This is a genomic window from Kitasatospora sp. NPDC101183 (assembly GCF_044767945.1).
Classification (GTDB): domain Bacteria; phylum Actinomycetota; class Actinomycetes; order Streptomycetales; family Streptomycetaceae; genus Kitasatospora.
Map to the genome: position 1 here is coordinate 56,353 of NZ_JBIWOW010000024.1, position 55,307 is coordinate 111,659.

The 55,307-nt window shown below is 74.1% G+C and carries 52 protein-coding genes (2 of these 52 only partly in view); 37 read left to right on the forward strand and 15 right to left on the reverse strand.

Annotated elements, in window-relative coordinates:
* Positions 1-859: the start of a 3-hydroxyacyl-CoA dehydrogenase family protein gene (locus tag ACIRRS_RS29205; RefSeq protein WP_402976732.1), read on the reverse strand. The gene continues 917 nt to the left of window position 1, outside the view; the window shows 859 of its 1,776 coding nt (coding positions 1-859); the start codon lies at positions 857-859; its stop codon lies beyond the left edge, outside the window.
* 535 nt (positions 860-1,394) lie between these two features.
* On the opposite strand from ACIRRS_RS29205, the gene ACIRRS_RS29210 reads away from it, so the two are divergent.
* From ACIRRS_RS29210 to ACIRRS_RS29225, 4 genes are all read left to right on the forward strand, one after another.
* The gene (locus ACIRRS_RS29210; RefSeq protein WP_402976735.1) at positions 1,395-4,091 is read left to right on the forward strand and encodes an MXAN_6230/SCO0854 family RING domain-containing protein; all 2,697 of its coding nucleotides are present in this window, start codon (positions 1,395-1,397) and stop codon (positions 4,089-4,091) included.
* A gap of 76 nt (positions 4,092-4,167) precedes the next feature.
* Positions 4,168-5,625 carry a glutamine synthetase gene (locus tag ACIRRS_RS29215; RefSeq protein ID WP_402976737.1) on the forward strand — a complete coding sequence of 486 codons (1,458 nt, stop codon included), beginning with the start codon at positions 4,168-4,170 and terminating at the stop codon, positions 5,623-5,625.
* A gap of 2 nt (positions 5,626-5,627) precedes the next feature.
* Positions 5,628-6,746 (forward strand): amidohydrolase family protein, encoded by a 1,119-nt coding sequence (locus tag ACIRRS_RS29220; RefSeq protein WP_402976740.1) that lies wholly within the window; start codon positions 5,628-5,630, stop codon positions 6,744-6,746.
* Positions 6,747-6,969: 223 nt separating this feature from the next.
* The gene (locus tag ACIRRS_RS29225; RefSeq protein WP_402976743.1) at positions 6,970-8,454 is read left to right on the forward strand and encodes a S8 family peptidase; all 1,485 of its coding nucleotides are present in this window, start codon (positions 6,970-6,972) and stop codon (positions 8,452-8,454) included.
* Positions 8,455-8,533: 79 nt separating this feature from the next.
* On the opposite strand, the gene ACIRRS_RS29230 is transcribed toward ACIRRS_RS29225, so the two are convergent.
* A complete protein-coding gene (locus tag ACIRRS_RS29230) occupies positions 8,534-9,457 on the reverse strand; it encodes a HipA family kinase (protein ID WP_402976746.1) in 924 nt (307 codons plus the stop codon).
* Positions 9,458-9,559: 102 nt separating this feature from the next.
* Here ACIRRS_RS29230 and ACIRRS_RS29235 point away from each other — a divergent pair, with 102 nt between their 5' ends.
* The 9 genes from ACIRRS_RS29235 (at position 9,560) to ACIRRS_RS29275 (ending at position 20,257) form a co-directional block, all read left to right on the forward strand.
* Positions 9,560-10,000 (forward strand): SRPBCC family protein, encoded by a 441-nt coding sequence (locus ACIRRS_RS29235; protein WP_402976749.1) that lies wholly within the window; start codon positions 9,560-9,562, stop codon positions 9,998-10,000.
* A 158-nt stretch (positions 10,001-10,158) separates the two neighbouring features.
* Positions 10,159-11,313, forward strand: a complete 1,155-nt coding sequence (locus ACIRRS_RS29240) for a glycosyltransferase (protein ID WP_402976752.1) — start codon at positions 10,159-10,161, stop codon at positions 11,311-11,313.
* Between the two features lie 331 nt (positions 11,314-11,644).
* Complete coding sequence (locus ACIRRS_RS29245) at positions 11,645-13,168, forward strand: exopolysaccharide biosynthesis polyprenyl glycosylphosphotransferase (RefSeq protein ID WP_402976755.1); 1,524 nt, start codon at positions 11,645-11,647, stop codon at positions 13,166-13,168.
* Positions 13,169-13,173: 5 nt separating this feature from the next.
* On the forward strand, positions 13,174-14,661 hold the full coding sequence (locus ACIRRS_RS29250) for an O-antigen ligase family protein (protein WP_402976758.1): 1,488 nt from the start codon (positions 13,174-13,176) through the stop codon (positions 14,659-14,661).
* A complete protein-coding gene (gene murJ / locus ACIRRS_RS29255; RefSeq protein ID WP_402976761.1) occupies positions 14,658-16,379 on the forward strand; it encodes a murein biosynthesis integral membrane protein MurJ in 1,722 nt (573 codons plus the stop codon). The genes ACIRRS_RS29250 and murJ overlap by 4 nt, the downstream gene beginning before the upstream one ends.
* Positions 16,369-17,211, forward strand: a complete 843-nt coding sequence (locus tag ACIRRS_RS29260) for a polysaccharide deacetylase family protein (RefSeq protein WP_402976764.1) — start codon at positions 16,369-16,371, stop codon at positions 17,209-17,211. The genes murJ and ACIRRS_RS29260 overlap by 11 nt, the downstream gene beginning before the upstream one ends.
* Entirely contained in the window at positions 17,208-18,323 is a 1,116-nt protein-coding gene (locus ACIRRS_RS29265; RefSeq protein ID WP_402976767.1) for a glycosyltransferase, read from the forward strand. Before ACIRRS_RS29260 ends, ACIRRS_RS29265 begins: the two co-directional genes overlap by 4 nt.
* Positions 18,324-18,362: 39 nt before the next feature.
* Positions 18,363-19,100, forward strand: coding sequence for a Wzz/FepE/Etk N-terminal domain-containing protein (locus ACIRRS_RS29270; RefSeq protein WP_402976770.1), 738 nt, complete (start codon positions 18,363-18,365; stop codon positions 19,098-19,100).
* On the forward strand, positions 19,097-20,257 hold the full coding sequence (locus tag ACIRRS_RS29275; protein WP_402976773.1) for a GNAT family N-acetyltransferase: 1,161 nt from the start codon (positions 19,097-19,099) through the stop codon (positions 20,255-20,257). Before ACIRRS_RS29270 ends, ACIRRS_RS29275 begins: the two co-directional genes overlap by 4 nt.
* Before the next feature lie 39 nt (positions 20,258-20,296).
* Here the strand turns inward: ACIRRS_RS29275 and ACIRRS_RS29280 are convergent, their stop codons facing one another.
* Entirely contained in the window at positions 20,297-21,487 is a 1,191-nt protein-coding gene (locus ACIRRS_RS29280) for a glycoside hydrolase family 26 protein (protein WP_402976776.1), read from the reverse strand.
* Positions 21,488-21,872: 385 nt separating this feature from the next.
* Between ACIRRS_RS29280 and ACIRRS_RS29285 the strand changes: the two genes are divergently transcribed.
* The 9 genes from ACIRRS_RS29285 (at position 21,873) to ACIRRS_RS29325 (ending at position 28,702) form a co-directional block, all read left to right on the forward strand.
* A complete protein-coding gene (locus ACIRRS_RS29285; protein WP_402976779.1) occupies positions 21,873-22,808 on the forward strand; it encodes a hypothetical protein in 936 nt (311 codons plus the stop codon).
* Between the two features lie 200 nt (positions 22,809-23,008).
* Positions 23,009-24,607 (forward strand): ABC-F family ATP-binding cassette domain-containing protein, encoded by a 1,599-nt coding sequence (locus ACIRRS_RS29290; protein ID WP_402976782.1) that lies wholly within the window; start codon positions 23,009-23,011, stop codon positions 24,605-24,607.
* A gap of 326 nt (positions 24,608-24,933) precedes the next feature.
* A complete protein-coding gene (locus tag ACIRRS_RS29295; protein WP_031070427.1) occupies positions 24,934-25,167 on the forward strand; it encodes a helix-turn-helix domain-containing protein in 234 nt (77 codons plus the stop codon).
* A 242-nt stretch (positions 25,168-25,409) separates the two neighbouring features.
* Positions 25,410-26,216 carry an enoyl-CoA hydratase/isomerase family protein gene (locus ACIRRS_RS29300; RefSeq protein WP_402976785.1) on the forward strand — a complete coding sequence of 269 codons (807 nt, stop codon included), beginning with the start codon at positions 25,410-25,412 and terminating at the stop codon, positions 26,214-26,216.
* A 184-nt stretch (positions 26,217-26,400) separates the two neighbouring features.
* The gene (locus ACIRRS_RS29305; RefSeq protein WP_402976902.1) at positions 26,401-26,916 is read left to right on the forward strand and encodes an Asp23/Gls24 family envelope stress response protein; all 516 of its coding nucleotides are present in this window, start codon (positions 26,401-26,403) and stop codon (positions 26,914-26,916) included.
* 25 nt (positions 26,917-26,941) lie between these two features.
* Positions 26,942-27,133 (forward strand): hypothetical protein, encoded by a 192-nt coding sequence (locus ACIRRS_RS29310; RefSeq protein ID WP_031070434.1) that lies wholly within the window; start codon positions 26,942-26,944, stop codon positions 27,131-27,133.
* Positions 27,130-27,495: a hypothetical protein gene (locus tag ACIRRS_RS29315; protein WP_402976788.1), complete on the forward strand. Its 366-nt coding sequence runs from the start codon at positions 27,130-27,132 to the stop codon at positions 27,493-27,495. Before ACIRRS_RS29310 ends, ACIRRS_RS29315 begins: the two co-directional genes overlap by 4 nt.
* Positions 27,492-28,064 (forward strand): DUF6286 domain-containing protein, encoded by a 573-nt coding sequence (locus tag ACIRRS_RS29320; RefSeq protein WP_402976791.1) that lies wholly within the window; start codon positions 27,492-27,494, stop codon positions 28,062-28,064. Before ACIRRS_RS29315 ends, ACIRRS_RS29320 begins: the two co-directional genes overlap by 4 nt.
* Positions 28,061-28,702 (forward strand): alkaline shock response membrane anchor protein AmaP, encoded by a 642-nt coding sequence (locus ACIRRS_RS29325; RefSeq protein ID WP_402976794.1) that lies wholly within the window; start codon positions 28,061-28,063, stop codon positions 28,700-28,702. Before ACIRRS_RS29320 ends, ACIRRS_RS29325 begins: the two co-directional genes overlap by 4 nt.
* An 8-nt stretch (positions 28,703-28,710) precedes the next feature.
* Here ACIRRS_RS29325 and ACIRRS_RS29330 read toward each other — a convergent pair whose 3' ends face one another.
* Positions 28,711-29,472, reverse strand: a complete 762-nt coding sequence (locus ACIRRS_RS29330; protein ID WP_402976796.1) for an SDR family oxidoreductase — start codon at positions 29,470-29,472, stop codon at positions 28,711-28,713.
* Positions 29,473-29,554: 82 nt separating this feature from the next.
* On the opposite strand from ACIRRS_RS29330, the gene ACIRRS_RS29335 reads away from it, so the two are divergent.
* Together ACIRRS_RS29335 and trxA are read left to right on the forward strand one after the other, a co-directional pair.
* Positions 29,555-29,977 (forward strand): MerR family transcriptional regulator, encoded by a 423-nt coding sequence (locus ACIRRS_RS29335; RefSeq protein WP_402976799.1) that lies wholly within the window; start codon positions 29,555-29,557, stop codon positions 29,975-29,977.
* 5 nt (positions 29,978-29,982) lie between these two features.
* Positions 29,983-30,312: a thioredoxin gene (trxA, locus tag ACIRRS_RS29340; protein WP_402976802.1), complete on the forward strand. Its 330-nt coding sequence runs from the start codon at positions 29,983-29,985 to the stop codon at positions 30,310-30,312.
* Positions 30,313-30,319: 7 nt separating this feature from the next.
* On the opposite strand, the gene ACIRRS_RS29345 is transcribed toward trxA, so the two are convergent.
* The gene (locus ACIRRS_RS29345; protein WP_402976805.1) at positions 30,320-31,123 is read right to left on the reverse strand and encodes an SURF1 family protein; all 804 of its coding nucleotides are present in this window, start codon (positions 31,121-31,123) and stop codon (positions 30,320-30,322) included.
* Positions 31,124-31,154: 31 nt separating this feature from the next.
* Entirely contained in the window at positions 31,155-32,147 is a 993-nt protein-coding gene (locus ACIRRS_RS29350) for a DEDDh family exonuclease (RefSeq protein WP_402976808.1), read from the reverse strand.
* A gap of 112 nt (positions 32,148-32,259) precedes the next feature.
* On the opposite strand from ACIRRS_RS29350, the gene ACIRRS_RS29355 reads away from it, so the two are divergent.
* The 4 genes from ACIRRS_RS29355 (at position 32,260) to moaA (ending at position 36,614) form a co-directional block, all read left to right on the forward strand.
* A complete protein-coding gene (locus tag ACIRRS_RS29355; protein WP_402976811.1) occupies positions 32,260-33,303 on the forward strand; it encodes a zinc-dependent alcohol dehydrogenase family protein in 1,044 nt (347 codons plus the stop codon).
* A 254-nt stretch (positions 33,304-33,557) separates the two neighbouring features.
* The gene (locus tag ACIRRS_RS29360) at positions 33,558-33,914 is read left to right on the forward strand and encodes a DUF485 domain-containing protein (RefSeq protein ID WP_402976814.1); all 357 of its coding nucleotides are present in this window, start codon (positions 33,558-33,560) and stop codon (positions 33,912-33,914) included.
* A complete protein-coding gene (locus ACIRRS_RS29365; RefSeq protein ID WP_402976817.1) occupies positions 33,911-35,530 on the forward strand; it encodes a cation acetate symporter in 1,620 nt (539 codons plus the stop codon). Before ACIRRS_RS29360 ends, ACIRRS_RS29365 begins: the two co-directional genes overlap by 4 nt.
* A 94-nt stretch (positions 35,531-35,624) precedes the next feature.
* A complete protein-coding gene (moaA, locus tag ACIRRS_RS29370) occupies positions 35,625-36,614 on the forward strand; it encodes a GTP 3',8-cyclase MoaA (RefSeq protein ID WP_402976820.1) in 990 nt (329 codons plus the stop codon).
* 7 nt (positions 36,615-36,621) lie between these two features.
* Here the strand turns inward: moaA and ACIRRS_RS29375 are convergent, their stop codons facing one another.
* From ACIRRS_RS29375 to ACIRRS_RS29400, 6 genes are all read right to left on the reverse strand, one after another.
* The gene (locus ACIRRS_RS29375) at positions 36,622-36,837 is read right to left on the reverse strand and encodes a hypothetical protein (RefSeq protein ID WP_402976823.1); all 216 of its coding nucleotides are present in this window, start codon (positions 36,835-36,837) and stop codon (positions 36,622-36,624) included.
* A 266-nt stretch (positions 36,838-37,103) separates the two neighbouring features.
* Complete coding sequence (locus tag ACIRRS_RS29380) at positions 37,104-37,481, reverse strand: DUF3099 domain-containing protein (RefSeq protein WP_402976826.1); 378 nt, start codon at positions 37,479-37,481, stop codon at positions 37,104-37,106.
* A gap of 157 nt (positions 37,482-37,638) precedes the next feature.
* A complete protein-coding gene (locus ACIRRS_RS29385) occupies positions 37,639-38,187 on the reverse strand; it encodes an RNA 2'-phosphotransferase (protein ID WP_402976905.1) in 549 nt (182 codons plus the stop codon).
* 32 nt (positions 38,188-38,219) lie between these two features.
* Positions 38,220-39,626 (reverse strand): metallopeptidase TldD-related protein, encoded by a 1,407-nt coding sequence (locus ACIRRS_RS29390; protein ID WP_402976829.1) that lies wholly within the window; start codon positions 39,624-39,626, stop codon positions 38,220-38,222.
* Positions 39,626-41,191 (reverse strand): TldD/PmbA family protein, encoded by a 1,566-nt coding sequence (locus ACIRRS_RS29395; RefSeq protein ID WP_402976832.1) that lies wholly within the window; start codon positions 41,189-41,191, stop codon positions 39,626-39,628. The genes ACIRRS_RS29390 and ACIRRS_RS29395 overlap by 1 nt, the downstream gene beginning before the upstream one ends.
* A 290-nt stretch (positions 41,192-41,481) precedes the next feature.
* Entirely contained in the window at positions 41,482-42,627 is a 1,146-nt protein-coding gene (locus tag ACIRRS_RS29400; protein WP_402976834.1) for an MBL fold metallo-hydrolase, read from the reverse strand.
* A 313-nt stretch (positions 42,628-42,940) separates the two neighbouring features.
* Here ACIRRS_RS29400 and fabG point away from each other — a divergent pair, with 313 nt between their 5' ends.
* Positions 42,941-43,660: a 3-oxoacyl-[acyl-carrier-protein] reductase gene (fabG, locus tag ACIRRS_RS29405; protein ID WP_402976837.1), complete on the forward strand. Its 720-nt coding sequence runs from the start codon at positions 42,941-42,943 to the stop codon at positions 43,658-43,660.
* Between the two features lie 2 nt (positions 43,661-43,662).
* Positions 43,663-44,430 (forward strand): enoyl-ACP reductase FabI, encoded by a 768-nt coding sequence (gene fabI, locus ACIRRS_RS29410; RefSeq protein ID WP_402976840.1) that lies wholly within the window; start codon positions 43,663-43,665, stop codon positions 44,428-44,430.
* A gap of 73 nt (positions 44,431-44,503) precedes the next feature.
* On the opposite strand, the gene ACIRRS_RS29415 is transcribed toward fabI, so the two are convergent.
* Positions 44,504-45,181 (reverse strand): FadR/GntR family transcriptional regulator, encoded by a 678-nt coding sequence (locus tag ACIRRS_RS29415; RefSeq protein ID WP_402976843.1) that lies wholly within the window; start codon positions 45,179-45,181, stop codon positions 44,504-44,506.
* Positions 45,182-45,308: 127 nt separating this feature from the next.
* Here ACIRRS_RS29415 and ACIRRS_RS29420 point away from each other — a divergent pair, with 127 nt between their 5' ends.
* The 3 genes from ACIRRS_RS29420 (at position 45,309) to ACIRRS_RS29430 (ending at position 47,407) form a co-directional block, all read left to right on the forward strand.
* Positions 45,309-46,595: a CynX/NimT family MFS transporter gene (locus tag ACIRRS_RS29420; protein ID WP_402976846.1), complete on the forward strand. Its 1,287-nt coding sequence runs from the start codon at positions 45,309-45,311 to the stop codon at positions 46,593-46,595.
* Between the two features lie 56 nt (positions 46,596-46,651).
* Complete coding sequence (locus tag ACIRRS_RS29425; RefSeq protein ID WP_402976849.1) at positions 46,652-46,774, forward strand: SGM_5486 family transporter-associated protein; 123 nt, start codon at positions 46,652-46,654, stop codon at positions 46,772-46,774.
* 105 nt (positions 46,775-46,879) lie between these two features.
* The gene (locus tag ACIRRS_RS29430; protein ID WP_402976852.1) at positions 46,880-47,407 is read left to right on the forward strand and encodes a SixA phosphatase family protein; all 528 of its coding nucleotides are present in this window, start codon (positions 46,880-46,882) and stop codon (positions 47,405-47,407) included.
* A 117-nt stretch (positions 47,408-47,524) separates the two neighbouring features.
* Here the strand turns inward: ACIRRS_RS29430 and serB are convergent, their stop codons facing one another.
* Positions 47,525-48,781 carry a phosphoserine phosphatase SerB gene (gene serB, locus ACIRRS_RS29435; protein ID WP_402976855.1) on the reverse strand — a complete coding sequence of 419 codons (1,257 nt, stop codon included), beginning with the start codon at positions 48,779-48,781 and terminating at the stop codon, positions 47,525-47,527.
* Positions 48,782-49,082: 301 nt separating this feature from the next.
* Between serB and ACIRRS_RS29440 the strand changes: the two genes are divergently transcribed.
* The 3 genes from ACIRRS_RS29440 to ACIRRS_RS29450 all read left to right on the forward strand — a co-directional run bounded on the left by ACIRRS_RS29440 (position 49,083) and on the right by ACIRRS_RS29450 (position 53,616).
* Positions 49,083-51,605, forward strand: coding sequence for an FHA domain-containing protein (locus tag ACIRRS_RS29440; RefSeq protein ID WP_402976858.1), 2,523 nt, complete (start codon positions 49,083-49,085; stop codon positions 51,603-51,605).
* 264 nt (positions 51,606-51,869) lie between these two features.
* Positions 51,870-52,967, forward strand: a complete 1,098-nt coding sequence (locus ACIRRS_RS29445; RefSeq protein WP_402976908.1) for a GAF domain-containing sensor histidine kinase — start codon at positions 51,870-51,872, stop codon at positions 52,965-52,967.
* Positions 52,960-53,616, forward strand: coding sequence for a response regulator (locus ACIRRS_RS29450; RefSeq protein ID WP_402976861.1), 657 nt, complete (start codon positions 52,960-52,962; stop codon positions 53,614-53,616). Before ACIRRS_RS29445 ends, ACIRRS_RS29450 begins: the two co-directional genes overlap by 8 nt.
* Positions 53,617-53,624: 8 nt before the next feature.
* On the opposite strand, the gene ACIRRS_RS29455 is transcribed toward ACIRRS_RS29450, so the two are convergent.
* Entirely contained in the window at positions 53,625-54,428 is an 804-nt protein-coding gene (locus tag ACIRRS_RS29455) for a hypothetical protein (RefSeq protein WP_402976864.1), read from the reverse strand.
* A 148-nt stretch (positions 54,429-54,576) separates the two neighbouring features.
* On the opposite strand from ACIRRS_RS29455, the gene ACIRRS_RS29460 reads away from it, so the two are divergent.
* Positions 54,577-55,307 carry the 5' portion of an ABC transporter ATP-binding protein gene (locus ACIRRS_RS29460; protein ID WP_402976867.1) on the forward strand. The gene runs 61 nt beyond the window's last position, so only the first 731 of its 792 coding nucleotides appear in the window; it begins with the start codon at positions 54,577-54,579; its stop codon lies off the right edge, out of view.

Consider the following 55,307-nt stretch of genomic DNA (forward strand, 5'->3'; position numbering starts at 1 on the left):
GCGCCTCGTACGTGTAGAAGCCCCGGCCCGACTTGCGGCCCAGCAGCCCGGCCGAGACCAGCTGGCCGAGGATCGGCGCGGGCGCGTGCAGCCGGTCGCGCGACTGCTCGTACATCGCCTCCAGCACCGTGCGGGCGGTGTCGATCCCGATGAGGTCGAGCAGCGCCAGCGGGCCCATCGGCAGGCCGCAGCCCAGGCGCATCGCGGCGTCGATGTCCTCGCGCGAGGCGTACCGGGACTCGTACATCGCGGCCGCCTGGTTCAGGTAGGCGAACAGCAGGCCGTTGACCACGAAGCCGGCCCGGTCGCCCGCCGCCACCGGCTCCTTGCCGAGGTCCCGGGCGAAGGCGGCGGCGTCCTCGGCGGTCTGGGGGGAGGTCAGCACGGTGCGCACGACCTCGACCAGCTTCATGCTGTGCACCGGGTTGAAGAAGTGCAGGCCCAGCACCCGCTCCGGCCGCGCGGTGGCGGCGGCGATCCGGGTGACGGACAGCGCGGTGGTGCCGGTGGCCAGCACCGTCTCCGGCGGGCAGATCCGGTCCAGCTCGGCGAAGACCTCCCGCTTGAGGTCCAGCTGCTCGGGCACCTCCTCGACCACCAGGTCCGCAGCGGCGGCGGCCGCGAGCTCGTGGCCGACGGTGATCCGGGCCAGCAGCGCGGTGCGCTCCTCGGCGGTGATCCGCTCGCGGTCGACCGCGTGGGCGGTCGCCTCCTCGATCCGGGCCAGCGCCCGGGCCGCCGAGTCCTCGCCGGCCTCGATGCCGATCACCCGGCGGCCGCTCCTGGCGATCGCGACGGCGACGCCGGCGCCCATCGTGCCGAGGCCGACGACGGCGACCGTGGGGAAGGGACGCTCCATGTCCTGACTCCTAGTCATGAAGGGCCCGCGCGCGCTCCGGCGGGCGGCCGCCGCGCCCGTCGACGGACACGGGGGCGGCCGCCGCCGGAGGAGGGTCCGCGCGCGGGGGCTTGGGGAGATGACGGGTGGCGCCACCCCGGGGCGTGGCCGGTCCGCTCCGGCCGAACTGCGGGGGGTGTGCCGTGCTGCTCAGGCGCTCGGGTGAAGGCGAGGCTGACGGGAGGAGTGCACCCGGCCCGCCGCGGTTCGCGGCACCGGCCGGTGACGGCGCATCGCGCGGACGCCGTGGACACGGCGCCGCAGGCCCCGCCGGTGCGGCTCCCGAAGCCCGGCGGTGATGCGTGCGGCCACTGTAGCGAAGCTACTCATCAGTAGGAAGGGGTCGGACGAAAACCGTTCGAGCCCCGGGACGGGCCTTCGCTAGGGTGAGCGACGCGGGGGCGGCTCCGCGGCGTGCTTCCTTCTCCTCATCTTTGAAATGATCCGAGCGCGCCCACTCTCCGCCCCCGCTTCGTCGTATCCACCCGGGGGAGCCGTGAAGAAGAAGACGGGCGCCGCCACGCCCGACACCGGCCTGGACGCCTACCTGCTGCGCCGCCACGGCGCCGTACGGATCGGGCCCGGAGCCGCGCCCGAGGAACCGCAGCCGTGGACGGCCGAGGGCCTCGTCGCCCTGGAGGCCGACCTCGCCCAGCGCGGCTACGCCCTCACCCGGGGCCTGCGCGCCGCCCTGGCCCGGCTGCGCCCCGCCGACCTCGGCGGGGCCGGAGCCCTGCTGCTCGCCCGGCTCGACGCGATGCTCGGCGCCGACCGCCGCCACAGGCCCCTCTTCCGGGGCTTCCCCGACGGCGTGCCCCGGCACGCCCGCGCCACCTACTCCGCGACGGTCCGGGCCTACCTGCTCTGCCAGGAGTCCCAGATCTGCTTCGCCTGCGAGCGCGGCAGCCTGGACGCCGGGATCGGCGCCCTCGCCCCCTGCGCCCACCTGCTCTGCGGCGACTGCTACGACGCACTGGTGATCGCGGACGGCGGCCACGCGTGCCCGTACTGCGCAACCCCGCTCGGCCAGGAGGAGCGCTACCTCTCCCTCGACGTGAAGGCCGTCCGCAACGCGGCCCGCAGGCTCCGGCCGGGCAGCCTGCTGAAGCCGCTGCGCCTGGCCGGCACCGCCGACGCCGAGGAGACCGCGGCCGCCGAACTCGCCGCGCTGCTCTCCCGGCAGACCCCGCTCAACCCGCAGGACCGCGAGGACCTCGCCCTGCTGCTCGACCATGCCCCGGCCGACCCGGCCGCCTGGCTGCCCGTTGAGATCCCCGTCCGCGAGAGCCGCGCCACCGTCCTCGCCGCCCTGCTGCGCCGCGACCGCGAGGCCGCCCGCCCCGTACTGGCCGCCCACCTCACCACCGCCACCGACGTGCTGCGGCTGATCTGGGCCTGGTCCGGCGCCGAGCCCGACCTGCTGCCCGAGACCGCCCGCGCCCTGCGCCTGCGCAACCTGCCCCGCCCGCTGCGCCGCGACCTGCTCGCCCTCCTCGACGCCCTCCCGGTCGGCGCCCTCGCCGAGGACCTCGGCCGCCACCGCCAGGCCTGGCTGCGCGCCGGCGAACTGCTGCACCCGTACGAGCACCGCGCCCGATTCCCGTACGCGGCCGCCGCCTTCGCCGTGCTGCGCGGGACGGACCTGGCGAAGAGCCCCGAGCTGCGCGAGGCGCCCGCCCCGCTGCGGGTGCGCGAGACGCGCCGCGGCCGCGCCCGGCTCACCGTCGAGACCTTCGCCGCCCGGGTCGAGTACGCCCTGCTGCGCGGCGAAGTGCCCGAAGCCGTCGGCCTGTTGGCCACCCGCCCGGGCGAGCTGGCGCGCCGGCTGCACCACCTGCTGCGCGTCCACGCCGACTGGGCGCCCGGCGAGCCCACGCCCGCCGCACTGCTCGACGCCCTGCCGGGCGCGCTGCGCGCCGTCGCCCCCGGCCCGCTGCTCGGCGCGTACGGGCGGCTGCGCGGCCCTCGCGAGGCGGGCGAGCGCCGGCTCTACTTCCCGCGCGGCCGGGTCGCCTCCGCGCACGGCCGCTTCGACGAGGGCACCGTCGTCCCGGCCGAACTCAGCGCGCCCGTCTGCGCCCTGATCGAGGCCGAACTGCTGCGCCGCGCCGGGCGGTCCGAGCCCTGCGAGCTCGCCGTGATCGACGCCGGGCTCGCCGACCTGGTCGTGCCGTTCGCCGAGCGCGCCAGCGCCAGGACGCTCGTCGCCCTGCCGCGCGGCAGCGTGCAGCGGCTCCCCGCCGGGGAGCACGTCCGGCTGTTCGTGCACTGGATGCAGCGGGTGAACCAGCGCGTCGACCTCGACCTGTCCGTCGCCTTCTACGACGAGGACTGGGCGTTCACCGGCCTCTGCGACTACACCAACCTCGTCCTCGGCCCGCGCTCCGCCGTCCACTCCGGGGACTTCACCACCGCCCCGCCGCCGCACGGCGCCACCGAGTTCGTCGACCTCGACCTGGCCTCCCTCGACAAGGCGGGCGCCCGCTACGCCGTGGTCGTCGTGTTCAGCTACAACGACGTCCCCTTCGAGGACCTCACCGACGCCTTCGCCGGCTTCATGACCCTCGACCCCGCCGAGGCGGCCCGCGTCCGCAAGGGCGCCTTCCGCCCCAAGGAGCTGCGCCAGCGCCTCGACCTCGCCGGGGACGCCCGGGTCTGCCTGCCGATGATCGTCGACCTCCGGGAGCGCACCCACACCTGGACGGACCTCAACGTCGCCGCCGACCCCGGGTTCCACAACCTCTACCGCCACCAGGAGAAGATCGGCTCCCTCGCCTCGGACGTCCTGCGGCACTTCGGCGCCGGCACCCGCGCCACCCTCTGGGACCTCGCCTGCGCCACCGCCGCGGCCGGCAGCCCCGAGGTGCTGGTGCGCGACCGCAGCGGCCGCACCCTCGACCACTACCGCCGGGGCGCCCGGGAACCGGTGGCCGAGTTCGCCGCGCGCCTGCGCGGACTGCACGTGAGCGACCGGCGGATCGAGCAGGCGCCGGACGACACCGCCCGGCAGATCGCCGAACGCCTCGGCGGCGTCCGGGCGTTCACCGCCCTGGTGCACGCCGACGTCCCCGCCCCGGCGGAGGCCTCCGGCGCGCTCTACCGGCTCTACCCGGGCCCGACCGACGCCGCCCCGGACACCCTGGAGCGGCTCACCGCGGGGGAGTGGACGGCCCGCTTCGCCCCGAACGGGTGAACGGGCGGACGGGCGTCCAACCGGACCACCCGTAGGGGGAGTTACGACCCCGGGGCGGGCGGGGCAGCATGGTGGCATGAGCACCGGAACGAGCCTGGGAGCCCCCGCCCCGCCCGCCGCGCCCTCCGAGGCCTTTGATGCGGCCTCCGGCGCGGCGGAGGCCGCCGTCGCGCTGCCCCCGCGCGCCGAGCGCGCCGCCCGCGCCGAGGCGGTGGCCGACCGGCTGCGCACCGCCGCCGTCGAGGCCGTCGCCGTCACCTGGGTCGACAACGCGGGCATCGCCCGGGTCAAGGCCGTCCCGCTCGCCGGCCTGCGGCACGCCGCCGAGTGGGGCGTCGGCGCCGCCCCCTGCTTCGACGTGTTCCTCGCCGACGACGGGATCACCACCAGCCCCCTCATCGGCGGCCCCGTCGGAGACCTCCGGCTCTACCCCGACCTCGACCGGGTCGTCCCCCTCGCCGCCCAGCCCGGCTGGGCCTGGGCCCCCGGCGAGCGCTACACCCAGGACGGCACCCCGCACCCCGGCTGCCAACGGCTGTTCGCCCGCCGGGCGGAGGCCGCCGCCGCCTCGCGCGGCCTGAGCCTCAAGGCCGGCATCGAGGTCGAGTGGGTCGCCGCCCTGGACGGCCCCCCGGAGGAGCCCCCGCGCTACCCGACGCACGGCCCCGCGTACGGGATGCACCGGCTCACCGACCTCTCCGACTACCTGCGCGACGTGCTGCGCGCCCTCGGCGAGCAGGGGCTCACGGTGCTGCAGATCCACCCCGAGTACTCCCCGGGCCAGTTCGAGGTCTCCGTCGCCCCCGAGGGCCCGGTCGCCGCCGCCGACACCTCCGTCCTCATCCGCCACACGATCCGCGCCGTCTCCGCGCGGTACGGCCTGCGGGTCTCCTTCGCCCCCGTCGTCGAGGTCGACGGCGTCGGCAACGGCGGCCACCTGCACCTGAGCCTCTGGCGCGAGGGCCGCAACCTGGGCCACGGCGGCCCCGGCCCGCACGGGCTCACCGCCGAGGCCGAGGGCTTCCTCACCGGCGTCCTCGGCGAACTGCCCGCCCTGCTGGCGCTCGGCTGCTCCAGCCCCGCCGGGTACCTGCGGCTGGTGCCCCAGCACTGGTCCGGGGCCTTCCACTGCTGGGGGCTGGAGAACCGCGAGGCCGCCCTGCGGCTGGTCACCGGCACCACCGGGGAGCGGGCCTCGGCCGCCAACGCCGAGGTCAAGTGCTTCGACGCCAGCGCCAACCCGTACCTCGCCGTCGGCGGGGTGATCGCCGCGGGCCTCGCGGGCCTGGCCGAAGGCCGCCGCCTGCCACCGGAGTTCACGGGGGATCCGGCCGCCGCCGAGCCCGGCGCCGTCCCTCGGCTGCCCACCCGCCCCGCCGAGGCGCTGGCCGCGTACGAGGCCTCGCCGGTGCTGCGCGAGGCCCTCGGCGAGCCGCTCTTCCAGGCGGTAGCCTCGGTGCGCCGCGCGGAGGCGCAGCAGTACGAGGCCGCCGGGGCCGAGGAGTTGGTGGCCGCGACGCGCTGGAGGTACTAGGCGTGGACGTCGGGGCCCTGGTCGACCACCACTGCCACAGCGTGGTGGCGGCCGACCTCGCCGAGGACGCGTTGGCCGGGCTGCTCACCGAGTCCGACCGGCCGCCCGCGCCCGGCTGTTCGCCCTTCGACAGCGCCCTGGGCCTGGCCGTGCGGCGCTGGTGCCCGCCCGCGCTCGGCCTGCCCGCGCACGCCCCGGCCGCCGAGTACCTCGCCCGCCGCCGCGAGCTGGGCGGGGCCGAGGCCACCGCCCGGCTGCTCGTGGCCGCCGGGCTGGACACCTGCCTGGTGGACACCGGGCTCACCGCCGCCGCCGGTCACGAGCTGCTGCCCCTGAGCGAACTCGCCGCCGCCACCGGCGCGTCGGTGCGCGAGGTCGTCCGGCTGGAGACCGTGGCCGAGTCGGTCGAGGCCTCGGCCGCCTCCGCCGAGGACTGGCCCCGCGCCGTCGCCGAGGCCCTGGCGGCCGCCGCCACCGGCGCCGTCGCCGTCAAGTCGGTGCTCGCCTACCGGCACGGGCTCGCCGCCCCCGCCGAACGCCCCGCCCGTACGGCCGTGGTGGCCGCCGCCGGCGCCCGGCTGCGCGGGGGCCGGACCCGGCTCACCGAGCCCGTGCTGCTGCACCACCTGCTCTGGACGGCCGTGGACGTCTGCGCCGAGCTGCGCCTGCCCCTCCAACTCCACACCGGCTTCGGCGATCCGGACCTCACCCTGCACCTGGCCGATCCCTCCCTCCTGACGGCCTTCGTCCGCGCCGCCGAGCCCTCCGGCGTCCCGCTGGTGCTGCTGCACGGCTACCCGTACCACCGCCAGGCCGCCTGGCTGGCCCAGGCCTTCCCCACCGTGTACACCGACCTCGGGCTCACCGCCTCCTACACCGGGCCCCGCGCGGCGGCCGTGCTGGGGGAGATGCTGGAGCTCGCGCCCTTCGGCAAACTGCTGTTCTCCACCGACGCCTACGGGCTGCCGGAGCTGTTCCTCGTCGGCGCCGCCCAGTTCCGGCACGCACTGGGTTCGCTGCTCGCCGACTGGCGGGCGGACGGCGCCTGTTCGGCCTCCGACGCCCGCCGGATCGCCGCCCTGGTCGCGGGCGGCACCGCGCGTCGGCTGTACGCGCTCTAACGGGCCGGTCCGCACGTAGACGAACCATCACTTTTTAACAATTATCTTTTCTGTTACCTGCCTTGAGCTGCGGACTCCTGCCATCCGCGGTTGGCGTAGATGTGACGATTAGATGACTACCTCTTGCGCATTTAAGGCAATCTTCATTAGCGTCCCGGTCATTCCCTGTGCACCTGCCTCACCGCAGCTGCCCGCATGTGACGACTCGGGAGGGCCAACCCCTATGAGAGTTCCTCGGATCAGCCGGACCCGGTACGCGGCTGTGGGCCTCGTGCTCGCCACCGCCGGCGCCCTCGCGCTCCCGGCCGGCACCGCCGTCGCGGCCCCCACGGCCGACCCGACGACCGGTCCGCTGCTCAGCTACGTCGTCAACACCAAGGCCAACCACGGCCAGGTGCAGAAGGTCGAGAACGCCGTCAAGGGCCTCGGCGGCACGGTGGTCTACTCGTACGAGCAGATCGGCGTCGTCATCGCCCGCTCGAACGACACCAAGTTCGCCGAGAAGCTCCGCCTGGCCAAGGGCGTCGACTCGGTCGGCGCCAGCCGCACCAAGGGCATCCTCGCCTCCGACCAGGGCAAGGCCGACGTCGCCGCCGAGCCGACCGGCACCGCGGCCGCCGGCCAGGAGCCGTACGAGGCCAACCAGTGGGACATGCGCCAGATCGGCGTCGACAAGGCCCACAAGATCTCCCTGGGCAGCCGCAACGTCACGGTCGGCGTGCTGGACTCCGGCATCGACGCCACCCACGAGGACCTGGCCCCCAACGTGGACGCCTCGCAGTCGGTCTCCTGCATCGACGGCAAGCCGAACACCGACTGGAAGGCCTGGCAGCCCACCACCAGCGACCACGGCACCCACGTCGCCGGCACCATAGCCGCCGCCAAGAACGGCAAGGGCATCGTCGGCATCGCCCCGAACGTGAAGCTGGCCGCGGTCAAGGTCGTCGACGACGGCGGCTTCATCTACCCGGAGAACGCGGTCTGCGGCTTCGTGTGGGCCGGCGAGCACAAGTTCAACGTGACGAACAACAGCTACTACGTCGACCCGTGGATGTTCAACTGCCCGAACGACAAGGACCAGTCGGCGATCACCGACGCCGTCCGCAAGGCCGTCGCGTTCTCGCAGCGCAAGGGCGTCCTCAACGTCGCCGCGGCCGGTAACGAGAACATCGACCTGGCGCACAAGACCACCGACGTCTCCAGCCCGGACGACACCACCCCCGGCACCCGCCCGGTCACCAACGACTGCCTGTCGCTGCCGACCGAGCTGGACGGCGTCATCGCCGTCTCCGCCGTGGGCGTCAACGGCGACAAGTCGTACTACTCCAGCTACGGCAAGGGCGTCGTCACCGTCGCCGCGCCCGGTGGCGACCGCCGCTACCAGATCCCGAACACCCCGGACAAGGACGGCCGCATCCTGTCCACCATCCCGGGCAACAAGTACGGCTACATGCAGGGCACCTCGATGGCCACCCCGCACGTCACCGGCGTGGTCGCGCTGCTCGCGAGCACCTTCCCGTGGGCCAGCCCGAACGAGCTGACCGAGCTGCTCACCAACCAGGCCGAGTCCCACGCCTGCCCGACCGGCGACTTCAACCCCGGCGGCGCCGGCGCCTGGAAGGCGAAGTGCGAGGGCGGCGCGGACGACAACGGCTTCTACGGCGCGGGCATCATCAACGCCGAGAAGGCGGTCCAGTGGTGGCGCTGACGCGCACCGCGCAGTGACACCTGATCACCGCTGAACCGGGGAGCGGGGCTTCGGCCCCGCTCCCCGGCTCCGTTCCCGCTCAGTTCTCGTCGAGACCCTCGCCGGGCTCCTCGTCGAAGTGGTGCTCCCACACCGTCTCCACCGAGGGCTTGCCGTGCAGGTCCGGCACGTCGCGCAGCCAGGCCGGGCGGCCGGCGCGGGTGCGGGCCGCCTGGCGCAGTTCGGCCTCGCGCAGCTGCTCGGGGGTGGAGAAGCCCTCCGGCAGCCACTCCCCGGAGAGCACCACCCGGGCGGCCAGGTGGTCGACGTACGCGCGGCGCACGGCGGCCACCGAGTCGAAGCCCGGCTCGCCCTCCAGCCACTCGTCCGGGACGAGGGCCAGCACCTCCTCCAGCAGCCCGACGGTCACCAGCGGCCCGAGGTCCTCGTCGGCCAGCCGGACGTCGGGCGCGCAGGCGCCCAGCGCGTGGGCGCTCATGTCGTAGCGCCGTCCGACGGCGGCCCCGGCGCTCTCCCAGCGGTGGTGGAAGATCAGCGCGGCGCCGTTGTCGATCAGCCAGAGCCGCCCGTGCCAGACCACCAGGTTGGGGTTGTGCACCGTGCGGTCGACGTTGCCGGTGAGCGCGTCCAGCCACACCACCCGCCCGGCCTCGGCGGAGTCGACGGCCAGCATGCCGGGCCGGTAGTCCCGCGCCCCCGGCAGCAGGTCCATCCCGAGGTTGAGCCCGGCGCTGGCCTTGAGCATGTCCTGGATCTCGGCGTCCGGTTCCTGGGCCGCCACCGCCGGGTCGAAGTCCACCAGCCGCAGCTCCGGCACCCGCAGCCCGAGCCGCCGGGCCAGCTCGCCGACGATCACCTCGGCCACCAGCGCCTTGCGCCCCTGTGCGGCACCGGTGAACTTGACCACGTACGTTCCCAGGTCGTCGGTCTCCACCACCCCGGGCACCGAACCGCCCGCCCGCAGCGGATCGACGTAGCGCAACGCTGTCACCTGATCGAGCACACGGGCCACCCTATCCCGGCGCGTCGCGCACCCGCCGCTGTGATTGGCTTGCGGGCACAGCGGTACGGACGCGGTACCCCACCACACGAGGAGAGCAAGGCCATGGGACAGGTGCAGGCCACCACCGAGCGGGTCTACGACGCGGCCCCCGAGCGGGTGTACGAGGCGCTGGCCGACTACCAGGTGACCCGTCCGAAGCTGCTGCCCGCGCAGTACAGCGAGTACGAGGTGCGGGTCGGCGGCACCGGCGCCGGCACCCAGGTGCACTGGCGGCTGCAGGCCACCGAGAAGCGGGTGCGCGACTGCCTGTTCACCGTCTCGGCGCCGAAGCCGGACCAGCTGGTGGAGAAGGACGCCAACTCCACCATGGTGATCACCTGGACGGTCGCGGCCGCGGGCGAGGGCCGTTCCAAGGTCACCGTCTCCGCCACCTGGCAGGGCGCGACCGGCATCGGCGGCTTCTTCGAGCGCACCTTCGCGCCCAAGGGCCTGAACCGCATTCACGACCAGGTGCTGGAGAATCTGGCCGCCGAGGTCCGGTAATCGGATAATCAATAATCCGATCCCGGGAATTCGCCCGGGAATTCGAGCGGCCCGTCCAGCCGTACGAGCGGAAAGCCGTACGGGTGGACGGCCCGCCACCTCCGGGTGACGGGAGCCGCCCGGCACGGGGGAGCCATCCTAGGCTCGCCGCCGTGCATATGACGATCCTTCACGTTTCGCAGCCGGTGGACGGCGGAGTCGCCCGCGTCGTCGCCGATCTGGTCCGCGGGCAGCGGGAGGCCGGCCACCGGGTCCTGGTCGCCTGCCCGCGCGGCGGCCGGCTGGCCGAGGAGGCCTCCGCGGTCGGCGCGCTGGTCCACGACTGGCCCGCCGACCGCTCCCCGGGCCCGTCCAGCGCCGCCGAGACCTGGCGGCTGCGCCGGATCGTCCGGACCGCCGGGCCCGACGTGGTCCACCTGCACAGCGCCAAGGCCGGGCTCGCCGGCCGGCTGGCCGTCCGCGGCGCGGTGCCCACCGTCTTCCAGCCGCACGCCTGGTCCTTCGCCGCCGTGGACGGCGCCGTCGGCGCCGCCACCCTGCGCTGGGAGCGCTACGCGACCCGCTGGGCGCACCGCCTGCTCTGCGTCAGCGTCCAGGAGCGCGCCGACGGCGTGGCCGCCGGGGTCCACGCCGACTGGGCGGTGGTGCCCAACGGCGTGGACGTGCGCCACTACGCGCCCGGCGACCGACGGGCCGCCCGCATCGCGCTCGGCCTGGACCTCGACGCCCCGCTCGCCGTCTGCGTGGGCCGGCTCTGCCGCCAGAAGGGGCAGGACGTGCTGCTGGGCGCCTGGCCTGAGGTGCTGCGCCGGGTGCCGCAGGCCCGGCTGGCGCTGGTCGGCGGCGGCCCGGAGGAGCAGCGGGTGGCCGGCCTCGTCCGGGAGACGGCCGAGCCCTCCCGCGTCCGCCTGGTGGGCGACGTGCCGGACCCGCGCCCCTGGCTGGCGGCCGCCGACCTGGTGGTGCTGCCCTCGCGCTGGGAGGGGATGGCGCTGGCCCCGCTGGAGGCGATGGCGGCGGCCCGTCCGGTGCTGCTGACGGACGTTCCGGGCGCCCGGGAGTGCCTGCCCCCGGCGGAGCGCGCACAGTCGGTGGTCGCGCCGGAGGACGCGGGCGCGCTCGCCACCCGGATGGCCGAGGCGTTGTCCGATCCGATCGAGTGCGAGCGACGCGGTTCCCGGCTGCGGGAGCACGTGGCGGCGCGGCACGACGTGCGGACCGTGGTCGAACAGGTGGACGCGCTGTACCGCCATCTGCTGGGTGCCGGAGCGGCCGTGGGGCGCCGCCGGGCCCGTGTCCCGGAGCGGATCTGATCGTTTCACATGCCGTGAATGCCCGCCGTGACGGCGTGGTCGTATTCGCACCCTCACCCGGATATTCGGTCGAGGTGGCAATCAGAAATACCTATTAATGGGCGGCTGGAATGAAACGGCAAGTCACCTTCCAGTCGGTAACGCTCGATTCGGTATTGTCTGATTTTGCCTGCTTCGTTTCGAATTCTCTCCGGAAATCGAGAGAGCCGAAGGCCGCCCGCGGCAGCAGGCGCCGTCAGGACCGCGCCCACCGGGCCGGGTCGGCCGCCCCCCGCCAACCGGTGCCGGGGCGCCGTCACCCCGGGCACACAGCAGGGGAGTTCGTGCGCTGATGACCATTGACCACGACAGCTTGCCACGATCAGGCGGGCCCCTGCCCGGCCCCCACCGGCCCGGCACCGGACTGCTCGACCGGCCGGCCGGGGCCCCGCGCCCCCGCACCGTCCCGGTACCGCGCCGCCACCGCCGCCCCGTCCCCTCCCGCCTCGCCCTGCCCCTCGCCCTGCTCCAGGTCGACGCCATCGCCCTGTGCACCGCCATGGGCGTCGCCAACCGCGCCATCGACCCGGCCACCCGGCTCGCCCCGCTGCTCGGCGTCGCCGCCGTCCTCCCGCTGCTGCTCCTGCTCAACCTCACCGGCGGCCTCTACCGCACCCGGCTCACCCTCTCCGTCCTGGACGAACTGCCCGCGCTCGCCGTCCGCGCCGTCGTCGCCACCGCCTTCGCCGTCACCCTCGCCGGCTGCCTGGACGGCCGCTGGCCCGACTGCGGCCCGGCCACCCCCGCCCGGCTCACCGTCCTGCTCGGCGCCCAGCTGCTGATCGCCGCCCTCGGCCGCGCCGTCCTCTACCACCTGGTGCGCCGCATCCGCCGCAGCCGCCCCAACCCCGTCCTGGTGCTCGGCGCCGGGCGCCTGGGCCGCCGCGTCGCCGCCGCCCTCGACGAGCACGGCGAGTACGGGATGCGCCCGGTCGGCTTCCTCGACGCCGACCCGCCGCTGCTGCCCGGCGACACCGACCTGCCCGTCCTCGGCGGCCGCGAGGCGCTGGAGCGCGAGGTCCGCCGTCACCGCGTCCACCACGTTGTCGCCACCGCCGGCGCCGCGGACGAGGCCGAGACCGCCGCCACCCTGCGCGAGGCCGCCCGGCTCGGCTGCCAGGTCTGGCTCGTCCCCGCCCTGCGCGAGTACGGCTCCCTGCCCACCGGCCCCGTCTCCGGCGGCGACCACCTGTGGGGCTTCCCCTGCCTGCGCGTCGGCAGCGCCGCGATGCGCCGTCCCGGCTGGGCCGGCAAGCGCGCCCTGGACATCGCCGCCGCCTCCTTCGGCCTGCTGCTGCTCGCCCCCGTCCTCGCCCTGTGCGCCCTCGCCGTCCGCTTCGACACCGGCCCCGGCGTGCTCTTCCGCCAGCAGCGCACCGGCCTGGACGGCCGCGTCTTCACCGTCCTCAAGTTCCGCACCCTGCGCCCCAGCAACGAGCACGAGTCCGCCACCCGCTGGAACATCTCCCAGGACCACCGCATGGGCGCGGTCGGCCGCCTGATGCGCAAGAGCTCGCTGGACGAGCTGCCGCAGCTGTGGAACGTGCTGCGCGGCGACATGAGCCTGGTCGGCCCGCGCCCCGAGCGCCCGTACTTCGTCATGCGGTTCAGCCAGGCCTACCCCGAGTACGCCGACCGCCACCGCGTCCCCGTCGGCCTCACCGGCCTCGCCCAGGTCAACGGCCTGCGCGGGGACACCTCCATCGAGGACCGGGCGCGCTTCGACAACCGCTACATCGAGAGCTGGAGCCTCTGGCAGGACGTCAAGATCCTGTGCCGCACCGCGGTGCTGATGCTCCACCCGGACGGGAGCTGACCCGCGTGGCCCTGACCCTTCCCGCCGTACCGAGCCCGGCGTCGTTACGGAAGACCCTCGCGGCGGCCGCCGACCGGCCCAGCCTGCTGGCCGCCGCGACCGTGCTGCTGGTCTGCGTGCCCACCGGCGAGAAGGACGTCACGGCCGCCGTCCACGTCACCGCGGCCGACGTGGCCTCCCTGGCCCTGGTCGCGCTCACCGCCGTCCACCTGCTGCGCGGGCGGCTGCCCGCCGTCGGCCGCACCACCTGCGTGCTGTTCGGCGGGATCGTGACGGCCGCCGCCGTCGCCACCGTCGGCTCGCTCGACCCGGCGACCAGCGTCACCGGGTTCGTCCGGCTCACCCAGGTGTTCGTCCTGGTGCCCGCCTCCGTGCTCTGCTCGCTGCGCGACCGCACCGACCAGCGGCTCGTCCTCGGCTCCTTCGTGCTCGCCGCGCTCATCCAGGGCGCCGTCGGCGCGAACCAGTACCTCACCCGCACCGGCGCCTCGTACACCGGCCAGCCGATCCGCGCGATCGGCACCTTCGGCGCCCTGGACATCATGGCGATGTCCACCGTCGTCAGCTACGGCCTGCTCGCCGCCCTCGCCCTGGCGCTGGGCGAACGGCGGCCCGGGGGGAGCGTACGGCTGCGGCGGGCGATGTTCGCCTCCGCCGCCTTCCTCGTCTTCCCGCTCGCGGTCTCCTTCAGCCGCGGCGCCTGGATCGCCACCGGCGTCGCCGCCACCGTCCTGCTGCTGCGCGCGGACGCCCGGCTGCTGGTGCGCGGCGCCGTCCTCGGGCTGGCCGCCGCCGTCGTCCTCGTCGGCGGGCTCGGTCTCGGCGCCTCCGGCGTCACCGCCCGGCTCAGCTCCATCGGCTCCGTCTCCGCCGCCCCCGACCAGTCCGTCTCCGACCGCTACGACCTGTGGGCCACCGCGGGCCGGATCTGGCAGGACCACCCCGTGCACGGGGCCGGCCCCAAGGTGTTCCCCCAACTGCGGGACTCCCACGCCCCGTTGAGGCTCTCCTCGGGCAGCGACGCGGCCGACTCCACCATCGGCTTCCAGCGCGAGCCGCTGCTCTCCCCGCACAACATGTACTTCCTGGTGCTCAGCGAACAGGGCCTGATCGGCGTCACCGCCTACGCCGCCCTCTTCCTCGCCCTGCTCCTCGGCTGCCTGCGCAACCGCACCGGCCTGGCCATGGGGTCGCGCCACCGGGACCAGCCGGGCGCGCGACGCCAGGGCACGCACCTCGCTGCGTTGTCGTCAGTCGCCGATGCTCCGCATGGACTTCTTCCTCCGCCTTGCGATGCACGCACCCTGACGCCGCGCGCTTGTCCGGCTGGTCCCGGCGGCGCGACCCTGGGGGCCCTCGCCCTGCTCACCTGGGTCCTGGTCGACTTCCTCTACGCCGACATCGGCGGCACCACCACCGTGCTGACCTCCGTCGTCCTCGGCCTCGCCGCCCGTGCCCGTGCCGGCGCCACCGCCCGGGAGGTGACGGTGTGACCACCGACCGGCCGACCGCCACCCTCCCCGCCCCGCGCAGCGCCCCCCAGCCGCAGGCCGCTCCCGGGAAGGCCCCCCGGGGCGGCTTCCTCGCCAAGGCCTTCGGCATCACCGCCGTGCTCAGCGCCGCCGGCTCCGGCCTCGGCCTGCTGCGCGACCTGCTGCTCGCCCGCTACTTCGGCGCCAACCAGGGCACCGACGCCTTCCTCGTCGCCTGGACCGTCCCGGAGACGGCCGCACCGCTGCTGATCGAGGACGCCATGTCCTTCCTCATGGTGCCCGCCTTCGCCCTCGCCCTGGTCCTGCGCGAGGAGGACCCGGACGCCCCCGACCCCGTCCGCCAGGTCGTCCGCGCCACCCTGCCCTGGCTGCTGCTCGCCCTCAGCGGCCTCTCGCTGACCGTCGCCCTCGGCGCCCCGCAGCTCGTCGCCCTGCTCGCCCCCGGCCTGCACGACCCGGCCCTGGCCGTCACCTGCACCCGGATCACCGCGATCACCGTGCTGCCCTTCGGCATCGCCGGCTACCTCGCCGCCGCCCTGCGCGCCCACCACCGTTTCACCGCGCCGGCCGGCATCTACGTCGCGTACAACCTCGGCATCCTCGCCGTCCTGCTCGCCGGCCAGGCCTACCTGGGCGTGCGCTCCGCCGCCCTCGGCGTCGCTCTCGGCAGCGTGCTGATGGCCGCCCTCCTGGTCGTCCCGTTCCTGCGCCGCCTGCGCGAGGGCTCCGGGACCGGCCGCAACCGGCGCTCCCGCAAGGCGCTGGTCCTGATGCCGCTGGCGCTGCTGCCCGTGGCCGCCTTCACCCTGACCCGGCAGTCCCAGGTCTTCGTCGAGCGCTACCTCGGCTCCGCCCTGCCGCCGGGCACCATCTCGCACCTCAACTACGCGGCCAAGGTCTCCCAACTCGCCATGACGGCGGGCATCCTGATCGTCACCGTCACCTTCCCCGTGGTCGCCAGGGCGCTCGCGGCGGGGGACCTCACCGCCGCCCGCGACCGGGTCGAGAAGGACCTCGGCCAGGCCGCCGCCGTCGTCCTGCTCGGCACCTCCTTCCTGATGGCCTGCGCCCCCTCCGTCGTCGCGCTGCTCTTCCAGCGCGGCGCCTTCGGGCCGCAGGACACCGAGGCCACCGCGGAGGTCATCCGCGTCTACAGCCTCGGCCTGCCCGCCCAGGCGCTCATCGGGGTGATGATCCGCCCCTACTTCTCCCTGCGGCCGGTGGTCCGCAGGGCCGACGACCCGGGCACCGAGCCGGGCGGCCGGCGGCTGCTCGACTGGTACCCGGTCGGCGCGATGCTGCTCGGCCTCGCCGTCACCGTCACCGTCGGCCTGCTGGCCACCGCCCGCTTCGGCGCCCTCGGCATCGCCGCCGGCAACGCCGCCGGGATCACCGCCACCGCCGCGCTGCTGCTGCACGGGCTCGTCCTGCGCGGCATCCCGCTGCGGCTGCGCCGGGTGCTCACCGGCCACGGCCGCCTGGTCGCCGCCGCCGCCGGGGCCACCCTGCTCGGCGCCGCCGCCGCGAGCCTGAGCGCCGACCCGCTGCTCGCCACCCTCCTCGGGGGGCTCACCGTGGCGCTGGCCTTCGCCGCCCTCGGCACCGGCCTCGGTGCCCACGAGGTGCGCGGCCCCGTCCTCGCCGTCCTCCGCATCGCGGCCCCACTCCGGACGCCGCCAACCGTTGCCGACGAAGGGAAGCCCCCCCATGGACACTGAACGGGGAACCATCCGTTCGGCCCGGACGGGCGCCGCCGACGCCCCGACCCACCGGGCGCGCCTGCCCCGGAGCCGCAGCCCGCTCGGCGAACCCGCCGTGCCGGGCCCGGGCTCGCCGTGGATCCTGATGTACCACTCCGTCGCCGTCGAGAGCGAGGACCCGTACCGGCTCACCGTCAGCCCCGAGCGGTTCGCCGAGCAGATCGCCTGGCTGCACCGGACGGGGCGGCGCGGCGTCTCCGTGCGCGAGCTGATCCGCGCCCGGGCCCTCGGCCGGGACGACGGGCTCGTCGGCCTGACCTTCGACGACGGCTACGCGGACTTCGGGCGCTACGCCGTCCCGATCCTGCACGCGTACGGCTTCACCGCCACCGCGTACGTCGTCGCCGACCTGCTCGGCCGCAGCAACGACTGGGACGCCGACGGCCCCCGCAAGAAGCTCCTCACCGTCGAGGAGGTCACCGAACTCGCCGCCGCCGGCTGGGAGATCGGCTCGCACGGCCTCGGTCACCAGGCGCTGCCCGGCCTGCCCGCCGAGGAGCTCGCCGTGCAGACCGGTCAGAGCCGCCGCCTTCTGGAGGAGGTCGTCGGCGGCCCCGTCACCGGCTTCTGCTACCCGTACGGCGCCGTCGACCTGCCCGCCACCCTGGCCGTGCGCGACGCCGGCTACGACTACGCCTGCGCCATCGAGCACTCGGCGCTCACCGGCCCCTTCGCCCTGCCGCGCTGCTACGTCGGCGACCGCGACGGGGGCCTGCGGCTGCGCGCCAAGAAGGGCCGCCAGCGGATGCGCGACCTCGTCACCGGGATGCGCCGGAGGGCCGGGCGGTGAGGGTCCTGCACATCGTCACCGGCCTCGCCTCCGGCGGCGCCGAGCGCCAGCTCCACCTGCTGCTGCGGCACCTGCCGCCCCACCAGCGGTGCGAGGTGCTCGCCCTGACCAACCCCGGCACCGTGGCCGCCGCCCTGCGCGCCGACGGCGTGACCGTCCACCACCTCGGCATGCGGGGCAACCGCGACCTCGGCGCCCTGCCCCGGCTCGTGCGCCTCGTCCGCGAGGGCCGCTACGACCTGGTGCACACCCACCTCTACCGGGCGCAGCTGTACGGCCGCCTCGCCGCCCGGCTGGCCGGGGTGCGGGCGGTGGTCTCCACCGAGCACTCGCTGCACGCCGGGGTGATCGAGGGCAGGCCCGTCACCCGGGGCGTCAAGGGCCTCTACCTGGCGGCCGAACGCCTCGGCAGCACGACGGTGGCCGTCTCCCGGCAGGTCGCCCAGACCCTGCACTCCTGGGGCGTCCCGCCCGCGCGCGTCGAGCTGATCCCCAACGGCATCGACACCGCCCGCTTCCGCCGCCCGCCCGCCGAGCGGGCCGCCGCCCGCGCCCGGCTGCGGGCCGAACTCGGCCTGCCGCAGGGGAGTTGGGTGATCGGCGGGGTGGGCCGGCTGGTGCCGGGCAAGCGCTTCGAGGTGCTGGTCGAGGCACTCGCCGACCTCGACCCGGCGACGCGGCTCGTGCTGATCGGGGAGGGCCCCGAGCGCGCCGCCCTGGAGCGCCGGGCCGCCGAACTCGGCGTCCGGGAACGGCTGGTGCTCACCGGCGAGCGCGACGACGTGCCCGAGCTGCTGACGGCCGTGGACGTGCTGGCAGCCCCCTCCACCGCGGAGACCTTCGGCCTCGGCGTCCTGGAGGGCCTCGCCGCCGGCCTGCCCGTACGCCACAGCGCCTGCCCGGCCCTGGACGAACTCCCGCCCAGCGCCGCCCCGCAGGCCCGCCGCATCCCCTCCGAGCCCGCCGCGTACGCCGCCGCGCTGCGCGACCTGCGACACCTGAACGACCACAGCGCCGACCCACTGCCGCACCCGCCGGCCGTCGGCCACTACGACATCGCCAAGGTCGCCGCCGACCTGGGCGCCCTCTACGACCGGCTGGCCCGCGTCTGACCCGCCGGCCCCGCCGACCCAACCCGAGGAGCCACACCCATGACCACACCGCGCCGAAGCGCCCGCCGTCTGGTCCGCCGCTGGTGGCCGGTGGTGCTCGCGGTGCCGCTGGGCGCCGCGGCCGGCGCCGGGTACGCCGCCGTCTCGCACCCCTCGTACGCCGCCAGCGCCTACGTGCTCGTGGTCGCGCAGAACCCCGGCGAGGCCGCCACCGCGACCAACTTCGCCCAGGCGTACGGCCGGCTGGCGGGCCAGCCGCAGGTGCTCGCGGTCGCGGCGGCCGAGACCGGCCACAGCCGCAGCGAGCTGGAGGCCCTGGTGCACGGCACCACCTCGCCGGACGCCCCGATGATCGAGATCACCGGGACCGGCGGCCGCCCCGAGGAGGCCGCGCGGACGGCGGACGCGGTGGCGGGCTCGCTGGTCTCCTTCGCCAACGCCAGCAGCAAGGACACCAACGTCCGCCTGGTGACGCTCGCCCCGGCGGCGGAGCCGGACAAGCCGACCACGCCCTCGGGCAAGCTGGACGTCGCGGTGGGCGGCGCGGCGGGGGTGCTGATCGGGGCGCTGGTGATGATGACGCGCCGCCGCCCGGGTGCCGAGGAGACGGAGGAGGCCGGGCCCGTCGAGGCGGTGGAGCCCCCGGAGGAGCCGGGCACCCCGAGCACCCCGCGCCCGCGCGCCGAGGAGCCGCCGGCCGAGAAGGCCGAAACGAAGGCCGACGCGAAGCCCGAGCCCAAGGCCAAGGAGAAGGCCTCGGCGGGGAGCGCGCGATGAGCACCGAGACCCGGCGGTCGGCCGGCCTCCCCGCCCAGACCTCGGCGCCGGTCTGGACCACCGAGCTGCGCCGCGAGGACGACGCCCTCGACACCCTCGCCGAGGAGTGGGACGGCCTCGCCGCCCGCTGCCGCACGGCCACCTTCTTCCAGGCCGCCGACTGGCAGCGCTCCTGGTGGCGCCACTACGGCCGCCCCGGACAGCTGGTCGTGGTGCTGGTCCGCCGCGACGGCCTGCTGGTCGGCGCCGGGGCCTTCCGGCGGCGCGGGCGCCTCGGCGGCCTGACCGGCCTCGGCGACGCCCTGGTCGACTACACCGACGTGCTGCTCGACGACGACTGCGCCGACCGCGCCGCCGCCGAACTCGCCGCCACGCTCCCGCTCACCCGCCCCTGGCAGTTCCTGGAACTGCGCGAGGTGCACCCCGAGGCGGCCGTGCAGAAGGTGTACGCGCACTGGCGCGGACGGCGGCGCCGCTACGAGGACTCGCTCTGCCAGTACCTCCCGGCCGTCCCGATGGACCGGCTGCTCAAGCGGGTGCCCGGCAAGACCGCCCAGCGCAGCCGGGTCAAGCTGCGCAAGATCGCCGAGGCCGGGGTGAAGGTCCGCTCCACGTCGCCGGAGGAGGTGCCGGAGGCCCTGGAGGGCCTGCTGCGGCTGCACTTCCTGCAGTGGAGCGAGCGCGGGGTCACCCCCGAGCACCGCAGCGAGCGCTTCTCCCGGCACCTGACGGAGTCCACGATCGCCCTGGTCGGCAGCGGCAAGGCGGCCGTCCACCAGTTCCACCTGGACGGGCAGCTGGTCGCGGTGAACCTGCTGCTGCTCTGCCCCTCCTTCGGCGGGCTCTACATGTACGGCGCCCACCCGGTGCTGCGCGAGCGGCTGGACATCGCGGGGCTGCTGTTCAGCGCGGCCCTGGACGAGACGGTGGGCGCGGGCATCCCGGTGCTGGGGCTGCTGCGCGGCCAGGAGCCGTACAAGCAGCGCTGGCGGCCGGACCAACTCCCCAACCAGCGCCTCCTGTTGGGGCCCGCCGGCCCGGCCCCGGCGGCCGCCGCCCGCTCCCTCGCGATCCGCGCCCGCGCCGCCGCCGTCCACCAGCTCCGCACCCGCTTCCCCCGCCTCAAGCAGGCCCTCCTGGCCCGCCGCCGAGGCTGAGCGCCCGCCTCCGGTGGCACCGGGGCCCGCCCGGCGCGGTCAGCGCCGGGCGGGCTTCGACGTGGGCGAACCGCTCGGACCGGCCGGGGTCGTGGGAGTCGTCGGGGCGGCGGGGGCAGCGGGGGAGGTGGGCGTGGCGGGCGCGGCCGGGACCGTCGGGGCCGGGAGAGCGGTGGGGGCGGTGGCGCCGGCGGAGCCCTTGGAGCCCGACATCAGCTGCCGGAACCGCGCCGCCGAGCGCGGGTTGCGGTCGCACTGGAAGAAGCCGTGCGGGCAGTAGTCCGTGACGGTCTGGTACGCCGTGTCGTGGGTCCGCATCCACTCGACCATCCGCTGCACGAAGTCCGGGTTGTCCCCGTTGCGGAACAGCCCCCACTCCGGGTACGAGACCGGCTTGCCGCGCTTCGCCGCGAACTCCACCTGGTCCTGGAGCCCGTACGGCTCCCGCACGTAGTCGTCGAAGGTGGCCCCGGCCGGCTGGTCGTAGCTGTCCATGCCGATGACGTCGACCACGTCGTCCCCGGGGTAGCAGCGCGTCCACGGGATCGCGTCCAGGCCCCGGTTGGGCGCGAAGTCGAAGCGGAACCGCTGCCCGGGCACCGAGCGCATCACGCCGACGATGCGCCGCCAGTACGTCTTCCAGGCGGCCGGGTCGGGCTTGCAGCGGTGGGTGTAGGTGACGCCGTTCATCTCCCAGCCGAGGGTGATCACGGTGTCCGCCCCGCCGAGCGCCACCAGCCGGTGCGCGAGCCGGAGGAAGTGCCGGTCGAAGTCCCCCCGCGCGCCCTGGCCGAGCAGCTTGGCGACCTCGCCGTCCGACACGTTCGCCTCGTTGGGCACCAGCATGGGCACGCCCAGCACCAGCAGCCGCGAGGGGTCGATCAGCCGCCACTGCGCCCACATCCCGAGGACGACGGGATCGCCCTCGATATCGTTCCAGCCGTTGCCCGGCAGGTAGGTGTGGCCCACCTGGAGGTTGGCGTCGCCCAGCCACTGCGCGTACCGGCCGATCTGCGGGATGTAGTTGTCGAAGGAGCCGACGAAGGCGCCGAACGGCGGCTCGTGGTCGGGCCGCTGGACGGGCGGACGGGCGGCGGCCCCGCGCGGCTCGAAGGCGTCGGAGGAGAGGCTGTGCCGCTCCGTCCCGCTGAGTGGCGACCCGGCCGGGACGCTGGCCGTGGCCATCAGCAACAGGGCGGCGGCGGCCAGGGTCAGACGGCCGATGCGCATGGTCTCTCCTCCGGGCGGCGCTGGTGCGGGCGGACGGGCGACGGTGCGGACGGACCGTGGTGACCCGCTCGCCGACAGTAGGGCCGCCGGGCGTCGGAAAAGCCGAATGTCACCCTAAAGTGGGCGATATTCGAACGCCGTCTGCCGCAACGCCCCGGCCCGGAGCGGGCCGGCGCCGTGCGGGCCGTGTATCAGATCTGTAACGGTCCGGCGCGCCCTTCCCGGGCCGCGCCGGGCCGCGCCCGCGTGCGGCCTCGGCCCCGACGGCGCAGGTGGGCGGGCGGGCGCGCGGGGAGGGCGCACCCGGCTCGGCGCGCGACGGCGGGCGGGGTCGGCAGCCGATTCCGAGCTGACTCGCCCGCCCGCCGAAAGGTACGCTCCGGCCGTGTCCCGGAAGCCTCAGCGTGTCTTCACCCCCCGCTCGGTCCTGCCTGCCCTGGCGGTGATGCTGGTCCTTGCGGCCGGTGCGGCGGCGCACGCCAACAAGCCCGTGCCGTTCGGCGACCGGGTCGCCGGGCCGGGCAACGCGGAGGTCACGCCCGTCAACTCCCAGTCGCTGAGCACCGCCGACCTCGACCTGCGGGTGGTCGGCGGCGGCCTGGAGGCCTTCCACCGCACCAGCGGCGCCCAGGCCTGGACGTACAACCGCGAGGGCGCGGAGGCGCTGTACCTGGCGATGGCCGGGGAGAACGCGATCGTGGTGTGGGACGACGGCCTGGTCACCTCGGTGCGCCCGGGCGACCACGAGGTGCGCTGGCACCGCGCCGTCCCCGGCCTGGCGGACTGGCTGCGCGGCGCCGACGAGCCGGGCGCCGACAAGCGCACGCCGGACCAGCGCAAGCAGCTCGCCAAGGAGCGGGCGGCCGGCGCGCTGCACACCGTCCAGCGGGACGGCTCGCCCTGGCTGGCCGTGGTGACCCCGGGCCTGACCATGGGCCTGCGCGACGCGGACGGGGACCTGCGCTACAACGACAAGCCGCCGAGCGGCTGCGCCTTCGACCCGCTGCGCACCGTGCACACCGACTACGCGGTGCTGATCCCGCGCACCTGCACCAACGGCGCCGGCCAGGCCGTCTCCGGGGCCGTCACCGGCTACCGGCTGGACAGCAACGGCTGGGCGACGGGCACCGGGCCGAGCCCGGTCGTCAAGGTGCTGGACGCCCGCCGGGTGCAGATCGCGGACGGGCCCATCCTGGCGCCGAAGGTCATCGACACCAAGACGGCCGCCCCCGAGACCCCCTGCGGCAACCCGGCGCTCCCGTTCGCGTCCGTCCGCCCGCAGAACTGCGTGGAGCCGTCGGCGGGCGCGCCCCAGCCGTAGGGCCCGTGAGCAGTGGGGGCCGTGGCGCGGGGCTTACCCCCGGGAGGTAACCCCCGGGCGTTTCGCGCGGCCCGGTAGACTTGCCGCCATGGCTATCTTCTCCGGGCAATAGCGGGCGTCGGCGCCCCGATTCGCAGCGCCGACCGCCGTCGAAGCCCTCGTCCGCTCGCCCGCACACGTCCCTGGAGAAGTACCCGGCCATGATTTCCGCCACCGCCCTCGAACTGCGCGCCGGCGCGCGCGTCCTCATCGAGTCCGCCAGCTTCAAGGTCGCCGCGGGCGACCGCATCGGCCTGGTCGGCCGCAACGGCGCCGGCAAGACCACCCTCACCAAGGTCCTGGCCGGCGAGGGCCTGCCCGCCGCCGGGACGGTGACCCGCTCGGGCGAGGTCGGTTACCTCCCGCAGGACCCGCGCACCGGCGACCTCGACGTCCTCGCCAAGGACCGCATCCTGTCCGCCCGAGGCCTCGACACCGTGCTCAAGAAGATGCGCGAGAACGAGGAGCGGATGGCGAACGGGAAGGGCTCCACCCGCGACCAGGCGATGAAGAAGTACGCCCGCCTGGAGACGGAGTTCCTCACCAAGGGCGGGTACGCCGCTGAGGCCGAGGCCGCCACCATCGCCGCCGCGCTCGGCCTGCCGGACCGCATCCTGGGCCAGCCGCTGCACACCCTCTCCGGTGGTCAGCGCCGCCGCGTGGAGCTCGCCCGCATCCTCTTCTCGGACTCGGACGTGCTGCTGCTCGACGAGCCCACCAACCACCTCGACGCCGACTCCATCACCTGGCTGCGGGACTTCCTGAAGACGTACAAGGGCGGCTTCATCGTCATCTCCCACGATGTCGACCTGGTCGAGACGGTCGTCAACAAGGTCTTCTACCTGGACGCCAACCGCTCCGCGATCGACGTCTACAACATGGGCTGGAAGCAGTACCAGCAGCAGCGCGAGGACGACGAGAAGCGCCGCAAGCGCGAGCGGGCCAACGCCGAGAAGAAGGCCGCGACGCTGAACGCGCAGGCCGACAAGATGCGCGCCAAGGCGACCAAGACGGTGGCCGCGCAGAACATGGCCCGCCGCGCCGACAAGCTGCTCGCCGGCCTGGAGCAGGTCCGGGTCAGCGACAAGGTCGCCAAGCTGCGCTTCCCGGACCCGGCCCCCTGCGGCAAGACCCCGCTGATGGCCGAGGGCCTGTCGAAGTCGTACGGCTCGCTGGAGATCTTCACCGACGTCGACCTGGCGATCGACCGGGGTTCGCGGGTCGTCGTGCTGGGCCTGAACGGCGCGGGCAAGACCACCCTGCTGCGGATGCTGGCCGGGGTGGAGAAGCCGGACACCGGCGAGGTGATCCCGGGCCACGGCCTCAAGATCGGCTACTACGCCCAGGAGCACGAGACCCTGGACCCGGACCGCACGGTCCTGGAGAACATGCGTTCGTCCGCGCCGGACACCGACCTGGTGCAGATCCGCAAGATCCTCGGCTCCTTCCTGTTCTCCGGCGACGACGTGGACAAGCCGGCCGGGGTGCTCTCCGGCGGTGAGAAGACCCGTCTGGCGCTGGCCTCCCTGGTGGTCTCCTCCGCCAACGTGCTGCTGCTCGACGAGCCCACGAACAACCTCGACCCGGCCAGCCGCGAGGAGATCCTCGGCGCGCTGCGCGACTTCTCGGGCGCGGTCGTGCTGGTCACCCACGACGAGGGCGCGGTGGACGCGCTCCAGCCGGAGCGGATCATCCTGCTTCCGGACGGCGTGGAGGACCTGTGGAGCCCGGCGTACGCCGACCTCGTCAACCTGGCCTGACGGGACGTAGACATCCGTCCACTGTTCGGACCAGAAAAGCTAGTCCATACGGCGTGTCCGGGAATGAAGTAGCTCCCGATTCCGTTTAAGGACTTCCCGTCGGCCCGCCACTCGATCGTGGTCGGGCCGACGCTGCTGATCAGCCCTTTCGCGGCCGAGGGCGATTTCCGGCCGGGGGCGTGCACTCTGAGTGAGCGCCCCGACGCGCTCGGATCACCACCGAAGGACTGCGCATTCCCGACATCCGACTTGTCGAATGGGTGGCCAGGACGCGGTGGATGGGTGATCATGGGATTCTGACCGAGCAACGCTATGAGGAGGCACGGGTGGCCGAGACTCTGAAAAAGGGCAGCCGGGTGACCGGTGCCGCGCGTGAGAAGCTCGCGGCCGATCTCAAGAAGAAGTACGACGCCGGGGCGAGCATTCGCGCCCTCGCGGACGAGACCGGTCGTTCCTACGGCTTCGTGCACCGGATGCTGAGCGAGTCCGGAGTGGTGCTCCGGGGCCGCGGCGGTGCCACGCGAGGCAAGAGCAAGGCGACTGCCGGGGCCGGTTCCTGACGGCTCGTCAGCCACGGTTGAATGGCGCGGCGGCAGGGCGCCGGCCGAGGGTGCGGCGGTTCACCGCCGACTGATCGTCCGCCCTCGGGCCGAGCGGACCGGCCGCCGATCGTCATGTCCGGACGGGTCCCCCGTTCGGCTCAACCACCCCGTGTGGATCTTTCCCGGGCCCGGCCCTGCCGCCGAGCGCCCGCTTTTGTTACTCTCCGGTAGCCGAATCCCTCGCCACCGGAGGTTCCCGCATGACCGCCCCCGCCACCGACCCGCAGGCCCCGAGCTGGGAGCGCGACGGCGTCCGCCTGGAGATCGAGGGCGAGCTCGCCGTCGTCACCCTCTGTCAGCCGGCGCGGCGCAACGCCCAGTCGCCCGCGCTCTGGCGCGCCCTCGCCGCCGCCGGACGCGACCTGCCCGGCAGCGTCCGGGTGGTACTGCTGCGCGCCGAGGGGCTCTCCTTCTCCGCCGGCCTGGACCGCGCGATGTTCACCCCTGAGGGCATCCCCGGTGAGCCGACCTTCCTCCAGCTCGCCGCCGCCGGCGACCGCGAGCTGGACGACACCATCGCCGCCTACCAGGAGGCCTTCACCTGGTGGCACCGGGCGGACCTGATCTCCGTCGCCGCCGTCCAGGGCCACGCCGTGGGCGCGGGCTTCCAGCTCGCCCTCGGCTGCGACCTGCGGGTCGTCGCCGAGGACGTGCAGTTCGCGATGAAGGAGACCTCGCTCGGGCTCGTCCCGGACCTCGCCGGCACCAAGCCGCTCACCGACCTCGTCGGCTACGCCCGGGCGCTGGAGATCTGCGCCACCGGCCGCTGGGTCGGCGCCGAGGAGGCCGCCGCGATCGGGCTGGCCAACCTCGCCGTCCCCGGCGCCGAGCTGGAGGCGGCCGCCCGCGACCTCGCCGCCGCGCTGCTGGCCGCCCCGCGCGGCGCGGTCATCGAGACCAAGGCGCTGCTCCGGGGCGCCGCCGCGCGCACCCTCGACGAGCAGCGCTCCGCCGAACGGGCGGCCCAGGCCCGACGGCTGCGGGAGCTGGCCGGCATCGGCGACTGACCGCCGTACGGATCGCGAGGGCCCGCCACCGGGGAGCACCCGGGGGCGGGCCCTTCCGCCGTCCAGGGGCCGCCCGGCGGGCGCGGAGCGTGGCGGAATGTCACAGTTGGGGGCGGTATGCGATAGACCTGCTGCCGTACGACGGGAGAAGCGCCCCATGCCTGACACTCCGACGCCCGCGAGCATGCACAAGAACCCCGGCAACGCCCCCGCCCCGGGCGGCGCGCCCTCCGCCCCCAAGCCCGGCCCCGCCGGAGCGGCCGGGGGCGACGGCGGCCGGCCGGCCGGGGAGCGCGGGCGGACGGCGCTCGCGGTGGGGGTGGTCGAGAAGATCGCCGGGATGGCCGCCCGCGAGGTCTCCGGCATCCACGCGCTGGGCTCCGGGCTCTCCCGCACCTTCGGCGCGATGCGCGACCGGGTCCCCGGCGGGAAGTCCAGCATCGGGCGGGGGATCAAGGCCGAGGTCGGCGAGAAGCAGACCGCCATCGACATCGCGCTGGTCGTCGAGTACGGCGTCGTCATCCCCGAACTCGCCCGCCAGGTGCGGGAGAACATCATCGACGCGGTGGAGCGGACGACCGGCCTGGAGGTCGTCGAGGTCAACATCGCCGTCAACGACGTCCACCTGCCCGACGAGCCGGAGGTCGAGGAGGAGGAAGAGCCGGTGCTCTCCGCCGGGCAACGGCCGAGGCTGAAGTAGCGGTCCACGGGACGAGGAGGAACGGATGAACCTGGCCATCGTCGGCCTGGTGGTGGGCATGGCCCTCGGCTTCGCCGGGTACTTCGGCGGGTTCGCGGCGTTCCTGCTGGTCGCGGCGCTCGGGCTGGTGGGCTTCGTGCTCGGGCGGGTCCTGGAGGGGGACATCGAGCTGGGGGACCTCGGTGACCTGCTGCGCGGGCGGGACCGGCGTCGTTGACGGCGCCGGCCGGCGGCGGCGGTGCCGCCCTCCCCTCGCCCCGCCCCGCCGCGACCCGGGGGCGGGTACGGATCGCCGACCGGGTCTACGCGCGGATCGCCGCCCGCGCCGCCCGTGAGGCGCTGGCCGGGGTCTGGGCCGGACGGTCCGTCACCGGCGCGCCGCCCACGGTGTCGGTGAGCGCCCCCGGCAGCACGGTGACGGTGCGGGTCGGCGTCGAACTGCCCTTCCCCGCCGATCTCGGGGCGCTGGCCCGGGGCGTACGGCAGCGGGTGGCCGCACAGGTCCAGGGGCTGACGGGGACGCGGGTGTCCGAAGTGGTCGTCGTGGTCGAGAAGTTGATCGCCGGGGGAGCCCCGTGAGCGAGGAGCCGGTGGTGAGGGTGCGCAGGCCGCGCGCGCCGCGCACGGCCGCGGCGGCGCTGGTTGCCACGGCCGTGCTGGTGCTCGCCGGGGCGCTGCTGTACGACGTGGTGGCCGTGCGGGCCGGGCAGCCGGCCCGGAGGTGGCGGGCGCAGCTGGCCGACGAGCTGGCCACCCGTCACCTGGACGACCTGTGGGTGCTGGTCGGCGCCGGGGCGGCGGTGCTGCTGGGCGGCTGGCTGCTCTGGCTGGCCCTCGCGCCCGGGCTGCGGCGCTGGCTGCCGCTGCGCCCGTACGGCGGGACCACCGGGGCGATCGACCGGGCCGGGATCGGACACCTGCTGAGGGACCGGGCGGCGGGGCTGACCGGGATCGAGGAGCTGCGCATCCGGGTCGGGCGGCGGCGGGTGCGGGTGCGGCTCGTCGGGGCGGCCGAACCCTCCTCCGTGCAGCGGCAGTTGAGGGAGGAGCTGGCGAGGGTCGGGCTGGCCGGGGAGCTGCGGCTGGACGTACGGGCGGCGCGCGGGCGCGCGGCGGCCGGGCCGGGGCCGGAGGGGGTGGCGGCGTGAGGCGGGGCGTGGTGAACCGGGTGCTGCTGGGGGTGGTGGGGGCGGTGCTGCTCGGGGTGGGGGCGCTGGTGCTGGCGGGCGGGCTGAACCTCTACCGGCACCTGGGCGTGGCGCCGCCGCACCGGTGGCCGCTGACCTCCCCGGACCAGCCGGTGCTCAGCGACCGCTCGCGGCTGCGGTGGGCCGCCCGCGACTGGTGGTGGCCGACGGTGATCTCCGGGCTGTCCGTGCTGGTGGCGGGCTCGGCCTGGTGGCTGCTGGCGCAGCTGCGGCGCACCGGGCTGTCGAGCATCACGGTGCCGACGCCGGGAGCGGGCGGGCTCAAACTGAGGGTCTCGGCGCGGGCGCTGGAGGAGGCCATGGAGGCGGGGACGGCGGTGCTGCCGGAGGTGGAACGGGCGGGGGTGCGGCTGGTGCGGGCGCCCCGGCACCCCCGGCTGCGCGGCGCCGTCCGGCTGACGCCGGGCGGGGACCCGGCGGGCCTGGTGGCGCACTTCGAGGACGGGCCCCGGCGGGACGCCCTGGCGAGCCTGGGCCTGCCCGAACTGCCCGCCGAGCTGCGGGTGCGGGTGCTGCAGGCGGCCCCCACCGAGCACCGCCACCGGCGGCGTCGGCGGAGGCATCCGCGCGTGGTCTAGAGCGTCGTCTAGAGGCCGCGCATGGCGCCGCCGTCGACGGGGACCATGACGCCCGTCAGGTAGGAGGCGGCGGGGGAGAGCAGGAAGGCGGCGGTCCTCCCGAACTCCTCGGGCGTGCCGTAGCGGCGCAGCGGGATGCCGGCGGAGGCCTGGGCGCGGGAGGCCTCGGGGTCGGGGGCGAGGCCGTCGAGCTCGCGGACGCGGTCGGTGTCGATGCGGCCGGGCAGCAGGCCGATCACCCGGATGCCGCGCGGGCCGAGTTCGTCGGCGAGGCTCTTGGCGGCCATGGCGAGGCCGGGGCGCAGCCCGTTGGAGATGCCCAGGCCGGGGATCGGCTGCCGGACGGAGCTGGAGAGCACGAAGCCGATCACGCCGCCCTCGCCGAGTTCGGCGGCGGCGGTGCGGGCGATGCGCAGGGCTCCGAGGAAGACGGACTCGAAGGCGTCGCGCCAGGCGGACTCGGGGGTGGTCTCCACGGGGCCGGCCTGCGGGCCGCCGACGCTGATCAGCACGCCGTCGAAGCGGCCGAAGCGCTCGCGGGCCTCGGCGACGAGGCGTTCGGCGGTGGCCGGGTCGGCGTTGTCGGCGACGAGGCCCCGGACGCTGCCGAGAGGGGCCAGTTCGGCCACGGCGGAGTCGACGGCGGCCTGGGTGCGGCCGGTGACGAGCACGTGGGCGCCGTCGGCGACGAGTTCGCGGGCGGTGGCGAGGCCGAGGCCCCGGGTGGCGCCGGTGACGACGTACGCCCTGTTCTTGAGTCCGAGATCCATGGGGACCATCTTGCCGGGAGAGCGTTGGCGTTGACGTCCGGGGCAAGGTTTACCGTCGTAGCCGGAAGCACGGGAGGTGGCCATGAGGATCGGGGAACTCGCGGAGCGGGCGGGGACGACCACGCGCACGCTGCGGTACTACGAGCAGCTCGGGCTGTTGCCGGCCCGGAGGGCGGGCAACGGGTACCGGGCGTACGACGAGGCGGACGTGCGGCTGCTGCGGGAGATCCGCATGCTGCAGGACTTCGGCTTCGGGCTGGAGGAGACCCGCCCGTTCGTGGAGTGCCTGCGGGCGGGGCACCCGGAGGGGGACTCCTGCCCGGCCTCGCTGGAGGTGTACCGGCGCAAGCTCGCCGAGCTGGACGACTGCATCGCGCGGCTGGAGGACGTCCGGCGGCAGGTGGCCGGGCAGTTCGAGCGGGCGGTGCAGGCGCGGGACGAGCTGGCCGCCTCCGTGGAGCCTCCGCTGTGCGAACTGACCGATGGACCGACCGAGGAGGAGTAGGCGAGATGCAGATCGACGGAGTGGCGGCGGTGACGGACGCGACCTTCGCGTCCGAGGTGCTGGCGGCCGAGGGGCCGGTGCTGGTGGACTTCACGGCGGACTGGTGCCCGCCGTGCCGGATGATGGCGCCGGTGCTGGCGGACATCGCCAGGGAGGAGGCGCACCGGCTGCGGGTGGTGAGCCTGGACGTGGACCGCAACCCGGAGACGCAGGCCGCGTACGGCGTGCTGTCGATGCCGACGCTGATGGTGTTCAAGGGAGGGGAGCCCGTGCGCTCGGTGGTGGGGGCGCGGGCGAAGGCGCGGCTGCTGCGCGAGCTGGACGACGTGCTCTAGGCAGGGATCAGGCGTCGGCCGGGACGGCCTCGGCGGCGGCCTCGGCCTTGGCGGCCTTCTGGGCCCGGTCCTTCGCCTCGCGGCGGGCGAGGACGGCGACGCCCACCGGGATCATCGCGGTGAACAGCCACCACTGGATCGCGTACGCCATGTGCGGGCCGATGTCGGAGTGGTTGGGCTCGGGCACGAGCGCGGGCTGGTCCCCGGGGGCCGGCTTTGTGTCGGCGAGTTCGAGGTAGCCGCCGAGCAGCGTGACGCCGCTCTCCTTGGACTGCTCCTCGGTGTTGATCAGGTTGAACTGGCGGTCCGGGAGCCCGGAGCGGTCCTTGATGCCGCTGTCGCCGTACGTCTCGTCGGCCCTCAGTCGCCCGGTGAGGGCGACCTCGCCGGAGGGGGCGGCCGGGACGGGCGGGTACTCGGTGGCGGTGGCGGCGGAGGCGACCCAGCCGCGGTTGACCAGGACGGTGCCCTTGCCGTCGGCGAGGGTGAGCGGGGTCACCACGAAGTAGCCGATGCTGCCGCTGGAGTCGGTGCGCTTGCGGACGACGAACTCGTGCGCCGTGTCGTACCGCCCGGTGGCCGTCACCGTCCGCCAGGTGAGGTCCTTGGGGACGCCGGCGCCCGGGGCGCCCGAGAGGGTGTCGAAGGGGACGGGCGGGGCGGTGAGCGCCTTGCCGATCAGCTCGTTCCTGGCCACCCGCGCCTCGTGGCGGTGCAGCTGCCAGAAGCCCAGCTCGATCGTCGCGGGGATCAGCAGCAGGGCCACCAGGATGGTGATCAGCCACTGGCGGGTCAGCAGGAAACGGTACACACCGGAACGGTACGCCGACCTCACACCCGGCTCACGCACCGGGGTGCGGGGCGACCTCGCGCAGGAGCTGCAGGAAGGCGTCCTCCCCGACGACGGGGGTTCCGACCTCGCGGGCCCTGCGGGCCTTGCCGCTCCAGCTGGTCGGCTCGTTGGTGACGAGCAGGCTGGTGAGGCGGCTCACGGAGGAGGCGATGTGCAGGCCGGCCTCGACGGTGCGGTCCTCCAGCAGCTCCCGGTCGGTGGCGGTGTCCCCGGTGAAGGCCACCCGCATGCCCTGGACCAGCGGCTTCCCGTCCTCCCAGCGCCCCGGGTTGGGGTACGGGCAGGGCGGGCGCTTCTTGGCCTGGCGGTACTGCGCGCCCGTCCAGTTGCCGCGGGAGGCGGAGGCGGAGGCGGGCTCCTCCTCGCCGAGGTCGGTGACCGCGACGCAGGTCTGCAGGGGCAGCGGGACGCCGCCGTCGCGGGCGAGGTGCAGGCTGGGGCGGAAGGCCTCGGCGAGGACGCGGGCGTCGTCGAGGGCGTTGTGGGCGTGGCGCTGCTGGACGCCGAAGTGGGCGGCGAGCGAGGACAGCTTGCCGTTGGGCAGCGGCAGGCGCAGGTCGCGGGAGAGGACCATGGTGCACAGCCGCTGCTCGACCGGGGCGTTCAGGCCGGCCCGGGAGAACTCGCGGGAGATCATGTTCCAGTCGAAGAGCGCGTTGTGGGCGACGAGGACGCGCCCGCGCAGCCGGTCGGCGAACTCCTCGGCGATCTCGGGGAACGTGGGCGCGCAGGCGAGGAGCTCCGAGGTCAGGCCGTGGATCCAGACCGGGCCCGGGTCCCGCCCGGGGTTGACCAGGGTGTACCAGTGGTCGGTGACCTCGCCGTCGTGGTCCAGCTGGTAGACGCCCGCGGAGATGACGCGGTCCGAGCGGCCGAGGCCGGTGGTCTCGACGTCGACCACCGCGAAGGGCGCGGCGGAGCGCTGCGCGGGGACCTGGGCGGTCAGCGGCGCGCCGTACGTCTCGGGCTGGATCGGTTGCATGGTCCAACAGGATAAGGGGCCGGTCGAAATGTTCGGGCGGACCGCCCGGAATAGAGTGGGCGGAGGGGGGATTCGTAGGGGGGTCTCGTACATCTGTTTAAAGGACGACTCCATGCGCGCCACCGTGATCCACGGCCCCAACGACATCCGGATCGAAGAGGTCCCGGACCCGGTGATCCAGCACCCGACCGACGCGGTCGTGCGCGTGCTGAACGCCTGCATCTGCGGCAGCGACCTGTGGGCGTACCGCGGGGTGGCGCAGCGCGTGGCCGGGCAGCGGATCGGCCACGAGTTCCTCGGCGTCGTCGAGGAGGCGGGCTCCGAGGTGCACGGGTTCGCCGTCGGCGACCTCGTCGTGGCCCCGTTCGTCTGGTCGGACGGTGTCTGCGAGTTCTGCCGCGAGGGGCTGCAGACCTCCTGTCCGCACGGCGGGTTCTGGGGCCAGGTCGGCTCGGACGGCGGCCAGGGCGAGGCGGTGCGGGTGCCGTTCGCGGACGGGACGCTGGTGAAGCTGCCCAAGGAGGCGGCCGGGGACGAGAAGCTGCTGCCCGGCCTGCTGGCGCTCTCCGACGTGATGGCCACCGGGCACCACGCGGCCGTCTCGGCCCGGGTGCGCGAGGGCGTCACCGTCGCGGTGGTCGGCGACGGCGCGGTGGGCCTGTGCGGCGTGCTGGCGGCGCACCGGTTGGGCGCGGGCCGGATCATCGCGCTGGGCCGGCACACCGCGCGCACGGACCTGGCCCGGCGCTTCGGGGCGACGGACGTGGTGGCCGAGCGCGGTGAGGCCGCGATCGAGGCGGTGAAGGAGCTGACGGGCGGGCTGGGCGCGCACGCGGTCCTGGAGGCGGTGGGCACGGAGGAGTCGATGCGCACGGCCGTCTCGATCACCCGGGACGGCGGCGCCGTCGGGTACGTCGGGGTGCCGCACGGCGGCAGCGCCGGCGTCGACATCGGTCAGATGTTCGGCCGAAACGTTTCGCTCAACGGAGGCGTCGCCCCGGCCCGCGCGTACATCCCGGAGCTGCTGCCGGACGTGCTCTCGGGGGCGATCGAGCCGGGCCTGGTCTTCGACCGCACCGTGGACCTGGACGGCGTTCCCGACGGCTACCGGGCCATGGACGACCGTTCGGCCCTGAAGGTGCGCATCGCGTTCTGACGCACCGTCTCCTGATCCGTCGTCAGAAGGGGCGGCACCGCTGGGCGGTGCCGCCCCTTCCGCATGTGGAGGCCGTGACGGTTTTCGGCCATTCGGATGGTGCGCAGGGGTGAACGTCTGGCTGATCGCGGTCAACCCCTTCCGGGGTGGGCACCACGCTCCTAGCATTGCGCGGCGCGCACGAGAACTGTGACGCCCCTCACGTTCGATCGTTCCCCACGTGTGACGCTACGCCGAAGGAGTGAGGAGTAAGAGTGGATTCCCCGCCGATCACCACGTCCCCCACGGAAGTCCAACTCATCGACGAGAGTGAGGAGTTCCAGTCCCTACGGCGCTCGTTCCGGAGCTTCGCCTTCCCCGTCACCATCGCGTTCGTGCTCTGGTACCTGCTGTACGTGCTGCTCTCCTGCTACGCCCCCGGGCTGATGGCCACCAAGGTCGCCGGGCACGTCAACCTCGCCCTGGTGCTCGGGTTGCTGCAGTTCGCGACCACGTTCGCCATCGCCGCCTGGTACGCCCGCTACGCGGACCGGCGGATCGACCCGCCCGCCGCCGCGATCCGCGAGGCGTACGGCGCCGTCGTCCACGCCCCCCGGGAGGCCGCCGAATGACCCTGCTCGCAAGCTCCGCCACCGAGCACCGCGGCCTGACGATGTCCCTGTTCGGGCTCTTCGTGGCGGCCACCCTCGTCATCACCGTCTGGGCCGGGCGCCAGAACCGCAGCGCCGCCGACTTCTACGCCGGGGGTCGCGGCTTCACCGGCTTCCAGAACGGCCTGGCCATCTCCGGCGACTACATGTCCGCCGCGTCCTTCCTCGGCATCGCCGGCCTCATCGCCCTCAACGGCTACGACGGCTTCCTGTACTCGATCGGCTTCCTCGTCGCCTGGCTGGTCGCGCTGCTGCTGATCGCCGAACCGCTGCGCAACTCCGGCCGGTTCACCATGGCGGACGTCCTCGCCTTCCGGATGCGCCAGCGCCCGGTGCGCACCGCGGCGGGCGTCTCCACCATCGTGGTGTCGATCTTCTACCTGCTCGCCCAGATGGTCGGGGCCGGGGCGCTCGTGGCCCTGCTGCTCGGGGTCACCGGGGAGGGCGCCAAGCGCTGGACCATCCTCGCCGTCGGCGCGCTGATGATCGTCTACGTGGTGATAGGGGGCATGAAGGGCACCACCTGGGTGCAGATCGTCAAGGCCGTGCTGCTGATCGCCGGCGCCGCGCTGATGACCGTCCTGGTGCTCGCCAAGTACCACTTCAACCCCTCGGAGCTGCTCGGCGCGGCCGCCAAGGCCAGCGGCAAGGGCGCGGCCTTCCTCGAACCGGGGCTCAAGTACGGGGCGAGCAACACCTCGAAGCTGGACTTCATCAGCCTCGGGATCGCCCTGGTGCTCGGCACCGCCGGCCTGCCGCACATCCTGGTGCGCTTCTACACCGTGCCCACCGCCAAGGCCGCCCGGAAGTCGGTGCTCTGGGCGATCGGCATCATCGGCGTCTTCTACCTGATGACCCTCGCCCTGGGCTTCGGCGCCGCCGCACTGGTCGGGAAGTCCGGCATGGCGGCCGTCGAGGGCAAGACCGTCTCCGGCAACACCGCGGCGCCGCTGCTCGCCGAACAGCTCGGCGGCGGGGCCGGGACGACCGGCGGGGCGGTGATGCTCGCGGTGATCTCGGCCGTCGCCTTCGCCACCATCCTCGCCGTGGTCGCCGGGCTCACCCTCGCCTCCTCCGCCTCCTTCGCCCACGACCTCTACGCCAACGTGATCAGGCGCGGGAAGGCCGGCGAGAAGGAGGAGGTGCTGTCCGCGAAGTGGGCGGCCGTGGCCATCGGTGCGGTGGCCATCGTGCTCAGCCTCTTCGCCGGCAAGCTCAGCACCGCGGCCCTCGTCGCCCTGGCCTTCGCCGTGGCCGCCTCGGCGAACCTGCCGACCCTGCTGTACTCGCTGTTCTGGAAGCGCTTCACCACCGCCGGCGCCGTCAGCTCCGTCTACGCCGGGCTGATCTCCTCGGTGGTGCTGGTGGCCTTCTCCCCGGTGCTCTCCGGGGGCAAGAGCTCCCTGTTCCCGAACGCCGACTTCCACTGGTTCCCGCTGGAGAACCCCGGGCTGGTCTCCATCCCGATCGGCTTCCTGGCGGGCTGGATCGGCACCCTGCTGTCCGGTGAACCGGCGGACGAGGCGAAGTACGCTGAACTGGAGGTCCGCTCGCTGACCGGACTGGGCGCCCACTGATCGTCCCGCGTGACTATGCTGGCCCGGCTCCGCCCGTACGGCGGGGCCGGGCCGGTCGCCTTCGCCGGCCACACCCTCGGGAAGGAGCGCCACCATGCTGCTCGACAGCTTCGGACGACAGGCCGTCGACCTGCGGGTCTCGCTCACCGACCGGTGCAACCTGCGCTGTACGTACTGCATGCCGGAGGAGGGCCTGAGCTGGCTCGCCAAGCCGGAGCTGCTCACCGACGAGGAGATCGTCCGGCTGGTCGGGATAGCCGTACGGGACCTGGGAGTTCGCGAGGTGCGCTTCACCGGCGGCGAGCCGATGCTGCGCCCCGGGCTGGTCGGCATCGTCGCCGCCTGCGCCGCGCTGGAGCCCCGGCCCGAGCTGTCGCTGACCACCAACGGCATCGGCCTGGGCCGCACCGCCGCCGCGCTGCGCGAGGCCGGGCTCGACCGGGTCAACGTCTCCCTGGACACCCTCGACCCCGAGACCTTCCACACCCTCACCCGCCGCAGACGCCTCCAGGACGTGCTGGACGGGCTCGCCGCCGCCGAGGAGGCCGGGCTGGCGCCGGTCAAGCTCAACGCGGTGCTGATGCGCGGGGTCAACGACCACGAGGCGCCCGACCTGCTGGCCTGGTGCCTGGAGCGGGGCTACGAGCTGCGCTTCATCGAGCAGATGCCGCTGGACGCCCAGCACGGCTGGGACCGCTCGGCGATGATCACCGCCGAGGAGATCCTCGAGCGGCTCGGCACCCGCTTCACGCTCACCCCGGAGCCCTCCGCCCGCCGGGGCGCGGCGCCCGCCGAGCGCTGGGTGGTGGACGGCGGGGCCGGCCGCGTGGGCGTGATCGCCTCCGTCACCCGGCCGTTCTGCCGCGCCTGCGACCGCACCAGGCTCACGGCGGACGGGCAGGTGCGCAACTGCCTGTTCGCGACCGAGGAGAGCGACCTGCGCGCGGCGCTGCGCTCGGGGGCCGACGACGCCGAACTGTCGGCGCTGTGGCGGGCGGCGATGTGGGGCAAGAAGGCCGGGGCCGGGATCGACAACCCCGAGTTCCACCAGCCCGACCGGCCGATGTCGGCGATCGGCGGCTGACCGGCCGCTATTCGGCGACCGTCTCGGGGGTCCAGTCGGCGAAGGCGACGACCTCCTTGAGGAAGCCGCGCACGCCCAGGAACTGCGAGAGGTGCTCGCGGTGCTCCTCGCAGGCCAGCCAGGTCTTGCGGCGCTCCGGCGTGTGCAGCTTCGGGTTGTTCCACACCAGCACCCACAGGGCGTCGGCCCGGCAGCCCTTGGCGGAGCAGATCGGGGTGTCCATCGGGGCCGTCCTCGGTGCTTGGCGGGTGGTTCCGCACCGCCAAGTCTGGCACGCGTGATCGTCCGGCCCGGGCGCGGGCATGGCGACGCCGGGCAGCCACGGGGGGAGCCGCCCGGCGTCGGTCCGTCGCTCCGACGGGGGATGCGGAGCGCGTACGCAGTATGTCACGAGGAGGGGCTCGGTTGGGGAGGTCCTGCATGATTAATCTGAGGTTCTTTTGAGCTTTCCGGCGCCGGAATCGGGGCCAACCAGGGTGGAACGGATGGTCAGTTCACGTCCTGTGAAGATTTGGTGGCGTCCTTCTTTGCCTCTGCTGTACCGGCCGCCGCACCCGCCCCACCGCTACCACCGGGGCCGAGCATCAGCGGGGTGCCGGCCGGGATGTCGAAGGTGCTCGGCAGGCCCGGGGCCCGCTCCCGGCCCGCGTTGGCGACCAGCACCGCGAAGTAGGGCAGCAACACGGCCCCGGCCAGGGCCGCGAAGGCCAGCCAGCGCTGGACGTCCCACAGCACCACGGCGAGCAGCACGCACAGGGTGCGCAGCAGCATGGAGACGACGTAGCGGCGCTGGCGGCCCCTGACGTCCTCGCTGAGGCTGCTGCGCGCCCCGGTGATCCGGTAGACCTCGTCGCCGCTCTTGCTCATGTGTCCAACCGCCCTCGTCCACGCGCCCGCGCGCCTCGCCGCACGACCTCCTCACGGTACGCCCGGCACACGGCCGCGACGAGAGCGGGTGCGCCGGGCGGGTCGTACGGGCTGTACAGGCTGTGCGGGTTCTCCGGGCTGTACGGGTTCTCCGGGTTCAGGAACGGCGGGAGAGGTACTGCGGCGGGACGGCGTCGGTGAGCCAGACGCCGTTCTCGCTGATCCGGAACTCGTGGCCGTCCCCCGCCATCGCGGCGGCGTTGACCGTCAGGACCACCGGGCGGCCGTGCCGGGCGCCGACCCTGGTCGCCGTCTCGGTGTCCGCCGACAGGTGGACGTCCTGGCGGGCCATCGGGCGCAGGCCCTCGTGGAAGATCGCCGCCAGGTGGCGGTCGGCGGTGCCGTGGTAGAGCACCGGGGGCGGCACGGCGGCGGCCAGACCGAGGTCGACCGCCACCGTGTGGCCCTGGTTCGCGCGGATCGAGAGACCGTCCGGGGAGTAGCCGAACCGGCGCTTGTTGTTGGTCGCCACGACGTGGTCCAGCTCGGCCCTGCTCAGCCGGTTGCCCTTGGCCGAGAGGGCCGCGAGCAGCACGTCGATCCTGACCCAGCCCGCCTCGTCGAGCTCGATGCCGACCCGGTCGGGGTCGTGCCGCAGGATGCGGGACAGCATCTTGCTCGTCTTCACGGCCCGCTTCTCGTCCATCATGTCTCTCGTATCCCCCCGTTGATCAGCGGCTACGACGCCTGGCTGACCGAACTCATGTTGAAGTCCGCGACACGCACGGGTGGCATCGCGGTGCGGGTGAAGTAGTCGCTCCACTCGCGGGGCAGGCAGCGCTCGGTGCGGCCCGCCTCGGTGATCCGGCCCAGGAGGTCCACCGGGGACTCGTTGAACCGGAAGTTGTTGACGGCGCCGACGACCTCGCCGTTCTCGACCAGGTACACGCCGTCGCGGGTGAGGCCGGTGAGCAGCAGCGTGGCCGGGTCCACCTCGCGGATGTACCAGAGGCAGGTGAGCAGCAGGCCGCGCTCGGTGCGGGCGATCATCTCGTCCAGCGTCGGCGCGGACTCCTGGTCGGCCGTCTCCAGCACGAGGTTGTCGACGGCCGGGCGCAGCGGCAGGCCCGTGAGGGCGGCCGCGTGGCGGCTGGTGACGAGGTCGTTGAGCACGCCCTCGCGCAGCCACTCGGTGGCGGTGATCGGCAGGCCGTCGTCGAAGACCGAGACGTCCCCGCCGCTGGAGTGGGTGAGGACGAACGGCGCGGCCTCCAGCCCCTCCTCCCGCGGGTCGGAGCGCAGGGTCAGCGGCAGCGGGCTGAGCTTCTCGCCGATCCGGGTGCCTCCCCCGGCCTTGGAGAAGACGGTGCGGCCCTCGTGGGCGTCGCGGCCCCCGGAGGACCAGTGGAGGTAGATCATCAGGTCGGCGACGGCCGAGGGCGGCAGCAGCGTCTCGTAGCGGCCGGCGGGCAGGTCGACCTTGCGGGCGCCCCAGCCCAGGCGCTTCGTCAGCTCGGTGTGCAGCGCCTCGACGTCGACGTCGGCGAAGTCCCGGGTGGCGGCGCCGGCCCAGGCCGAGCCGGAGAGGTCGGCGGTCTTGGCGTTGATCTCGACCATGCCGGTGGGCTGGTCGTGGCGCAGCCGCAGGCCGGTGGAGCTGCCGAGGTAGCTGGAGACGACCTCGTGCCGGGCGAAGCCGTAGAGCAGCTCGCCCCGGGCGGCGGCGCGGGCGAAGGCCTCGCCCAGGGCCGGGCCGAAGGCGTCGAAGACCGCGATGGAGGTCTCCGCCGGGGGCTCGGTGAAGTCCGGGGAGGCGGGCCGGCCGGCGGCCAGCGGCTGGGCGTCCTCGGCCGGGCCGGCCGCGCGGGCGGCGTCCTCGGCGGCGCGGACCAGCGCCTCGACGTCGGCGGCGGTGACGGCCTCGCGGGAGACCACGCCGGAGGCGGTGCCCTCGGCGCCGTCGACGGTGGCGATCACGGTGAGGCGGCGGCCCCGGGTGACGCCGTTGGTGGTCAGGGCGTTGCCGGCCCAGCGCAGGTTCGCCGTGGACTCCTCGTCGGCGATCACCACGCAGCCGTCGGCGCGGGAGAGGGAGAGGGCCAGCTCGACGAGCTCGTGGGGCCGGGTCGTGGTCAGGTCGGTCATCAGTGACCCGCCTCCTGCTGGGTGTTGAGCACGTTGACGTTGCGGAACAGCGCCGAGGGGCAGCCGTGGCTGACGGCCGCGACCTGGCCGGGCTGCGCCTTGCCGCAGTTGAAGGCGCCGCCGAGGACGTAGGTCTGCGGTCCGCCGACGGCGGCCATCGAGCCCCAGAAGTCGGTGGTGGTGGCCTGGTAGGCGAAGTCCTTGACCTGGCCGGCGAGTTCGCCGTTCTTGACGGCGTAGGCGCGCTGGCCGGTGAACTGGAAGTTGTAGCGCTGCATGTCGATCGACCAGGAGCGGTCGCCGACGATGTAGAGGCCGTCCTCGACCTGGGAGATCAGCCCGGCGGTGTCCGGGCCGTCGGCGGCCGGCTGGAGCGAGACGTTGGCCATCCGCTGGACGGGGACGTGCGCGGGGGAGTCGGCGAAGGCGCAGCCGTTGGAGCGGTCGAAGCCCTTCAACTTCGCCATGCCGCGGTCGAGTTGGTAGCCGACCAGGACGCCGTCCCGGACCAGGTCCCAGGACTGGGTGGCCACGCCCTCGTCGTCGTAGCCGATGGTGGACAGGCCGTGCTCGGCGGTGCGGTCGCCGGTGACGTGCATCAGCCCGGAGCCGTACTTCAGCGAGCCGAGCCGGTCGAAGGTGGCGAAGGAGGTGCCGGCGTACGCGGCCTCGTAGCCGAGGGCGCGGTCCAGCTCGGTGGCGTGGCCGATGGACTCGTGGATGGTCAGCCAGAGGTTGGACGGGTCGATGACCAGGTCGTAGTGGCCGGCCCGGACGCTCGGGGCCCTCATCTTCTCGGCCAGCAGGCCCGGCAGCTCGGCGAGTTCGGCGTTCCAGTCCCAGCCGGTGCCGGTGAGGTACTCGAAGCCGCGGCCGGCCGGCGGGGCCAGGGTGCGCATGGTGTCGAAGGCGCCGGTGCGCTCGTCGACCGAGGTGGCCTCCAGCTCCGGGTGCAGCCGGATGCGCTGCTGGGTGGTGACCGTCCCGGCGGTGTCCGCGTAGAACTTGTTCTCCTGGACGGTCAGCAGGCTCGCCTGGACGTGCGAGACGCCCTCGGCGGCCAGCAGCCGGGAGCTCCACTCGGCGAGCAGCGCCGTCTTCTCGGCGTCGGGCACCTCGAAGGGGTTCACCTCGTACGCGGAGACCCAGGTGACGTCCCGGTGGACGGGCTCGTCGGCCAGCTCGACCCGCTCGCCGGAGCCCGCCGCGCGGCTGATCCCGCCGGAGAGGCGGGCCACGGCCACGGCCTGCTCGGCGACCCGGGCGGCCGCGCCGGGGGTGAGGTCCACGCCGGCGGCGAAGCCCCAGGCGCCGTCCAGCAGCACCCGGACGGCGAAGCCGAGCTGGACGCTGTCGGACGTCCCGGCCGGGCGGGCGTCGCGCAGCCGCCAGGAGGCGCTGCGGACCCGCTCCAGGCGGAAGTCGGCGTGGTCGGCGCCGAGTTCGCGGGCCCGGGTGAGGGCGGCGTCGGCCAGGGTGCGCAGGGGGAGGGCGAGGAACAGCTCGTCGACGGCGCGCCCGAGCGGGGCGCCCGCGCGGTCGGCCGGAGGGATCGTCGGAGGCAATCGGGCTCCCAGGTCGCGGAGGGTGGCGGTGCGGCGCCGCACAGGGGGCGCCGCACCGCATCATTGCCCGTCCACGGGGTTTCCGGCCAGCGCATTTCGGCCGGTTTCGCCCGGGTGCCGGGTGGGGTCTAGGGCGTGTCTTGTGGTTCTTGTCGGATCAGGCCGCGGCGTTGGGGTGCGTGCATCGCAAGGCGGAGGAGGGAGCCACTGCGGAGCATTGGCGACCGACGACAACGCGGCGAGGTGCGTGCCCCGGCGTCGCGGACCCGGCAAAGATCCGCAAGACACGCCTAAAAGACGGTCTCCCACCAGCCGTCCAGCTCCGGGGGGTTGTCGACGTCGACGCGCTCGCCGGGGCGGGGGACGGCCAGCGGGACGGCCTGCGCCTTGGCCTCCTTGAGGAGGCGCTCGACCGGCTCGGCCCACGGGTGCAGGCCCAGGTTGAAGGTGCACCAGTGCACGGGGACGAGCAGGCCGCCGCCCAGGTCGCGGTGGGCGAGGACGGCGTCCTCGGGGGTCATGTGGATGTCGGCCCAGGCGGCGTCGTACGCGCCGATCTGCACCAGCGAGGCGTCGAAGGGGCCGTGCTGCTCTCCGATGCGGGCGTAGCCCTCGAAGTAGCCGGAGTCCCCGGTGTAGAAGACCTTGCGGGAGGGGCCGGCGATCACCCAGGAGCCCCAGAGGGTGGTGTTGCGGGTCAGGCCGCGGCCGGAGAAGTGGTGGGCCGAGGTGAGGGTGAGGACCAGCTCGCCCAGGGTGCAGGTCTCGTCCCAGTCCAGCTCGATGATGCGGTGCTCGGGCACGCCCCAGCGGCGCAGGTGGCCGCCGATGCCCAGCGGCACGGCGAAGGGCGCGGACTGGCTGCGGACCAGGCGCTTGACGGTGGCCATGTCGAGGTGGTCGTAGTGGTCGTGCGAGATCAGCACGGCGTCGACCGCCGGGAGCTCCTCCAGCTCGACGGGCACCGGGTGGAGCCGCTTGGGGCCGACGTGGGCGGCGGGGGAGCAGCGGTCGCTCCAGATCGGGTCGAGCAGCACCCGGAAGCCCTCCAGCTCCACCAGTGCGGAGGCGTGCCCGTACCAGGTGATCCGCACGCCCTGCCCGGCCGGGCCGTCCTCGGGGGCGGGGCGGACGGTGGGCACCGGGTGCGCGGGGACGCGGCCCTCGCGCTCGAACAGCATCCGGCGGGCGGTGGCGCCGTCGAAGCCGGGGGCGCCGGAGGTGCGGGCGAGCGTGGAGGGCGCGTTGTGGAAGACGCCGTCGCGGTACTGCGGCGACTCGCGGACCCTGTCCTCGCGCTCGGCGTCCGGCCGCCGCCCGAACGCCGCCGGCAGGTCGCGCAGCGACCAGGCGGCCGCGCCGAGGCCCGCCGCGAGGGCGGCCAGGGCCAGTCGTCGTCCGCGCCGGGGGGTGCTTCCGGGCCGTGCCTTGCTCATGGGCGCTGCCTTCATCGCTCGCCGGGACGCCTCGGGGACGGTACGGCCGGTCCCGGGTCGTTCCGCACCACGGGGGCAACGGGCGTCCCGTCCCTGTTGTTCCCGACAGTCGCCTGCGGCAAGGACGCTCCTGGAGACCGTGCCGGGAGCGTGTGCGGGAAGGGCGCGGGGCGGGCGCGGATTGTCGGATTGCGACAGTTCCGCAGGTGCGGCGCTGTCGGAGCCCGATTCGTCGACGCCGCCGGGCGCCCGATAGCGTCACAGGGCGTACGCATTCCGCCGTACGCGCTGACACACGGGAAGAGGTGGATCGTTGAGCCGCTCGGTTCTCGTCACCGGAGGAAACCGGGGCATCGGCCTCGCGATCGCCCAGGCCTTCGCCGAAGCCGGCGACAAGGTCGCCATCACCAGCCGTTCCGGCGAGGTGCCGGAGTCGCTGGCCAAGTACGACGTCCTCGCGGTGCGCTGCGACATCACGGACGCCGCCCAGGTCGACGCCGCCTTCACCGAGATCGAGGCGAAGCACGGCGCGGTCGAGGTGCTGGTCGCCAACGCGGGCATCACCAACGACACCCTGCTGCTGCGCATGTCCGAGGAGGACTTCACCTCCGTCCTGGACACCAACCTGACCGGCACGTTCCGGGTGGTCAAGCGCGCCTCCAAGCTGATGATGCGCGCCAAGAAGGGCCGCGTCGTCCTGATCTCGTCGGTCGTGGGCCTGTCCGGCTCGCCGGGCCAGGCGAACTACGCCGCCTCCAAGGCCGGCCTGGTCGGCTTCGCCCGGTCGCTGGCGCGCGAGCTCGGCCCGCGCAACATCACCGTCAACGTGGTCGCCCCCGGCTTCGTGGACACCGACATGACCGCCGTGCTCAGCGACGAGCGCCGCAAGGAGATCGTCTCGGGCGTGCCGCTGGGCCGCTACGCGGCGCCCTCCGAGGTCGCCTCGACCGTGCGGTTCCTCGGTTCGGACGAGGCCGCGTACATCACCGGAGCCGTCATCCCCGTGGACGGCGGATTGGGCATGGGTCACTGAGCATGAGTGGAATCCTCGAGGGCAAGCGCATCCTCATCACGGGTGTGCTGATGGAGTCCTCCATCGCCTTCCACACCGCCAGGCTGGCGCAGGAGCAGGGCGCGGAGATCATCCTCACCGCCTGGCCGCGCCCGAGCCTGACCGAGCGCGTCGCCCGGAAGCTGCCCAAGCCCGTCAAGGTGCTGGAGCTGGACGTCTCCAACCCGGAGCACCTGGACCGCCTGGCCGACCAGGTCCGCGAGGTCCTGCCGACCCTGGACGGCATCGTCCACTCGATCGGCTTCGCCCCGCAGGACGCGCTCGGCGGCAACTTCCTGGACACCCCGTGGGAGTCCGTGGCCACCGCCATGAACGTCTCGGCGTACTCGCTGAAGTCGCTGACCACGGCGCTGCTGCCGCTGATGCAGGACGGCGGCTCCGTCGTCGGCCTGACCTTCGACGCGCAGTTCGCCTGGCCGCAGTACGACTGGATGGGCCCGGCCAAGGCCGCCCTGGAGTCGACCAACCGCTACCTGGCCCGCTACCTGGGCCCGCGCGACATCCGCTGCAACCTGGTCTCGGCCGGTCCGATCGGCTCGATGGCCGCCAAGTCCATCCCGGGCTTCACCGAGCTGGCCGACACCTGGAACCAGCGCTCCCCGCTCAAGTGGGACCTGAGCGACCCGGAGCCGGCCGGCCGCGCCATCGTCGCGCTGCTGTCGGAGTGGTTCCCGAAGACCACCGGCGAGATCGTCCACGTGGACGGCGGCCTGCACGCCATCGGCGCCTGACGCCCGCGTCCGTACATCCGAACGCCCGGCACCCCTTCTCGGGGGGCCGGGCGTTCGGGCGTTCCTGTGCGGCCTACGCGGCGTCGGCGGCCGAGCAGGCGCCGATGGCCCGGCCGGCCTCCACGGAGGCGCGCGGGGCGTCGCCGCCGCGGATGGCGTCCAGGATGGCGGCGTGCCCGATGTAGCGCTCCTCGATCAGCTCGGGGCCGACGTCGTTGCGCAGGTGCTCGCGGGTGACCTCGCCGAGGTCGGCGTAGACGGCGAGCAGCACGTCGTTGTGGGCGGCGGCGACCACGGCCTGGTGGAAGGCGGCGTCGGCCTGGACGAAGGACTCGGCGTCCCCCGAGTGCCAGGCGCTCTCGCGGCGGGCGAGGGTGGCGTCCAGCAGGGCGAGGTCCCGCTCGGTGCGCCGCTCGGCGGCGAGGCCGGCGGCGGACATCTCCAGCGTGGCCCGCAGCTCGGCGACCTGGGCCTGGTCGGCGTCGGCGAAGCGGCGGTGCATGACCCCGGCCAGCTCGCTGGTGGCGAGGACGTACGTGCCGGAACCCTGCCGGATGTCCAGCAGCCCGTTGTGGGCGAGGGCGCGGACGGCCTCGCGGACGGTGTTGCGGGCCACGCCCAGCTGTTCGACCAGGGCCGCCTCGGTGGGGATGCGCGAGCCGACCGGCCACTCGCCGGAGGTGATCTGGGCGCGCAGCTGGGCGATCACCTGGTCGGACAGCGGGGTGCGCCTCGGGGAGGACAGCGCCACGGGGGTCTCCTTGCGGCTCTACGGCGTGGGTGGGGTCCGGGCCGGATGTGTCCGGAGCATGAACGGTCGGCACATCATGCCAATACTGAGGTGCATCAATTCATCCCATCATTCTATGATGGCTCCCATGCCTCCCGCAGCAGACATCTCCGCCTCCCCCCGACACGAGGCCCAGCCGCAGACCGAGCGGCCGTCCGGCCCCGCCGCGAAGTACGGCGTCTGGCTCTTCGCGATCGCCATCGCCGCCGCCGCGTTCAACCTGCGCCCCGTGGTCACCAGCCTTGGGCCGCTGCTCGACCAGGTCCGCGCCGACCTCGGGATGAACCCGACCCTGGCCGGGCTGCTCACCGCCGTCCCCTCGCTCTGCTTCGGCGTGTTCGGCTTCGCCGCGCCCGCCATGGCCCGCCGGATCGGCCCGATCGCCGTGGTCACCGCAGGGATGGGCGCGATCACCGCCGGCGTGCTGGCCCGCTCCTTCGCCGGCGGCACCGCCGTCTTCCTGCTGCTCACGGCGCTCGCGCTGGCCGGTGTGGCCGTCTCCAACGTGCTGCTGCCCGTGGTGATCAAGCGGTACTTCCCCGACAGGGTCGGGCCGATGATCGGCCTGTACTCGATGGCGCTGTCCGCCGGCACCGCGCTGGCCGCCGCCGTCACCGTCCCGCTGACCAGCTCCCTCGGCGGCGACTGGCGCTACGGCCTCGGCGTCTGGGCGGCGCTGGGCGCGGTCGCCCTGCTGCTCTGGCTGTCGGTGATGTTCTCCCGCCGCGAGCGCGGGGAGAAGGCCGCCGGCTCGGCCGCCCCGGTGAAGCTGCCGATCACCCGCAGTCGTACGGCCTGGGCGCTGGCCTGCTTCTTCGGCCTCCAGGCCACCGGCGCGTACGTGGTGATGGGCTGGCTGCCGAAGATCTTCCAGGACTCGGGCATCGACAAGGGCACCTCCGGGGTGCTGCTCGCCGTCACCATGGTGATCGGCGTGCCGGTCTCCTTCGTGCTGCCCAACCTGGCCGCCCGGCGCGGGGACCAGCGGCTGTTCGTGGTGGTGCTCGCCTCCTGCGGCATCGTCGGGTACGCGGGCCTCGCGCTCGCCCCGGCCGGGCTGCCGTGGGTGTGGGCCGTCCTGGTGGGCCTGTCCAACTGCGCGTTCCCGCTGGTGCTGACGATGATCGGCCTGCGCGCCCGGACAGCCGGCGGGGTGGCGCAGCTGTCCGCCTTCTCCCAGGGCGTCGGCTACCTGATCTCCATCCCCGGCCCGATCCTGATCGGCCGGATCTACCAGACCACCGGCGAGTGGTACTGGCCGCTGGGCTTCCTGGCGCTGCTGCTCGTCCCGCAGATGCTGTTCGGCCTGCGGGCGGCGATGGCCCGGCACATCGAGGACGAGGCCGTGCACCCGGCGGCGCGGGTCAAGGCCTGACCAAGGCGGCGGGGGCGGGCGCGGACGGGCGTGTTCGGGGTGCGAGAATCCCGGACATGCCCGTTCTCGACCCCAACCCCACCGACGGCCGCAAGCAGCTCGGCCGCATCGCCCTCGCCTTCGCCGGCATCGTCGTCGTGGTGGCGATCATCGCCTCCGTCGCCGCCGCGATCGGCTGACCCGCCGCCCCTCGGAGTGCCGACGACGGCACCCCCGCCGTACCGGAGTGACGGCAACGGGCAGCATCGCGCCCCCCGGCGGCTTTTCTGCCAAGCTTGCTGGGTATGAGCTCCGACACGCCCCGCAGGATCATCGTTCTCCGCCACGCCAAGGCCGACTGGCCCAACGGCGTGGACGACCACGAGCGGCCGTTGGCCGACCGGGGCCGTCACCAGGCCCCGGAAGCCGGCCGCTGGATGGCCGACTCCGGCATCAACCCCGACTTCGTGCTCTGCTCCACCGCCCTGCGCACCCGGGAGACCTGGAAGCTGGCCGTGCACGAGCTCCCCAAGCGGGCCCGCAGGACCGTCTACGAGGACCGGATCTACGAGGCCAGCCCGGGCGAGATCATCGCCGTCCTGCAGGAGGTCCCGGAGGAGTACGCGGACGTGGTGCTGGTGGGCCACAACCCGGGCGTGCTCGGCCTGACCCAGGTGCTCGCCGGGGACGAGGGCGACCGCGACGCGCTGGAGCGCCTGCGCCTGGGCGGCTTCCCGACCTCGGCGGTCGCCGTGCTCAGCTTCGACGGCTCCTGGAAGGGCGTGGAGCCGGGCGTGGCCGCGCTGGTCTCGTACCACACGCCGCAGGACTGACCCCCTCGACGATCAGGGGCGTGGGGGGGCGGCGCCCCCCCCCCCGGCCCGCCCCCCCCCCCCGGCCCCCGGGGGGGGGGGCCCGCCCCCCACGCCCCTTCGTCGCCTCCGTACGCGTCACTCGGTCGGGGTGCCGTCCAGGGCGTCCGCCGCCTCGACCTCCTCGCGGGTGATGCCCAGCAGGTAGAGCACCGTGTCCAGGAACGGCACGTTCACCGCCGTGTCCGCGGCCTCCCGCACCACCGGCTTGGCGTTGAACGCCACCCCCAGGCCCGCCGCGTTCAGCATGTCCAGGTCGTTGGCGCCGTCGCCGATCGCCACCGTCTGCGACAGCGGCACCCGCGCCTGCTCGGCGAAGCGCGCCAGCCAGCGGGCCTTGCCGGCCCGGTCCACGATCTCGCCGACCACCCGGCCGGTGAACTTCCCGTCCACCACCTCCAGGGTGTTGGCCGCCGCGAAGTCCAGCCCCAGCTCCTCCACCAGGTGGTCGGTGACCTGGGTGAACCCGCCCGACACCACCGCCACCTGGAAGCCCAGGCGCCGCAGCGTACGGACGAGGGTGCGCGCGCCCGGCGTGAAGCGGACCTCCTTGCGCACCTGCTCCGTCACCGAGGCGTCCAGCCCGGCCAGCAGCGCGACCCGCGCCCGCAGCGACTCCGCGAAGTCCAGCTCCCCGGCCATCGCCGCGGCCGTCACCCGGGCGACCTCCGCCTCGCAGCCCGCGTGGGCGGCGAACAGCTCGATCACCTCGTCCTGGATGAGCGTGGAGTCCACGTCCATCACCACCAGCCGCTTGGCCCGGCGCTCCAGACCCGCCGACACCACCGCCACGTCCACCCGCTGGGTCGCCGCCTCCGCCGCCAGCTCGGCCCGCAGCTCGGCGGTGGCCACACCCGAGACCGCCAACTCCACGGCCGTCACCGGGTACTTGGCGAGGCGGAAGACACGGTCGATGTTGCCGCCCGATGCGGTGATCCGCGAGGTCAGCGCGGAGACGGCGGCGGAGGTCAGCGGACTGCCGAGCACCGTCACGTGCGAACGGCCCTCCCGGCGGGGCCGGTTGTCGCCGATGCCGGACAGGATCTCGGCCTGGAGCTTCTGCTCCTCCGCCCAGCGGTGCACGGTGGCCCGCAGGCCGCCCTCCGCGCCGGGCGCGGACGGAGGGGTGACCAGGGCGCACAGGGTGATGCGGCCCCGGGTCACGACCTGCTCGATGTCGATGACGTCGACGCCGAAACCGGCCAGCGTCGCGAAGAGTCCGGCGGTGATGCCGGGGCGGTCCTTGCCGAACACCTTGACGAGCAGGGTGCGCTCGTCCGCGGTCCGGGGCTGGGCGGCGGGGAGGGGCTCAGCGGCCAGGGGCGATGCGTTCATGGTGGCTCCCACGCTACCCGCCGGCCGGCGGCCGCAGGGCACCCGTCCCACCTCGCGGACGGGCTCCCCGCGCCGAAGGGGCGCGCCGGTGCCGAAAGGGAGCGCCGGCCGTCGGCACCGGGTCAGGAGCGCCCCGGAGGCGGGCGGGCGACGAAATGGGTAGCAGGCTGGTCACAGTCACCCGGGGCGACTTTCGTCCGAGGTCGGCGGGCTGGAATGATTCCCCCGTCAGATTCAGGACATTGCACCCCCGGCCGGGGGCGCGAATTCGGGGGAACCGAGAGAGCGGGGCAGGCGAGCAGTGCCGCAACTCGTCATCGAGATCAACGGACAGCAGCGGACTCTGGAGCCGGGGCGGTCCTACACCATCGGGCGCAACCCGCAGTCGGACTTCACGTTCGACGACGCGAGGGTCTCCTGGCAGCACGGAACCATCGGCTTCGACGGCAACGGCTGGCAGCTGGACGACCACGGGAGCACCAACGGCACGTACGTGGCCGGCGCCCGCACCCTTCAGGCCCGGCTGTACCCCGGAGCGGTGGTCAACCTGGGCAACCCGGAGAACGGCCCCCGGCTCGGCTTCTCCGCCCCCGTGCAGGTCGCCGCCCCGCAGGCCGTCCCCGTGCACGAGGCCACCACCAACCGTGGGCCCGTCCCGACGCCGCAGGCGCCGTACCCGCCCCAGTACCAGGCGCAGTACCCGGCGCCGCCCGTGCAGCAGTACCCGCCGCAGGGCGTGCCGCACCAGGGCTTCCCGCCGCCGCAGCCCGCGGACGGAGGCAGCGGCGGGCCGCAGCCGACCATCATCCGCAACCTGACGGCCGCCATGCGCACCATCCGCATCGGCCGCGCGCTCGACAACGACATCGTGGTCTCCGACCTCCAGGTCTCCCGCCACCACGCCGAGCTGCGCCAGCTGCCCGACGGCCGCTTCGAGTTCGTCGACCTCGGCAGCCACAACGGCATCTTCCTCAACGGCCAGCGGGTGCAGCGTCAGCTCGTCGGCGCCCAGGACCGCCTGACCGTCGGCCACTCCAGCTTCGTCCTCGTCGGGGACCAGCTCCAGGAGTTCGTCGACAACGGCGCCGTCTCCTTCTCCGCCCGCCACCTGACCGTCGAGGTCGAGCACAAGGGCGGCAAGAAGATCCTCCTCAACGACGTCAGCTTCGGCGTCCCCGAGAAGTCCCTCGTCGCCGTCATCGGCCCCTCCGGCTCCGGCAAGTCCACGCTGCTGCGCGCCCTCACCGGCTACCGCCCGGCCGACCGCGGCGAGGTCCTCTACGACGGCCGCAACCTCTACAAGCAGTTCGCCGAACTGCGCTCCCGCATCGGCCTGGTGCCGCAGTCGGAGATCCTGCACCGCGAACTCGCCGTCCGGAAGGCCCTCAAGTACGCGGCCCAGCTGCGCTTCCCCGGCGACACCGAGGCGAGCGAGCGCGCCGCCCGCATCGACGAGGTGCTGTACGAGCTGCGCCTCGACAAGCGCGCCGACAACAAGATCACCGCGCTCTCCGGCGGCCAGCAGAAGCGCGTCTCCGTCGCGCTGGAGCTGCTCACCAAGCCCTCGCTGATCTTCCTGGACGAGCCCACCTCCGGCCTCGACCCGGGCATGGACCGCGAGGTGATGCAGATGCTGCGCAACCTCGCCGACGCCGACGACGGCCGCACCATCCTGGTCGTCACCCACTCCGTGGCCGAACTCGCGCTCTGCGACCGGCTGCTGGTGATGGCGCCGGGCGGCTCGGTGGCCTACTTCGGCCCGCCGGACGAGGCGCTGCACTTCTTCGGGTACGAGACCTGGGCGGACGTCTTCCAGGCCTTCGAGAACTACCCGGACCACGACTGGGCCGGCCGCTACCGCGGCTCGGTGCACTACCAGCAGTACTCCGCCCCGACCGTCGAGGCGGGCGAGGTCCAGCACGTCCAGGTCTCCCAGGAGGCCGTCAAGCCGGTCAAGCCCCAGAGCTGGGGCTCCCAGCTGTGGACGCTGATGCGCCGCTACATGTCGGTGCTCGCCTCCGACCGGGGCTTCCTCGCGCTGTCCGTCCTGCTGCCCGCCGTCATCGGCGCCGTCAGCGTGCTCGTGCCCAACGAGCCGGGGCTCGCGCCCAACCCGAAGACCCAGCTGCACCTCAACAGCGGCGCCGCGACGATCCTGATGATCCTCGCCATCGGCGCCTGCTTCTCGGGGGCGGCCAACTCGGTGCGCGAACTCATCAAGGAACGCGCGATCTACGAACGGGAACGGGCCACCGGGCTCTCCCGCTCGGCGTACATGATGTCCAAGGTCATCGTGCTGGGCGTGTTCAGCGTGATCCAGGGCGCCATCATCTCCGCCGTCGGCTTCCTGCCGCGCAAGCTGCCCGAGCACGGCGGCCTGCTGGTGGAGAACACGCCGCTCATCGAGATGACCATCGGCATGATCCTGCTCAGCTTCACCGCGATGATGTTCGGCCTGATGATCTCGGCCCTGGTCAAGACCAGCGAGAAGACCATGCCGCTGCTGGTCATGTTCGCCATCGTCCAGGTCGTCTTCACCGGCTGCCTCTTCCAGATCTTCTCCAAGCCGGGCCTGGAGCAGGTCGCCTGGCTGATGCCCGCCCGCTGGGGCACCGGCATCGTCGCCACCACGCTCGACCTGTCCAAGCTGATGGGGCCCTGGAACAAGGACTTCCAGAACCCGAAGTACGACCCGCTCTGGCACCACAGCGTCCTGCAGTGGGTGGTCGACGCCGGCGCGCTGATCGTCATCTCCATCCTCATCGGGATGCTCGTCACCCGGCTCCAGCGCCGGCACGAGCCCGAGGTCATGCAGAAGGGCTGAGGCCCCCACGCTCCAGGGCGGCTCCCCCGTACGTACGGGGGAGCCGCCCTGCGGCGTTTTTTCACGGGGCCCTCGGACCTAGGTCCGAGGGCCCGCGACCGCACCGGCCCCGGACGGACGCGGACGGCCGTGCGGCGGCGGTAGTTTGGCCGTATGCCCAGCACCCCCGGCGACCACCCTGGCGACCACCGCCCCACCCCCGGCGACCGGCCCGGCTGCGACCCCCTCGGCGGGATCGAGGCCGTCAGCCGGGCGCTGCTCGCGATGAGCCGCCACCTGGAGGTCCGCGAGGTGCTGCGCCGCATCACCGCCTCCGCCCGCGAACTGCTCGGCGCCGAGTACGCCGCCCTCGGCGTGCCCGACGACCACGGCGGCTTCGCCCAGTTCGTCGTCGACGGCGTCACCGACGAGCAGTGGCGCGCCATCGGCCCGCTGCCCCGCCAGCACGGCGTGCTCGCCAAGATGCTCCACGAGACCGGCCCCACCCGCCTCGCGGACGTCCGCAAGGCCCCCGCCTTCGAAGGCTGGCCCGCCGCGCACCCCGAGATGGACGCCTTCCTCGGCATGCCGATCGTCGACTCCGAGGCCGCCGAGGACGAACCCCGCGTCACCGGCGTCATCTTCCTCGCCAACAAGCGCGGCGGCGGCCTGTTCACCGACCACGACGAGGAGCTCCTGCGCATCCTCGCCGCCCACGCCGCCCTCGCCCTCACCAACGCCCGCCTCTACGAGCGCAGCCGCGAACTCACCCTCGCCGGCGAACGCGCCCGCATCGCCCACGACCTGCACGACGCCGTCTCGCAGAAGCTCTTCTCGCTGCGCCTGACCGCCAAGGCCGCCGCCAAGCTCGTCGACCGCGACCCGGCCCGCGCCCGCGCCGAACTCGCCGAGGTCGCCCGCCTCGCCGCCGAGGCCGCCGACGAACTGCGCGCCGTCGTCGTCGAACTGCGCCCCGCCGCCCTGGAGGAGGACGGCCTCAGCGCCACCCTCGCCTCCCAGGTGCAGCTCCTCGACCGCGCCCACACCGCCGACATCGCCTACGCGGCCGACGGCGTGCGCGCCCTGCCGCCCGCCCAGGAGGCCGCCCTGCTGCGCGTCGCCCAGGAGGCCCTGCACAACGCGCTGCGCCACTCCGACGCCCGCCGCGTCACCGTCACCCTGGCCGGCACCCCCGGCCGGGGCGCCGTCCTGCGGGTGCGCGACGACGGGCGCGGCTTCGACCCCGAGTCCGTCCGCCGGGCCGGCCGCCACCTCGGCCTCGCCTCGATGCGCGACCGCGCGTCCGCCGTCGGCGGCACGCTCACCCTGGAATCCGCCCCCGGCCGGGGGACGCTCGTCGAGATGGAGGTCCCCGGTGCCTGACAGCACGCCGTCGATCCGCGTCCTGCTGGTCGACGACCACCAGGTGGTCCGCCGAGGACTGCGCACCTTCCTGGAGGTCCAGGACGACATCGAGGTGGTCGGCGAGGCCGCCGACGGCGCCGAGGGCGTCGAACGGGCCCGCGAACTCGACCCCGACGTCGTCCTGATGGACCTCAAGATGCCCGGCGTCGACGGAATCGAGGCGCTGCGCACCCTCAAGGGCGAGGGCAGCCGGGCCCGCATCCTGATCGTCACCAGCTTCACCGAGCACCGCACGATGGTCCCCGCCCTGCGGGCCGGCGCCGCCGGGTACGTCTACAAGGACGTCGACCCGGAGGCCCTGGCCGGAGCGATCCGCTCCGTCCACGCCGGCCACGTCCTGCTCCAGCCCGAACTGGCCGAGGCGCTGCTCGCCGACGACGGCCCCCGCGCCCCGCAGGGCCGGGGCGGCACCCTCACCGAGCGCGAGCGCGAGGTGCTCGGCCACATCTCCGACGGCCGCTCCAACCGGGAGATCGCCCGCAGCCTGCACCTGTCGGAGAAGACGGTGAAGACCCACGTCTCCAACATCCTGATGAAGCTGGACCTCGCCGACCGCACCCAGGCCGCCCTCTGGGCCGTCCGGCACGGCGAGGCCCGGCAGCCGTAGCCCTTTCTCTAACGCTCCTCGCGCTCGTCCACCAGGGCGTTGTACGCGGCCACCTGCGCCCGGCGCGCGGTGCGCCGCAGCGGCGCCAGCACCGACTGCCGGGCCGTCATCTCGGAGGCGCTCACCGCCGCGCCGTGCCCGTCCGAGGCGATCGCCAGCAGCGCCGACACCTGCCGCGCCGACTCCAGCACCCGGACGGCGCGCGGCGGGTAGCCCGGCGCCAGCAGCTCGGCGTCGCCCCGGCGGCGGTACGCCTCCAGCGCGCGCAGCGCCCCCGGGCCCGCGCCCGCCACGTCCAGGCGGGTCAGCAGCAGCGTCGCCTCGCGCAGCCCGTCCGCCAGCTCCCGCTCGGCCTCGTGCAGCGAGGGCACGTCCGCCGGAGGGGAGTCGCCGACCTCGGCGCAGCGCCACAACACGGTGGCCGAGCGGTCCCCCTCGGGGCCGTACACCGTGATCTCCGGCACCAAGCCGAGCGGCGCGCCCACCGCGAGCACCGCCTCGCCCGCGCCCATCGCCCGCTCGTTGAACGGCGCCGGGCCGGTCAGCCCCAGCGGGTGCCCGGGGGAGGGCAGGGCCAGGCGCAGGCCCTTCACGCCCAGCACCCGCAGGCGGCCCAGCGCCCAGGTGAGCGCGTGCAGCTCGCCCGGAGCGTCCCCGGGGAGGCCGGTCACCCGGTGGTTCTCGTCGGCGCCCAGGACGGCCGCGGCGGCGTCGTCCGGCGACGCCAGCCCGGCCAGCAGGGCGTTGCCCCAGGCGGTCAGCCGCCCCGAACGGGGCTCTTCGTACGGATTGTCGGCAGGTGTCGCGAGCATCCGGCCAGCCTACGGAATCGGCGGTCATCCGCGTGGCGTAGGTTTGCCCATGCGCGTGCGGCGCACCCACCCCGTGCCCACCGGCTGCCGGGGCGGGAGGGCCGACCGCATCGACGGCCGAGATTTCTGTTTTGGGGAAGGCGTGGGCATGAGCGACGTGCTGGAGCTGGTGGACGTATCCGTGGTCCGGGAGGGGCGCGCGCTGGTCGACCAGGTCTCGTGGTCCATCTCCGAGGGTGAGCGCTGGGTCATCCTGGGCCCGAACGGCGCCGGCAAGACCACCCTGCTGCAGATCGCCTCCTCGTACCTCTTCCCGACCTCGGGCAAGGTGTCGGTGCTCGGCGAGCAGCTCGGCGAGATCGACGTCTTCGAGCTGCGCTCCCGGATCGGCCTGGCCGGCGCCTCGATGTTCGACAAGCTCCCCGCCGAGCAGACCGTCCTGCAGACCGTGCTCACCGCCGCGTACGGCATGACCGTCAGCTGGCAGGAGACCTACGAGCAGTCCGACGAGGGCCGCGCCCTCGCCCTGCTCGACCGCATGGGCATGGCCGGGCTGACCGCCCGCAAGTTCGGCACCCTCTCCGAGGGCGAGCGCAAGCGCACCCTGATCGCCCGCGCCCTGATGACCGACCCCGAGCTGCTGCTGCTCGACGAGCCCGCCGCCGGCCTGGACCTCGGCGGCCGCGAGGACCTGGTGCGCCGGCTCGGCGCCCTCGCCCAGGACGAGTTCGCCCCAGCCATGGCGATGGTCACCCACCACGTCGAGGAGATCGCCCCCGGCTTCACCCACGTCCTGATGATCCGGCAGGGCAAGGTCCTCACCGCGGGCCCGATCGACACCGAGCTGACCGCCCGCAACCTCTCCAAGTGCTTCGGTCT

What these genes read in the sequence shown, in the direction of transcription:
- ACIRRS_RS29330 (WP_402976796.1), bottom strand. Translation starts at nt 29,472, where the DNA reads ATGGATCTCGGACTCAAGAACAGGGCGTACGTCGTCACCGGCGCCACC.
- ACIRRS_RS29375 (WP_402976823.1), bottom strand. Translation starts at nt 36,837, where the DNA reads ATGGACACCCCGATCTGCTCCGCCAAGGGCTGCCGGGCCGACGCCCTG.
- ACIRRS_RS29260 (WP_402976764.1), top strand. Translation starts at nt 16,369, where the DNA reads ATGGACACTGAACGGGGAACCATCCGTTCGGCCCGGACGGGCGCCGCC.
- ACIRRS_RS29240 (WP_402976752.1), top strand. Translation starts at nt 10,159, where the DNA reads ATGACGATCCTTCACGTTTCGCAGCCGGTGGACGGCGGAGTCGCCCGC.
- ACIRRS_RS29280 (WP_402976776.1), bottom strand. Translation starts at nt 21,487, where the DNA reads ATGCGCATCGGCCGTCTGACCCTGGCCGCCGCCGCCCTGTTGCTGATG.
- ACIRRS_RS29380 (WP_402976826.1), bottom strand. Translation starts at nt 37,481, where the DNA reads ATGAGCAAGAGCGGCGACGAGGTCTACCGGATCACCGGGGCGCGCAGC.
- ACIRRS_RS29215 (WP_402976737.1), top strand. Translation starts at nt 4,168, where the DNA reads ATGAGCACCGGAACGAGCCTGGGAGCCCCCGCCCCGCCCGCCGCGCCC.
- moaA (WP_402976820.1), top strand. Translation starts at nt 35,625, where the DNA reads ATGCTGCTCGACAGCTTCGGACGACAGGCCGTCGACCTGCGGGTCTCG.
- ACIRRS_RS29310 (WP_031070434.1), top strand. Translation starts at nt 26,942, where the DNA reads ATGAACCTGGCCATCGTCGGCCTGGTGGTGGGCATGGCCCTCGGCTTC.
- ACIRRS_RS29335 (WP_402976799.1), top strand. Translation starts at nt 29,555, where the DNA reads ATGAGGATCGGGGAACTCGCGGAGCGGGCGGGGACGACCACGCGCACG.
- ACIRRS_RS29270 (WP_402976770.1), top strand. Translation starts at nt 18,363, where the DNA reads ATGACCACACCGCGCCGAAGCGCCCGCCGTCTGGTCCGCCGCTGGTGG.
- ACIRRS_RS29455 (WP_402976864.1), bottom strand. Translation starts at nt 54,428, where the DNA reads ATGCTCGCGACACCTGCCGACAATCCGTACGAAGAGCCCCGTTCGGGG.
- ACIRRS_RS29445 (WP_402976908.1), top strand. Translation starts at nt 51,870, where the DNA reads ATGAGCCGCCACCTGGAGGTCCGCGAGGTGCTGCGCCGCATCACCGCC.
- ACIRRS_RS29290 (WP_402976782.1), top strand. Translation starts at nt 23,009, where the DNA reads ATGATTTCCGCCACCGCCCTCGAACTGCGCGCCGGCGCGCGCGTCCTC.
- fabI (WP_402976840.1), top strand. Translation starts at nt 43,663, where the DNA reads ATGAGTGGAATCCTCGAGGGCAAGCGCATCCTCATCACGGGTGTGCTG.
- ACIRRS_RS29300 (WP_402976785.1), top strand. Translation starts at nt 25,410, where the DNA reads ATGACCGCCCCCGCCACCGACCCGCAGGCCCCGAGCTGGGAGCGCGAC.
- ACIRRS_RS29385 (WP_402976905.1), bottom strand. Translation starts at nt 38,187, where the DNA reads ATGGACGAGAAGCGGGCCGTGAAGACGAGCAAGATGCTGTCCCGCATC.
- trxA (WP_402976802.1), top strand. Translation starts at nt 29,983, where the DNA reads ATGCAGATCGACGGAGTGGCGGCGGTGACGGACGCGACCTTCGCGTCC.
- ACIRRS_RS29245 (WP_402976755.1), top strand. Translation starts at nt 11,645, where the DNA reads ATGACCATTGACCACGACAGCTTGCCACGATCAGGCGGGCCCCTGCCC.
- ACIRRS_RS29225 (WP_402976743.1), top strand. Translation starts at nt 6,970, where the DNA reads ATGAGAGTTCCTCGGATCAGCCGGACCCGGTACGCGGCTGTGGGCCTC.
- ACIRRS_RS29275 (WP_402976773.1), top strand. Translation starts at nt 19,097, where the DNA reads ATGAGCACCGAGACCCGGCGGTCGGCCGGCCTCCCCGCCCAGACCTCG.
- ACIRRS_RS29400 (WP_402976834.1), bottom strand. Translation starts at nt 42,627, where the DNA reads ATGAGCAAGGCACGGCCCGGAAGCACCCCCCGGCGCGGACGACGACTG.
- serB (WP_402976855.1), bottom strand. Translation starts at nt 48,781, where the DNA reads ATGAACGCATCGCCCCTGGCCGCTGAGCCCCTCCCCGCCGCCCAGCCC.
- ACIRRS_RS29355 (WP_402976811.1), top strand. Translation starts at nt 32,260, where the DNA reads ATGCGCGCCACCGTGATCCACGGCCCCAACGACATCCGGATCGAAGAG.
- ACIRRS_RS29350 (WP_402976808.1), bottom strand. Translation starts at nt 32,147, where the DNA reads ATGCAACCGATCCAGCCCGAGACGTACGGCGCGCCGCTGACCGCCCAG.
- ACIRRS_RS29365 (WP_402976817.1), top strand. Translation starts at nt 33,911, where the DNA reads ATGACCCTGCTCGCAAGCTCCGCCACCGAGCACCGCGGCCTGACGATG.
- ACIRRS_RS29425 (WP_402976849.1), top strand. Translation starts at nt 46,652, where the DNA reads ATGCCCGTTCTCGACCCCAACCCCACCGACGGCCGCAAGCAGCTCGGC.
- ACIRRS_RS29420 (WP_402976846.1), top strand. Translation starts at nt 45,309, where the DNA reads ATGCCTCCCGCAGCAGACATCTCCGCCTCCCCCCGACACGAGGCCCAG.
- ACIRRS_RS29235 (WP_402976749.1), top strand. Translation starts at nt 9,560, where the DNA reads ATGGGACAGGTGCAGGCCACCACCGAGCGGGTCTACGACGCGGCCCCC.
- ACIRRS_RS29430 (WP_402976852.1), top strand. Translation starts at nt 46,880, where the DNA reads ATGAGCTCCGACACGCCCCGCAGGATCATCGTTCTCCGCCACGCCAAG.
- ACIRRS_RS29390 (WP_402976829.1), bottom strand. Translation starts at nt 39,626, where the DNA reads ATGACCGACCTGACCACGACCCGGCCCCACGAGCTCGTCGAGCTGGCC.
- ACIRRS_RS29305 (WP_402976902.1), top strand. Translation starts at nt 26,401, where the DNA reads ATGCACAAGAACCCCGGCAACGCCCCCGCCCCGGGCGGCGCGCCCTCC.